Consider the following 56911-nt stretch of genomic DNA (forward strand, 5'->3'; position numbering starts at 1 on the left):
CCACGGCCGGTCAGCGGCCCGGCACACGGACCCCTTCGAGTACGACGCCGCTGGCCGGGCGCGTGGGGACCCGGCGCAGCGGGATCGCCAGGTCCTGCGGCGGCACGTCGTACTCCAGGCGGGCCAGTCGCGGCAGCAGGGTACGCAGCAGCGCGACCGTCAGCGTCTCGCCGGGGCAGCGGTGGCCGGTCGTCGGGTCGCCCCCGCCCTGCGGCACCAGCTCGTACGGGCCGACGCGCCGCTCCAGGAAGCGGCCCGGGGCGAAGCCGTACGGGTCGGGCCAGAGCAGCGGGTGGTGGTTCTGGCCGTACAGGTCAAGCAGCACCAGCGAGCCCTCCGGGATGCGGTACCCGTCCCACTCCAGGTCGCGGACGGCGCGGCCGCCGACGAAGGGAGCGAACGGGTAGAAGCGCCGCACCTCGTGGGCGAACGCCTCGGCGTACGCGGGATCGGCGTCGCGCAGCCGGTCGCGGTGTCCGGGCCACCGGTGCAGCGCGTGCGCGGTGAACGCGACGAACCAGCACACCGCCACCGTCGGGCGCAGGACGTTGAGCAGCTCGACCGCGGCCACGCGGGCGTCCAGCACGGTGCCGTCGGCGTCCTCGTGCTCAGCGACCGCGGCCAGCGCGGTGCCGGCGGGGGCGACGCCGGGGCCACGCGCCCGCGTCACGAGGTCGGTGAGCCACCGCTCGCGGCGGGCCCGGGCGCGCCGGGCCCGCCAGTGCCGTGGCCCCAGCGAGCCGAAGCCGTCCACCATGGACACCAGGTCGGCGGCGAGACCATCCACTTCGGACTCCGCGACCCGTACGCCGGCCCACGGCGCCACCGTGCGGGCGAGTACCCGGCTCGCCTCGTCGAAGAGCACGATCCGGTCACGCGTGGCCCAGGTCTCGGCGGCGGCGTCCCAGGCTTCGGCGGCGTGCCGCTCCAGCAGGCCCGCGCCGTCGCCGTTGAGCACCTTGAGGAACATCGCCTTGCGCAGCCGGTGGTCCACGCCGTCCAGGCTGTGTACGCCGCCGCGGCCGAAGAGCGTGTCCATCACCGGCCCGGGGATCGCGCCGTGGCGGTGGATGCCGCGCTCCTCGTAGAAGAAGCGTGCCGCGCCCGGGCCGCAGAGGGCCACCACGCGCTGCCCGGGCACGCCGACCCGGGCCGGGGCGCCATCCGCACGCCGGCGGCGGTTGGGCAGCCAGCCGTACCCCTCCAGGAAGAACCCGAGCATGCCGCCGAATGCCCACGCGGGGAGCGGTAAAACGCTCTACGCGAAGATCGTGTCCAGATGGGCGTCGAGCGCCGCGAGCGCCATCTCCGCGGTGTAGTGGCCACCGAGCAGGTAGATGCCCAGGCCCTCCATCAACGCGAGCAGGGCGACCGCCGCCAGCTCCGGATCGACGCCCGGGCGGGGACCACCGGCCCGGATCTGCTCCGCCACACCGCCGACCATGGTGGCGGTGTCGGCACGCAACGCCTTCGCCACCTCGGGACGCACGGCGGTGTAGGCGAAGAACGCGAGCGTCACGCGGCCGTCCACACGGCGCGGCTCGTCGACGGGGAGCAGCTCGGCCACGATCGTGCGGAGCAGCGCGCGGGGGGTCGGGTCGGGGCCGAGCCGGGCGGTGGCCTCGGCGAGCCGGGCCTCGCCCCGCTCCCGCACCACCTCGATGGCGAACCTCATCATCTCGTCCTTGGTGCGGAAGTAGTGCTGCACCATGCCGGACGTCACGCCCGCCTCGGCGGCGACGTGGCGCAGGCTCACCGCTTCCAGACCGCGCTCCCCCGCCACGCGCATGAGCGCCTCCGCGATGCGCGTGCGGCGCTCGTTGTGGTCGACCACCTTCGGCATGCCCCCATCTTTTCACATTGCAACCGCAACGGCATGCGTGTTACGTTGCGACTGCAACGCAAAAAGGAGGAGCGCATGCCGTACGCGATAGAAGCCACCGGCCTGGTCAAACGCTTCGGCGCGGTGACCGCCCTCGACGGCGTCGATCTCGCCGTCCCGGCCGGCACCGTGCTCGGCGTCCTCGGCCCAAACGGGGCTGGCAAGACCACCGCCGTGCGCGTCCTCGCCACGCTGCTCCGGCCGGACGCCGGCACCGCCCTCGTCGGGGGGTACGACGTGCGCCGCGAGGCCCACCGCGTGCGCGAGGCGATCGGGCTCACCGGGCAGTACGCGTCGGTCGACGACGAGCTGACCGCCCACCACAACCTCACGATGCTGGGGCGCATCCTCGGGCTGCGACGGGCGGAGGCGCGGCGGCGGGCGGACGAGCTGCTGGCCGAGTTCGGGCTGGCGGACGTGGCCGGGCGGGCGGTGCGCACGTTCTCCGGCGGCATGCGGCGCCGCCTCGACCTGGCCGCCAGCCTCGTCGGCCGCCCGCGCGTGCTCTTCCTGGACGAGCCGACCGCCGGCCTCGATCCGGCCCGGCGCGGCGAGATGTGGGCGACCGTGCGCGACCTGGTCGCCCAGGGGACGACGGTCCTGCTCACCACGCAGTACCTGGAGGAGGCCGACAACCTCGCCGACGCCGTCGTGGTCTTCGACCACGGGCGGGTCGTGGCCCGGGGCACGCCGAGCGAGCTGAAGCGCCGCTCCGGCCGGCAGACGCTGGAGGTGCGGGTCGCCGACCCGGCTCACCTCGACCGGGCGGCGTCCATCGTGGAGGGCATGGTCGGGGTCGAGCCGGTGCGCGATCCCGCCGCCGGCACGCTCAGCGTCCCGCTCGCCGACGCGTCGATCATGCCGGCGATCGTGTGGCGCGTCGACGAGGCCGGCATCGAGATGGCCGAGCTCGCCCTCCGCCTGCCCAGCCTCGACGACGTGTTCCTCGCGCTGACCGGCCACTCGGCGACGCTGGCGGCCGTACCGGAAGGGAAGGCGGCATGACCGCGACAGTGAACCAGTATCTGACCCTCTCCTGGCGCGGCGTGGTGAAGATCCGCCGCAACCCGCTGGTACTGGCCGACGTGGTGCTCGGCCCGGCGGTCTTCCTGGTCCTCTTCGTGTACGTCTTCGGCGGCGCGATCGACGGCAGCACGCGCGACTACCTCCAGTACGTGCTGCCCGGCATGATCGGCCTGATGACGCTGCTCGCCACGATGGGCGTCGGCGTCGCGCTCAACCAGGACCTGCGGCAGGGCGTCTTCGACCGCTTCCGCAGCCTGCCGATGGCCCGCTCGGCGCCACTGGTCGGCGCGATCGGCGGCGACCTCGTACGCCAGGTGGTGGCCATCGCCGCGCTCATCGGCTTCGGCGCGCTGCTCGGCTTCCGCTTCGAGACCAACGCCTGGTCGGTGCTGGCGGCGTGCGGGCTGGCGGTGGCGTTCGCGATGGCGATGTCCTGGGTCTGGGTGCTGCTCGGCCTGCTCCTGAAGGACCCACAGGGCGTGCAGGGGCTGGGCGCGCTGGTCGCCTTCCCGCTCGCCTTCGCCAGCAACATCTTCGTCCAGCCGGAGACGATGCCGGGCTGGCTGCGCGCCTTCGTCCAGGTGAACCCGGTCGGGCACCTCATGGACGCGATGCGCGGGCTGATGCTCGGCGGGCCGGTCGCCCGGCCGGTGCTGTGGACGGTGCTCTGGATGGCCGGCTTCGTGGCGATCTTCGCGCCGCTGGCCCTGACCGTGTACCGCCGGCGATGAGCCTGCTGCGGCGGGCGACCGCCTACGAGGCGGCGATGTGGCGCGGGCTGTTTCGCTGGATCGCCCGGCGCCCCCGCGAGATGGCGCCCGGCGACGCGGCCTTCGGGCACGGGGGCCCGGTCAAGCCGATCTTCGCGGTCTTCATCGTCCTCTCCGCGCTGGAGATCCCCATCTTCGACTTCGTCATCAGCCGGCTGGTGCCGTGGCCGGTGGTGCGCTACATCGTGCTCGTCGCCGGCGTCTACGGCCTCATCTGGATGATCGGCGCGCTCGGCGCGCTGCTGACCAGCCCGCACCTCGTGGGCGCGGCGGGGATCCGGGTCCGCGACGGCCTCTTCGTCGACGTGACGATCCCGTGGGACGCGGTCGCCTCGGTCGGCCACCGCTACCGAGGGCTCGCCTCCAGCCGTCGCGTGGAGGTCGAGCGGGCCGGCGACCGCCTGCTCCTGCACCTCGCCACGGGAAGCCAGACCAACGTCGACGTCGTCCTCCGCCGGCCGCTCGCGCTGACCGTCCCCAAGGGACCGGACGAGCCGGTGAACGAGGTGCGCTTCTACGCCGACGACCCGAAGGCGCTCGTCGCGCTGGCCCGGGAGTACGTGGGACGCGACGAGAGCTCGCCGGAGCGCGCCGGCCGGTGAGCCGGTGCGCCCGGAGTCAGCCCGAGCCGGCGGAGGTGCCCGCCGTCGTGCCACATCAGGCGACTTCCGCAACCGGTGCCTGATATGTTCCATTTGTGCTTAGTGCTCGGGCTGCTCGTATCTGGCACTTCGTCCTGTTCGCGGTCGTCGCGGCCGCCTTCGTCATCCAGCTCGTGCTCGTGCTCCGCGGCGACACCGACATCAACGCGGCCGCCGGCGGGGAGCCCACCGGCACCGGTACGCGAGTCGTCAACATGTTCAGCTACTTCACCATCCAGAGCAACCTGCTCGTGCTCGCCGCCGCGGCCACGCTCGCCGCCGTCCCCGCCCGGGACGGCCGGTGGTGGCGGGTCCTGCGGCTGGACGGGCTGCTGGGCATCACGATCACCGGCATCGTGTACGCGACGGTGCTCGCCGGCAACCGTTCGCTCGAGGGCATCGAGGTGTGGCTGAACGCGGCGTTCCACTTCTTCTGTCCATGTTGGACGCTGCTGGGCTGGCTGCTCTTCGGACCTCGGCCGCGGATCACCTGGTGGGTCGTGGGCGCGGCGTTCGCGTGGCCGGCCGCCTGGGTCGCGTACACGCTGGTCCGCGGCGCCGTCACCGGCTGGTACCCGTACCCGTTCCTCGACGTCGGCGACCTCGGCTATCCGGTGGCGCTGCGCAACGTCGGCTTCGTCCTGGTGCTCGCGCTGGCGATCGCCGCCATCCTGCGGTACCTCGACGGGCGGCTCCCCCGGGCCGGTGCGCCCCCCGCCCCGGCGTCGCGGCCCGCCGCCGCCGACCCCGGTGTGCGCCCGGGCGGGGCGTGACGGGCGGCCGCCACCGGTGCACGCCCCGGCGCGGCCGGCGCTAGGGTGACTGATCATGGCTGAGCGCAGGTACGGCGCCTCCGCGCCGCCGACCGAGTCCGAGGTGCGGCACGAAGACTGGGCGTGCGACGACATCTCCGGGCAGGAGCACGCGCGGGTCGCGTTCCACGACGTCGACCTCACCGAGGTGGTCGACCAGGGCGCCTCGTTCACCGAGTGCGTCTTCAGCGACTGCCGCTTCAACGCCTCCGCGCACACCGACGCCGCGTTCGTCAACTGCACCTTCACCAACTGCTCGTTCTTCGACGCCACCTTCACCGGCTGCAAGCTGGTCGGCAGCCTCTTCGACCGGTGCTCGTTCGGCCTGCTGAAGGTGACCGGGGGCGACTGGTCGTTCGTCGGGCTCCCCGGTGCCGACCTGAGCAAGTCGACCATCGTGGGCGTACGCATGCGCGAGGCCGACCTCACCGGCGCCCGCTGTGCCGACGCGACGCTCCGCCACACCGACCTCGCCGGCGCCCAACTGCACCGCGCCGACCTGACCCGGGCCGACCTGCGCGGCTCCGACCTCTCCACACTCGACCCGCTGGCCGCCACGCTGCGGCAGGCCATCATCGACCCCGAGCAGGCGGCCGTACTCGCCGAGGCGCTCGGCCTCGACGTCCGCTCCGCGCTCCCCCCGCCCTAGCCGGGTCGGGTCCGTGCGTGCGGTCGGGACCACGGCGGACGTCGCGGTAGCCCAGGTCGACAGCGTCCGCCGAAGGATGTACGCGCATTTCGTCGCGCGGGCGGACGGGACGGCGCACTCCCGCGCATAGCGTGAAGGCATGAGCGCCGAACTCCTGCTCTCCCTCGCCGGCCTCGCCCTGATCGACAGCACGAGCATCGGCACGCTCTTCATCCCGATCTGGCTGATGCTGGTGTCGGTGCCGCTGCGGCCGGGGCGGCTCCTCGGCTACCTCGCGACGGTGGCCGGCTTCTACTTCGTCGTCGGCATCCTGCTCGTGCTCGGCGCCACGCCGCTCGCGGACGCGGTCGGCGGCAGCCTCGACCATCCGGTCGCGCTCTGGATCCAGCTCGGCATCGGCGTGGGGCTTTTCGCGCTCAGCTTCCGCTTCGACTCCAAGCGCCAGCGGAAGCGCGGGTCCGGCCCGGTCGCCCGGTGGCAGGAGCGGGTGATGAGCGGCTCCGGCTCGCCCGGCTGGCTCGTGGGGCTGGCGCTGATCGCCGCGGTCGCAGAGGTGGCCACGATGCTGCCGTACCTGGGCGCGATCGGCATGATGACCACCTCCGACCTGGACGGCACACTGGTACCGGTGCTGCTCGCCGGCTACTGCGCGGTGATGGTCCTGCCCGCCCTGGTCCTGCTGGCGCTGCGGACCGCCGCCCGCGAGCGGGTCGAGCCCCTGCTGCGGCGGATGAGCAAGTGGATGGAACGGCACGCCGCCAGCGCCACCGGCTGGGTCCTCGGCATCGCCGGCTTCCTGGTGGCCCGCGACGCGGTCTTCCGCCTGTTCAGCAACTGAGCGCCGACTCAGGCCCGCGCCGCGCGGGCAGACAAGCCGGACGCCGCCGCCTCCGCCGCCAGGCGCGGCCGCACCACGACTGAGTGGAGGCTCAGGCCCGCGCGGGCGAGCAAGCCGGACGCCGGCTCCCACGACCAAGCGCGACCGCCCGCGACCGCGCGCGGACAAGCCGGACGCCGCCGTCTCCACGGTCAAGGGCAGCCGCGCCGCGACTGAGCGCCGGGTCAGGCCACGGCCCAGGTCGCGGCCAGGCCACTGACCAGCAGCAGCGCGAGCACCGGGGCCGCGACCGACGTGAGGAGGCCGAGCCCGAGTGCGAACGCCGTGCCGGAGGCGCGGCGCGGCCACCACCGGGTCGCGCCGCCGGCGACCGCGACCGTGGCGGCGATCGTGCCGAGGCCGACGAGAACGCCGAGCCCCATGACGGCGGCGAGTGCCCCGGTGGCGACCACGGTGAGGTCGGCTGGCGCGATGCAGTCGCCGATGGTGACCGGCTCGCACGCGCGGTCGCGGCCGGACCAGGTGGTCGTCCAGAGCACGAACAGCAGGAACGCCGCCGCGTCGACCGCCAGCAGCGTCGCCGAGGCGCCGGCCCCGACCCAAGCCAGCCGCCCCCAGCGGACCCGCGCCTCGCGCGCCGGAACCTCCAGCACAGCGCCATCGTAGAGCCGCCGGTGGATCCCCGGGAAGGACGCCACCGGGCTCAGCCGACCGCCTGCCGAGGCGCCGGCGCGGCGGACCCCGAAACCCTCGACCTTCTACCGGATCGGCAAAGCCCACCGCGCCACCGGAAAGACCCATTCTCCTCCCCGGCTGCGCGGCGCGGGGTCGTTCCCGGGTTTCCGGCCGCCGGCGGCGGGGCGGCGGGGAGGCTCGGGGCATGGCCCAGATCAGGTACGGGGCGGCCGCGGTGCTCGCCTCCGTCCTCCTCCGCCCGGATCCGGCCGGCACCGGCCAGGCAGCGCACCTGGAGGGCGCCCGCGAGGTGCCGCGCTGGACGATGCCCGGTGAGCCGCGCACCGTCGGTACGGTCACGCAGATCACGGATGGCGACACCATCTGGGTCTCCGGGGTGGACAGGCCGGTGCGCCTGCTCGGCATCGAGGCTCCGGAGGACCCCTGCGAGTGCGGTGGGGCCGACGCGACCGCGTACGCCACCGAGATGCTCCAGGGGCGCAAGGTGACCATCTCCACCGACCCCACGCAGCGCACGCACGACCGGTTCGGGCAACTGCTGGCGTACGCGGTGCTGCCGGACGGCACCAACTTCTCGCTCGCGGCGGCCGAGGCGGGCGCGGTCAAGGCGTACACGGAGAAGGTGCCGGTCGAGGTCGCGGTGGAGATCTCGACGGCCGAGACGCGCGCGCGGGACGGCGGCCACGGCATGTGGGGCCCGCCCTGCTACATGAGCTGACGCCGCCCCGGCTCAGCCGCCCGCTCGCCCGCTGGTGTCGGCGATCGCCTGGTCGAGCATCTCCAGGCCGAGCGCCAGCTCCTCGCGGGTGGCGGTGAGCGGCGGGGCGATCCGGAACGTGCCGCCCATGCCGGGCAGTTGCACCACGTTGAGGTGGAGGCCGAGCTCCAGGCAGCGGCGGGTGATCCGGGCGCCCAGCGCGTCCGCGCCGCCCTCGGCCGCGGCCAGCTCCACGCCCTGCATGAGGCCGCGGCCCCGGACGTCGCCGACCGCCGGATGCCGCTCCTTGATGGCCACCAGGCCGGCGCGCAGGTACTCCCCCAGCTCCCGGGCCCGCGCGTCCAGCTCCTGCGCCCGCAGCACGTCGAGCACGGTGTTGCCGACCGCGGCCACGAGCGGGTCGGAGACGTGGGTCGTGTAGAAGAGGTACCCCCGCTCGTGCGCCCGCCGCTCGATCTCCTCGCTGGTCACGATGGCGGCCAGCGGCAGTCCGGCGCCGAGGGTCTTGGAGAGGGTGAGGATGTCCGGGACGATGCCGTCCCGCTCGAAGGCGTACCAGGTGCCGGTGCGGCAGAGCCCGGTCTGCGCCTCGTCGACGATCAGCAACATCCCCCGCTCCCGGCACTTCTCGGCGAGCGCGGCGAAGTAGCCGAGCGGCGGCTCGATCACGCCGCCGGAGCTGAGGATCGGCTCGAGCGACTCGTCGTGCTGTGGAGCGCGCACGCGCGGCGGGTGATGGCGTACGCCCTGCGGTACGAGGCCGGAGGCGACACGGCACCGCCGCCCCTGGTCGGCTACGACGCCGCCGGAAACGTGCTGGCCGAGCACTCGCTTCCCGACCTCACCCGCACCCGGCGCTGACGGGGCGTCCGGCCTGGGCGGCGAGCGGCCCGCCCAGGCCGGACATCGCGTGCGGTCGTTCCGGGAGCGATCTCCAGGACGAGACTCCTCCATCGATACATCTACGCCAATGCATCACGACGCGCCGAAACAACCCGGTTCGGACGTTTGGGACCCGAGATTGCGGCCATCTCGTGCCAGACCGGGCGATCAGAGGGACGTGGGTGATGTTGGAGGAATCAGCGCGGGCAACCGCGGCGACCGCCGCCGCGCCGGACCGGGTCCTGTGCCCGGACAGCATGACCCGGGTACTCGTTACCGCCACCGCCCGGGCCCTGCACGGCCGGGACTGCGGCGACCTGGGCCGGCGGCCGATGCTCGCCCGCTACGGCGGGGTACTGGCATCCGGCGCGCGGCGGGCGGCGGCGCGTACCGCGAGCCAGGCGGCGGTGCCACTGGCGGCCACCAGCGCGGTCGACGCCGACGACGTGGCGCGGTGGATCGTCGGCCAGTACCCGCGCCGGTCGTACCCCGCGGTGATCGTGGGCTCCCCGCACGGCGCGGCCGCGCACCTGGCGACGGCGGCCGGCGTGCCGTGGCTGCCGTCCGGCTTCGAGATGGCGGTGCAGTGGCCGGACGGCTCGCCCGACGACCCCAACGCTGCGCTCACCCACGGCGCCGCGGTCGCCGCCCGGCTCCTCGCCGCCAACCCGGCGCTCACCATCCGCCAGGTGCACGACCCGGTGCTGCGCGGCGTGCTGGCCGGCTCCACCGTCTCCCTGCACGTGCGCTGGCAGCACCTGCCCGACCCGTACCGCGAGTTCCTCTCCGCCCAGCTCGACCGGAACGCCGCCGTGATCGTGGTGCGCGACATGCGTACCTGGCCGGTGCTCGACGTGGGCGCGGGGCACACGTTCCAGCTCGGCAGCCCGGCCAGCGGCCTGGACGCGGCCGAGTTCCGCACCGCCGGGACGCAGCTCTGCCAGGCACTGCGCTACCTCGACGCGGACCGGGTCCGCTGGCGCCCGCCCACCTCCTCCTGCCCGGAGCGGTACACCGAGACCGGCGTCGAGGCCGGCTTCGAGGAGAGCGTGCGCGCGTGGGCCCGGGCCCGGCGGCTGCGCCTGCACCGCGTGCTGTACGCGGCGCCCGAGGCGTTCAGCGCCGCCGTCGCCGACCTGCACCGGCAGTGGCTGCGCGGCGCGGGCAAGACCGGCAACCGGCTCGTGGTGGAGAGCGGGCGGCTGCTCGACCCGGCCCAGGTGCTGCGGGCGGGCATGGTGCCGTACTGGTGCGAGACGCCCTCCAGCCGCGCGGCCATGGCGCTGAGCTGGTGGCTGGCCGGCAGCACCACGTTCAGCTCGGTGGACGTGCTGGTCGACGGCTTCGGCGTGCCGACCGCGGCGACCGCCAACCCGTCGCAGTGGAACGCGGCCGCCAAGTTCGGCGCGAAGCGGGCGGCGGTCGACCCGGCGGCCACCAACCTGGCGATGTTTCCGCTGCCCGTGCGGCACGCCACCGCCGTGCTGCGCAGCCAGGCCGCGGACCTGCCGCCGCCCCCGCCGCTCACGCCCGACGCGGCGATGGAGGCGATCGGCGAATGCGCGGCGACGCCCGCCATCCTGGTCTGCTGAGGGGGTACGGATGACCGCGGGCGACCCGCCGCCGGCGAGCGTGACGTACGTCGGCAACGCCACCACCATCCTGCGGATCGGCGACTTCACGATGCTCACCGACCCCAACTTCCTGCACGCCGGGCAGCGGGCCTACCTGGGGTACGGGATCTGGACCCGCCGCCGCGCGGAACCGGCACTGACCATCCCGGAGCTGCCGTCGCTGGACGGGATCCTGCTGTCGCACCTGCACGGCGACCACTTCGACCGGGTCGCCCGGCGCGGGCTGCCGCGGAACCTGACCGTGGTGACCACGCCGGCGGCGCAGCGGCGGCTGCGGCAGTGGGGGTTTCGGGCGGCGAGCGGGCTGGAGACGTGGGAGAGCCACGAGTTCGTCCGGGGCGACCAGCTGCTGCGGGTCACCGCCGCGCCCGGGCACCACGGCCCGCGCGGGCTGGAGCGGCTGCTGCCGCCGGTGATGGGCTCGATCCTCGAGCTGGAACGGGACGGGCGGTCGCTATTCCGGCTCTACGTCAGCGGGGACACGCTGTACCGGTCGAGCCTGGCCGAGATCCCCCGCCGGTACCCGCGGATCGACGCGATGCTCATCCACCTCGGCGGCACGCGCGTGCTGGGCGTGCTGCTGACGATGGACGGGCGGCAGGGCAACCGGCTCACCCGCCTGATCCGGCCGGCGATGACGGTGCCGATCCACTACGACGACTACACGGCGTTCCGCTCGCCGCTCAGCGAGTACCTGCGCGAGGTGACCCGCAACGGCTCGGTGACCCGGATCCGCCAGATGCGCCGCGGCGAGACCGCCGAACTGCCGGTCCGCGGCCACGTTCGCTGACGCGGCCCTACTCGGTGCGCGGCCCCACTCGGTGCGCGGCCCTACTCGGCCACGGCGGACGGGGCGCGTGGCCGCGTCCGGTGTCGTAGCCGCGTCCGGTGTCGTGGCCCGGCCCTACTCGGTGCGCAGCGCGTCTGGGCGCGTGGCCGCCCGGACGAAGGGCAGCGCGGCGGCGGTCGCCAGCAGCCCGGCGGTGAGGGCGGCGGCGCCGATCGCGGCGTATCCGCCCCAGGGCAGCCCGGCGGCGACAGTCGTGCCGTCGATGGCGGCCATCCGCACGTAGAGCCACGACGTCGCGGCGGTCACGAGGATCGCCAGCCCGACGCCGAGCAACAGCGGCAGCACGGTGTGCAGGAGCACGCCCCGGCGCAGCAGCCGCTCCGGCACGCCGATCGCGGTCAGCGCCGCGTGCGCCCGCTGCCGCTCGCGGACCGCGTCGGCGGTGGTCACGGCGAGCGAGAGCCCGCCGGTCAGCACGACCGCGAGCGCGACGACGAGCGCTGCCTGCCGGTAGCCCTCCGATCCGGAGTGTCCGAGCTGGACGGACTCGCGCGGGGTGGCCGGCGGCAGGGCCAGCGGCGTGGCGCCCAGCCCGCTGCGGACCGCCTCCACCGTGCCGGCCCGCCCGTCGGTGCCGACCAGCAGCGTCGGGAACCACCTGCCCGGACCGTCCCATCCGGACAGCAGCGACGGCGGCACGAGCAGGTCGCCGCGGATCGCGAAGCCGTACGGCACGTCGGCGCCCAGCGCGTCCGGCAGCACCGCCGTGTCCAGAGTGGACGGGATGGCGACCGCGGGCGCGGCCGGGTCGGCCCGGTCGCGCGGCTCCCCCACCGGCTGGAGCCGGCCCGCGCCGGCCAGCGTGGTCGCGTCGAACGTGCCGCCGGGCAGGCGGTACACGGTTTCCGGCCGGCAGCCCGGCAGCGGGCGACCCAGCACGGCGGCGAGCGCGGCGCAGTCGGCCACCACCGCGCGCACACCGTGGTCGAGCCGAGGAGTCTGGTCGGACGAGGACCAGTAGGTGCGCGATACGCCCGGAGGCAGCAGGGTCAGGGAGCGGACGGCGACCGTCGCGCGCACGCCCGGCACCGCTCGCACCGCCGCCACCGCGGGCTCCACATCGGAGCGATCGGCGAGCGTGGCGATGACGGTCCCCTCGGGCAGGACGTCGACCAGGTGGGCGTTGTCCTCCCGGTAGTCCGGCTTCAGGAGCGGCAGCAGCGCGACGAGCCAGCCGACCACGACCACCGCGAGCGCGGTGCCGACGACGGCCCGGGCGGCGCCGGCCGGGTCGCGCAGCATCCGCCGCCCGGCGAGCTGGCCGGCGAGTCCGGGCGCACGGTGGGCCAGCAGCGCCCCGGCCAGCCGGGACAGCGGAGCCGCACCGACCGCGAGGCCGACAAGGCAGGCGACCGCGCCGCCGAAGAGCAGTGCCCGGGCGTGCCACGCGCCGGTCACCAGGGCGGACCGGTCGGCGTACGCGGCGGCGAGCGCGACCAGCCCGGCCGCGAGCGGCACGAGCCGGATCGCCCGCGCGTCGGTCGGGGGCGGCCTGGCGGCGCGTGGCCAGCGGCGTCACGATCGCGCGGCGCAGGGCCAGCACGCTGGCGGCCGTGGTCAGCAGCGGTACCCCGGCGAGGATCGCGAGCGCGGCGGGCCACGGCGGCGCGACGTCGCCGGCGTACAGGCCGTCGCGGACCGGGATCAGGCCCGCCGCCGGTGCCCGGAGCAGGTGGAAGAGCGCCAGCCCGACGACCGCGCCGAGCCCTCCCAGGGTCGCCCCCTCGACGGCACCGAGCCGGCGCATCTGGCGGGGCGTGGCGCCGACCAGCCGGATCGCGCTGGCCCGCCGCTCCCGGCTGGCCGCGGAGAGGCGCGTGGCGGTGCCCACCAGCACGAGCAGCGGGACGACCAGCCCGACCCCGGCGAGGATGAGCAGGACCGGCAGCGTGGCGGCGGCGTTGTCTTCGCGGCGGAGGCCGGTGCCGTTGGTGTACGCCGCCTGGGACGCGAACAGCCCGCCGACCGGCTCGGCGAAGCGCAGCGCGTAGCCCTCCCCGCCGAGGGTGCCAGGACGGACGCCGGCGACCGCGTACAGCTCGTCCGGCCCGACCAGCCCGGCCCGGCCGACGCTCCCGACCACCGCGCCGGGCAGCCGCGGGGCCAGCTCGGCGCCGTGCTCGCCGTCGAGTGCCCGGGCCAGCGCGGGCGAGGCGAAGACCTCACCCGGTGCGGGCGTGCGCGGTACGCCGGGCGGCGGCGCGACCGGTGGCCCGACGGTCTCCACGAGCAGCACGCGCAGCTCCCGGCCCCGCCACACGCCGACCGAGAGCTGGGCGGCCACCCCTTCGGCGCGCTCGGCCATCCCCGGGTCGGGATCGACGCCCCGGCTGGCGGTCTTGGCGATCCGCTCCGCCGCGGCCGGCAGCGCGCCCGCCACACCGAGCAGCAGCGCGACGGCGGCGGCCACCCCGCCGACCATCATCAGCAGCCGCAACCGGCTGCCGCTGAACGTCAGGCGCAGCCCGAGCGCCACGTCGAAGCGGCTCACCACGCGCCCGCCGGAGCCGGGATGCCGCCGTCGCAGAGCCCGACGACCCGGTCGGCGTACGCGGCGATCCGCGCCTCGTGGGTCACCAGCAGGATCGCGGCGCCCTCGGCGCGGACCGCGCCCATCAGCTCGTCCATGACCAGCTCGCCGTTGAGCGTGTCGAGCGCGCCGGTCGGCTCGTCGGCGAAGACCACGCGGGGCCCGGCCACCAGCGCGCGGGCCACCGCGACCCGCTGCCCCTGCCCGCCGGACATCTCGCCGGGATGCTTGCCGGCGACATCGGCCACGCCGAGCCGCTCCAACCACTGCCGTGCGCGGGCCTCGGCGGGCCGCTTGGCCGCGCCGCCCAGGCGCAGCGGCAGGGCGACGTTTTCGGTGGCGGTGAGCTCCGGCACGAGCGACCCGAACTGGAACACGAAGCCGAACTCGGCCCGCCGCAGCCGGCTGCGCTCCTCCTCGGAGCGGTCGTCGACGCGCACGCCCCGGTAGTGGACCTGGCCGCTGTCCGGGCGCAGGATGCCGGCCAGGCAGTGCAGCAGCGTGGACTTGCCGGAGCCGGAGGGGCCCAGCAGGGCCACCACCTCGCCGGCGCCGATCTCGATGTCGACGCCGTCGAGGGCCATGGTGGTGCCGAACGACAGGCGCAGCTCCTCGCCGCGCAGCACGGGCTCGGTCACGGCAGCTCCTTGGCCAGGCGGTCGAGGCGGGCGGCGGTGTGCTCCAGCCAGCGCAGATCCGCTTCGAGGTGGAAGATCGTGAAGTCGCAGGACAGGACGGTGGCGAGGTCGGCCCCGCTCTTGCGCCGGATCAGCTGCTGCATCGCGGCGACGTGCGCGGTGCGCTGGGCGTGCAGCACGCGGTCGGCCGGCCGCCCGGAGCGGAGCGCGAGCACCACCTTGGTGAAGACCGCCGACTGGAGATAGGGCGAGTGCCCCTCCGGCTCGGCGAACCACCGCTCCAGCCGGCTCACCCCGCCGGGCGTCAGCGCGTACGTCGTGCGCTCCGGCCCGCCCACCTGCTCCACGGAGACGACATGGATGGCGCCGTCCCGGCAGAGGCGGCCGAGCGTGGCGTAAACCTGGGCGGGCTTGATCGGCCGCGGCTCGCCGAACGAGGTCTCGTACGCCCTGCGCAGGTCGTAGCCGTGCCGGGGAGCGGGCTCGAGCAGCCCGAGCAGGGTCTCAGCGACTGTCACGACATAAGTAGTAATCAAGTTACTAGTCACCTGTCAACCCCGCCGGCAGGTGTCGGGCCGCCGAGCGTGGGTAGGCAGGGGGCATGAGCGACGAGTTTCCGCACCCGCTGTCGGACCCGGAGGCGCTCGGCATCCCCGACGTGGCGGACGACGACTCCACGGCCGGGGACGACCTCGACACCGGCCGGGAGGCCGACGGTCCGGCGCCCGCCGCGATCCCGCTGGACCGCGACGACCATCCGGAGGGCATCGACCACTTCGGCAACACGCCCGAGGAGCAGCGGGACGGCGAGTCGCTGGACGACAAGCTCACCCGCGAGGCGCCCGACCCGGCGATGCGCGACCCGGCGTTGCGCGACCCGGACGAGCGCCGCGACACCTCCCGCTCACCGATCGAGGTGGAGACGTTCGACCCCGACCCGCTCACCGCGGAGACCGACCGGGTCGACGACGAGACCCCGCTGGACGACACCGGGCCGGTGGACCCGCACACCGACTCGCAGGTCTCGATGTACGACACGGGACCGGGCGAGGGCCCGGTGGGCCGGCTGGTCGAGCCGGACCAGGGCGTGGGAGAGGACACCGAGGCGACGTCGATCGCCACCGACGCCGGCCCCTCCGGCGGCGCCCCATCCGCCGAGGAGGCCGCCATCCACGAGATCGAGGAGCCCTGACGTGCTCTCCGCCTCGGCGGCGCGCACGCCGGGCCACTGGGGACGCTCTCTAGGAAGAGCTTTCGCGGTCGGGGTTGGCGCCGCTTCGCGGCCCGGGTTCTCGTCGTGCCCGCGGCGGGCGCTTGGGCTGCGTGCCGGGTGCGCGGGCTGGTCCTGGTTGGTCGAACGCGTATCCGCGTGTTCGGGGGCGGGGGACGCACCCGGTCATCAAGATCCAGGTCGTGCGTGGCGACAAATTCACCCTCGGAGGGCAATTGGCCACGCACGGACCAGCGCGCTCACGCGTGCCCACACCGGCCTGGGTCGCCACGCCGCCGCCGGGCCTGGTCGCTTCACAAGGGGGCTATGTCAGGGACACAGACCCTTGCGGCCGGATTGAAAGGGCTATGTCCCCGACAACGCCCACACGCCCGCCGAGGTCCGGCGCGACTGGCGCACCGGCGCGCCCAGCTCGACAGCTTCTCCCACGCACGACACCAGGTCCGAACGCGGCCCAGCCCTTCGCGACCACCTCGACCCCGAACGGTCTCTAAACGCGGATCAGCTGGTTGGAGAAGTTGCCCTGTCCACTGTAGAGGTACAGGTCAGCGGACGTCGTCGATCAGGCCGTAGACCTGCTGGTTTGTGGTGACCCGCCACGGGCGCGGCCCGCGCCAGAGGAGGGCCGAGGCGGAGGCGGCTGAGCCCATCTTCAACGCGCTCGCGCGGCGCCGCCTCCGCTCAGGCGGGCACGATCATCGGCGTGCCGGCCACCGGGTCCGGGACGACGATGCAGGCCAGCCCGAAGACCTTCGCCACGAGAGCGGCGGTGACCGTCTCGGTGGGCGGTCCCTCGGCGACGATGCTGCCGTCGGCCATGGCGATGACGTGGTCGCAGAAGCGGCAGGCGAGGTTGAGGTCGTGCATCACGATGACGATCGTCTTGCCGGCCTCGGTGTTGAGCTTGCGCAGCAGCCTCAGCAGCTCCACCTGGTGGTTGATGTCCAGGTACGTGGTGGGCTCGTCGAGCAGCAGCAGGTCGGTGTCCTGGGCCAGGGCCATGGCGACCCACACGCGCTGGCGCTGGCCGCCGGAGAGTTCGCGGATCGGCCGGTCGACCAGGTCGGCGGTGCCGGTCGCCTCCAGCGCGCGGGCGACGATGTCGTGGTCGTCGCCGGTCCACCGCCGAAACCAGCCCTGGTGCGGATAGCGCCCGCGGGAGACCAGGTCGGCCACGGTGATGCCGTCGGGCGCGACCGGCGTCTGCGGAAGCAGCCCGAGCACCTTCGCGACGTCGAGCGTACGCAGCTCGGCCATGGCCCGGCCGTCGAGGTAGACGGCGCCGGCGCGCGGCGCGAGCAGCCGGGCCAGGCCGCGCAGCAGCGTGGACTTGCCGCACGCGTTGGCGCCGACGATCGCGGTCATCCTGCCGTCGAGCACCGTCACGTCGAGGCTGTCGACGATGGTCCTGCCCTCGTAGCCGAGGGTCAGGGCCTCGGCGCGTAACCGGGTCATCCGCCAGCTCCTTGCCGGTTGGTGGTGGCCAGCAGCCACAACAGGTACGGGGCGCCGACCGCGCCGGTCACCACGCCGGTGGGCAGCGGCGTCGGCAGCAGGTGCACGGCGACGAGGTCCGCGGTGAGCAGCAGCGCCGCGCCGGCCAGCGCGGCGGGCAGGATGCCGCCGGTGGCCGGGCCGAGCAGCCGGTTGGCGATCGGGCCGGCGATGAGCGCGACGAAGATGATCGGGCCGGCGGCCGCCACCGCGAGGGCGACCAGCACCACGGCGATGCCGAGCAGCCCGGCGCGGGCCAGCTCGGTGCGGGCGCCCAGGGCGCGGGCGGCGTCGTCGCCGAGTTCCAGCGCCCGCAGCTGGCGCTGGAGGAGCACCGCGGTGGGCAGCAGCACGAGCAGGGCACCGGTCAGCAACCGCAGCTCCTGCGTGCTGGCCTGCCCCACCGAGCCGGTCAGCCAGTGCATCGCCTGCCGCGCCTCGAAGAGCTGCGCGCGGCTGAGCACGAAGCCGATCAGGCCGTCGAAGAAGACGGCAACGCCGATGCCGATGAGGATGAAGCGGTAGCCGGTGACGCCGTCCCGCCAGGCCAGCAGGTACATCAGCGACGCGGCCAGCACTGCCCCGCCGAGCGCGAGACCGCTGACCGCGAGGCCGGTGACCTGGAGCAGCACGATCCCGCCGACGGCGGCCAGCCCGGCCCCGGAGGTGAGACCGACGAAGTCCGGCGAGGCCAGCGGGTTGCGCAGCAGTTGCTGGAAGATGGTGCCGGAGGCGCCCAGCGCCAGCCCCACGGTGAGCGCGGAGGCGGCGGTCGGCAGCCGCAGCTCGCGCACCACGAAGTCGACGCTGGGGTTGTCGGCCAGGTGCAGCACCGAGGCGACGACGTCCCAGGCGCCGATCCGGAAGCTGCCGACCATCATCGTGAGCACGAAGAGCGCGGCCACCGTGATGGCCAGCGCGGCGGTCACGGTCACGGAGCGCAGCCACCGCCGCCGCCGGTTGCCGCGCAGCGCGCCGGCGGCCGAGACGACCGGGGCGGGGGTCATGGTCGCCGTCATCGCGCGCTCACACCTCCGACAGCTTCGCGTAACGGACGATGGCCACGAACACGGGCGCGCCGAGCACGCCGAGCACCACGCCGACCTGGAGTTCGTCGGGGGCGGCCACCACGCGGCCGAGCACGTCGGCGAGGAGCAGCACGATCGGTGCCAGCAGCATCGAGTACGGCAGGATCCACCGGTAGTCGGGGCCGCAGACGAACCGCGCGACGTGCGGCACGACCAGCCCGATGAAGACGATCGGCCCGCACGCGGCGGTGGCCGCGCCGGCCAGCACCGCGACGACCGCGAAGGCGGCGACTCGGGTACGGCCGACGTTCTGGCCGAGGCCGCGGGCCATGTCCTCGCCGAGCGCCAGGCCGTTGAGGGCGCGCCCGAAGAACAGGGACGCGGCGAGGGCGATCAGCAGGAACGGCGCGACCCCGGTGAGGATCGGCGCGTACCGGCCGGCCAGCGAGCCGACCTGCCAGAAACGCAGCTCGTTGAGAGCGTCCACATTGGTCATCACGATGCCGGTGGTCACCGAGCCCAGGCCGGCGGTGACCGCCGCACCGGCCAGGGCGAGCTTGACCGGGGTCGCGCCCTCCCGGCCCAGCGACGCGATCGCGTACACCAGCGCGAGCGCGCCGATCGCCCCGGCGAAGGCGAACCAGACGTAGACGCCGACGCCGCGTACGCCCAGCACCGTTATGGCGAAGACGACGAAGGCGGCGGCGCCGGAGTTGATGCCCATGATGCCTGCGTCGGCGAGCGGGTTGCGGGTGACGCCCTGCAGGATCGCGCCGGCCACGCCGAGCGCGGCGCCGACGAGGATGCCCAGCAGGGTACGCGGGACGCGCAGCTCCAGCGTCACCGTGCTGGTGATCGAGCCGTCGTTGTCGAGGCTGCCCAGGGCGCGCAGCACTTCGCCCAGGCCGATCGAGCGGGAGCCCTGGGTCACGCTGAGGAACGCGACGACGGCCAGCACGCCGCAGAGCACGGCGAGGCCCGGCCCGAGGGCGATGGCTCGCCTCGCCCTCCGGACCGGGGTACGCGTCGCGTACTGGCTAGTCGCCGACATTCGGGTCCGCGGCCTTGACCGCCTCGGTCAGCTTGTCCAGCTCGGTGGCGAAGTCGCCGTACGTGTGCAGCCAGAACGCCGGCCACGAGACCGCCGCCCCCGCCTTGGCCGCCTTGATCTTGAACCAGGTCGGCTGCTTCTTGCCCCACTCGGCGTTGACGGTGGGCGTGAAGGAGCGGCCGTCCCACAGGATCAGGTCGGGCTGGTACTTGTCGGCGTTCTCCCAGCTGAGGTTCTCCCAGTACGGGAAGCCGGGGTCGGGGCTGGCCGGATCGAGCACGTCCAGGCCCCAGCTCTGCAGGTCGAGCAGCTCCGGCGCGTACTCCGGGTTGGCCACGTAGAGCTTGTCGTCGGAGGGCGACATCGCCGCGACCGTCAGGCCCTGCTTGCCCGTCACCGCCTCCTTGAACGCGGCGACCGACGTCTCGAAGCGCTTCTTGTTGGCGGCGATCTCCGGACTGTCCACCTTGGCGCCCAGGCTCTCGGCCAGGTCCTCGTAGCCCTCGGCCAGCTGGACGATCGACTTGCCCTGGGAGATCCCGACGACGGGGGCGAGTTCCTTGAGCTTCTTGCTCTTCTCGTCGACGCCCTCCTCCATGCCGCTGTGCGCCTTCTCGGCGGGCCACCAGTCGGCGACGATGAGGTCCGGCCGCAGCCCGGCGGCCTTCTCCACGTCGATCTTGCCCCACTCCTCCCCGAGGATCTCGATCCCGGTCAGGTCGAGGCTCTTGAGGTTGGGATCGGACTTGACCGACTCGTCGGCGAAGATGCCGATCGGCTTGATGCCGAAGGACATCAGCGCGGCCGCCTCGCCGGCGTGGGCGATGATCCGCGTCGGGGTCTTGTCGGCCTTGACGACCTGACCGGACCCGTCGGTGAACGACCACGGGCCGGAGGCGGCCGCCGCCGCGGTGTCGCCGGTCTCGGTGTCACCGCCGCAACCGGCCAGCGCGAGGCTCAGCGCCGCCACGGCCAGGACCGGACGCCATGCGCGCATAGTGGAGTTTCCGTTTCTGTGCGTGGACGTGATGATCTCCCAGAACCAGGAGTTAGGTTAGGCTAACCAGCACTCGTCCATTTGACCAGCCCCTGCATCACAGCTCACAGCGGCCGGGCCGGGCTTCGATCGGGGCGCACGCCACCGCCGGCTCCGGGCTGTCGGCATCCACGACCACATCGCGCCCCTCGGCGGGCACGCGGAATCCACTCAACCGCCGGACGCGGCACGCGGGTCGTCACTGACCCGGCGTCACTGACCCGGCGTCACTCCCCCGGCTTCTCGGCGGCACCACCGACGAGTGTGGACTCCCGCCCCTCGGCCCGGCCCTCGTCCCGCGCGCGGGCGAGCATCCCTTCGAGCCGCTGCCGGCGACGCCGGGCGGCGACCCGGAAGGCGAAGACGAGAACGCCGGCGAGGGCGGCGAGGACGAGCTGCGGCCACGGCAGCGTCCAGACGGTCACGGTGGCCGAGGCCGGCCGCACCTCGGCACCGGCCGGGCCGCCCTCGGGGAGGGTCGGGGTCAGGTCGACCGTGGTCCGCAGCGGCCCGAGCGCCCAGACGCCGCCGACGCGCACGTCGACCTCGCGGCCGCCGCGCGGGAGCAGCTCCGCCACCTCGGCTCTCGTGTCGTGCCCGGCCAGGCCGAACAGCTCGGTGACCCGTACCTCGCCGGTGCCGGTCACGGCGACGTTGCCGTCGTTCGCCGTGGTGTACCTGACCCGGACCGTGCCGGCGGCGAAGGGGTTCCACGAGTGCCGGTACGTCGCGGTGAGGTCGCCGACGGCCAGGGCCGCCGTGGCCGTGCCGCTGACCCGCGTCATGACCCGGAAGCCGACCCGGCTCTCGACCGCGACCGTACCGCCGGTGCTGGTGATCGACGCCGCGATGCCGGCCGGATGGTCGCCGGGCGTGGCGTCCGGCGGCACGGTGATGGTGAACGGCACGACCTTCGTCTGGTCGGGCCCGACCGAGACGGTCTCCTGCACCTTGATCCAGGTGCCGCCGTCCACCGACTCGCGGTTGGACGGGAGCATGTTGAAGCGCCCCTTGTCGGTGAGGTAGCCGTCGGCCGCCTTCAGCGAGAAGACCACGGTGCGGTCGCCGAAGTTCCGCACGGCGAGGTGCTCGGTCACCACCTGGCCCGGGTCGAGCGTGGGCTCGATCCACCGGCGGCCGTCCGGGCCCTGCTCGTCGGCCGGCTGCACCGACCAGGTGACCGTCGGCGGGGTCGGCTCGGCCAGGGCGGCCGCGGGCGCGATCGGCACGGTGACGAGCACGGCGGCCAGTACGGCGAGCAGCCGCGGCAGCGCCGGCCGCAGGGTTCGGGTCATGGCGGCGTCCTCCGGGCCGAGGGGGTGGTGGGGGCCGCGGGCGGCGGCCCCCACCGGTGTCTCATTCGAACAGGGACAGGGTCAGCGTCGAGGTGTACTCACCCGCGGCGACATCCGCCGGAGTGCGCAGGTACAGGTCGGCGTCGACCGAGTACGCGTCGTTGGCGACCGCCTCCGAGTCGAACGTCGACACCAGCAGCTCCTGGTCGACCAGACCGACATTGTTGCCGGGCTGCGTCGGCTCGTCCAGGACCGTCACCACCTCTTCACCTTCGGTGACCAGACCGGTCTCACCACCGTCGATGAGGCGCGGCTTCCAGCCGAAGTGGCCGGCGCTGATCGGGGCCTGGCCGGCGCTGCCGACGAAGTCGGTCGCGCTGCCCAGCACGGCCCACGCGGCCCCCTCCGGGATCTCCTCCGCGGTACGCGTGTCGGTCACCGTCACCGTCGGCAGCGTGCCGGTGAACTGGCGGATCAGCAGCGTCGAACCGTCCTCGGAGAGCGCGACCGCGTTGCCGGCGATCGACATGGCCAGCACGCCCGGCTCCCGGATCTCCTCGATGTCGACGGTCACCCGGACGTCGGCGCTGTCACCGGGCTCGGCCGCGGCGGGCGCGGCCATCGACCCGGCCAGCATGGCACCGGCGGCACCGGCGGCCACCAGTCGCTTGCGATTCCATCTGCTCATGCGATGCTCCATTGTCGTCTGTCGGTTGTGGCCAAATGCCAGGTGTGGATGGTGGGTAGAGGTCAGGCGGCGCAGGCGACGCCGGCGTGTTCCGCGGTGTGGACAGTCGTCACCTCCCTGCCGTCGACCGTCCCGGTGGCGCGGACGGTCACCGAGCCCGCCGCGATCGAGGCGGTCCGCGTGGCGAACGACTGGTAGGCGTTGGCACCGGGCGCGACGTCCGCGAAGGAGCGCTCGCCGTACGCGGTCTCCAGCGCGAGGCCGGCCGGCGCGTCGTGGTCGTTGTACGCGCGCACCGCGAGGTACGCCTTGCCGGCGACGCACCGCGGCTGCGCCGTGACCGTCACCGGCACCTCGGCCGGCTCGCTGCCCGGGTCGTCGGCGAAGACCCGCCACTCCGTGACGGCGACGGCGGAGTACGTGGTGCCGTTGCCGTTGGCCCGGATCGTCGCCCGGACCCGCGGTGTGGTGACCGGGTCGAAGGTGACGTTGTTGAACGCGGTGGTGCTCGTGCCGTACGGCGAGGCGCCGGTCACGTCACGCCAGGCCGAGCCCGCCTCGTCCCAGTACTGGAGGACCCATCCGTCGGGCTGGGCCACACCGTCGCCGGTGCCCTGGTTGGAGTCGCGCCAGAACTTCAGCTCCGTGCCGACGATCCGCACCGGACGGGCGAAGTCGTACTGGACCCACTGGGTCGCCGGGCGGCTGCCGGACCAGGTGCCCCAGATCTGCGCCTGGCTCGGGTTCGCCGGGTCGGCGTTGTCGTTGAGCGCGGTCACGCTGTTCCAGCCCGCCGTGTACGAGGCGGTCGGCGTCGCGATCGGCCCGATGTTGCCGGTCAGCGGCCCGGACAGGTCCGCCGGGATGGTGGCCGTCTTGGCGGTCTCCAGGTTGCCGGCCGCGTCGAGCGCCCGGAACGCCACCGTGTGCCGGTTGGCGTCCGGCGGCGCGATGGCACCGGTGTAGGTGGTCCACGCGCCCGTTCCGATGGCGTACTCGACGCGGGCGACCCCGGAGGTCGCGTCGGTCGAGGTCACCGTGACCGCCCGCGTGGTGGGGTTCACGGTGGCCGTGCTGACCGGCGCGGTGGCGTCGATCCGCACCGCGAGGCTGGCCGGCGCCGACGTGTTGCCGGCGCGGTCGGTCGCGGTCGCCGTGACGGTGTGCTGGCCGTCCCCGGTGACGTTGACGTCGGTGTGCCGCACCTCGGTCGCGACGACCGGCTGCCCGTCGTCCACTCTGGACTCGATGGTGAGCCGGCCGCCCCGGTCGTCGGCACCGGCGACCCGCACGCGCACCGCTGAGCGGAACCAGCCGGCGCCGCCCGCGCTGCCGCTGGGCGTGAGCGTCACCGTCGGCGCCGTCTCGTCGCCCTCGGTGTCGCCCGGTGAGACGACCCGGACCTGCGCGGAGACGCGTCCGGCGGCGTAGCCGAGCACGGTGCCCTGGATCGTGAACGTGCCGGGGGCCGCGACCTGCTCCTCGGTCACCGGGTCCCAGAAGACCGGCACCTGGAGCGTCTCGCCGCCGAAGGTCACCGCGGCGGTGCCGGGCAGCTCCCGCTCACCCACCTCGACGGTCGGTGCCGGCGGGGTGACTGAGTCCGGCTGCGCGGCGAGGATCTTCCACTCCTCGACCGCCACCGCCGAGTACGTGCTGCCGTTGGTCGACGCGTCGAACAGCGCCCGTACCTGCGTGGTGGTGACCGGGTCGAACGTGGTGTTCTGGAAGCCCTGCGTGCCCGTCGGGTAGCCGCTCGGGTTGGGCACGTCGGCCCACTCCCCGGTGCCGAGGTTCCAGTACTGGATCCGCCAGCGGGCCGGTGCGGCGACCCCAACGCCGGTCCCCTGCGGCTGGTCGTTCCAGAACTCGATCTGCGAGCCGGCGATCCGCATCGGCTGGTCCCACGTGTACTGCGCCCACTGCTGCGGCGGATTGCTGCCGGTCCAGGTGCCCCACATGTCCGGCGGGAGCGGGTTGGACCGGACGATCTCGTCGTTGAGCGCCTTGATCCAGTACTGCGTGGGCACCGGCTCGTTGGAGACGGTGGCCCGCGCCTCCTGCGCGATGTTGGGCCGGGGCGTGAGGTCGCGCCCCTTCTGCGGCGTCGGCGTGACCAGCTTCATCCGGGGCGGGGTCTGCGTGTCGTCCCACTCCAGCTTGTCGATCGCCACGGAACGACGGAAGTGGCCGCCGCCCACCGCGTCGGCGGTGTGGTACGCGATGTACCACTGGCCGTTGAACTCCAGGATGCCGGGATGGCTCGTGGTCGAGGAGACCGGCCGGAGGACGGTGCCCCGGTACGTCCACGGCCCCTCGGGCGAGGACGCGGTCGCGTACGCGATGCAGGCGTGGTAGTTGGCCGGCGTGCACTGCGAGGTCGGGCCCGCGTTGTTGCCGGCGTACGCCAGGTAGTAGGTGGCGCCCCGCTTGAAGATCCAGGCCGCCTCGAAGAAGCCGGTGAGGCCGGTGACGGTGCGCGTCGTCCCGACCGGCGTCTTCATGTCCGCCTGGAACTCCAGCAGCCGCAGGTTGCTGAACGAGCCCCAGTACACGAAGACGCGCTCGCCCTCGACGAGGATCGTCGGGTCGATGTTGTGGATGTTGTTGGCGGTCGGGACGCGCTGGGAGATGATCGGCCCGCCCGCGTGGTCGGTCCACGGGCCGGTCGGGCTCTCCGAGACGGCCACGCCGATGGCGAACTTGTCGGACGCCGGGCTGTCCCGCTCGTGGATCGGGACGTACCAGTAGTAGCGCCCGTCCACGCCGCGCACCACCTGGCCGGCGTACGCGCGACCCGGCGTCGCCCAGGCGAAGACCTGCTCCGGGCGCATCAGCGAGGGGTAATGCGTCCACTGTCCAGCTTGGACATCGGTGGTGCGGAAGGCGCCCCACTCGTTCATGATGAAGTCGTTTGTGGAGGGTCCGGCCTGGTCGTGGCCGGTGTAGATGAAAAGCTCGTCGGGGTTGCCGCCCGCACCGGGCACGACCAGCGGGGCCGGGTCGGCGGAGTAGTAGCTGCCGTCGCCGAGGATCGGGTTCGTGGTGTTGGTGAACGTGTACGGGTCGGCGGCGTAGGCCGGCGCGGCGGTCGCGACCAGCCCGCCGGCAAGGAGCGCCGTGGCCACCGCGGCGGCGGCCGCCCGGCGTCTCAGGGAGGTCTTCACGGTCTGTTGTCTCCTCACTCCCGGGGGAGGTGGCGGCGCCCCCGCTGGGGACGCCGCCACCCCGAGGCGTCAGCCGCAGGTGATCGCGGCGTACGGTGCGGGGATCTCCGCGGTCACCGGCTGCTCGCCGACCATCCCGCTGACCTTCACCGTCGCCTCGCCGGCCACGACCGACCTGGCGCGTGAGTTGAACGCCTGGTAGGCCGACTTGTCCGGAGCGAGGCCGGGCACGACCCGCGAACCGTACGGCGTGACCAGCTCGACGGTGAGCGGCACGTCCTCCGCGTTGCGGGCGGTGACCAGGATGTAGGCGTTGGTGCCGGTGCACTGCGTGCGCGCCTGCACCTCGACGTCCCACGCCGGCGCGCCGCTGCCCACGGTGAGGACCAGCGTGGTCTGCGTGGCACCGGCATCGCTGACGTAGTCGGGCAGGATCAGGTCACCGACGACGATGTACCGACCGGGCCTGTCGACGACGCTCTCGTCGAAGTTCCAGTCGACACCGATGGCCTGGTTGTCCCGGGAGCCGTCGTTGTAGGAGACCTCCACCTTGGTCGGCAGGTAGGGCAGTTCGCCCACCTCCACCTGCTGCTCGAAGCTCTCCGCGCCCTGGATCGAGATGCCGCCCGGGGCCGTCTCCGGCCGCACGTACACGCGGGCCTCGGCGATCAGGCCGTACGCGTCGTTGGTGCCGTAGACCACGAACGGGTCGACGTTGGTCTCCGCGACCATCTCCGGCGTGATCTGCTGCCAGTTGAACGCGACGCTGCCGCGGACACCGCTGGTGTACACCCCGTCGAGCGTGCTCGGCAGGGTGGGCACCTGACCCACCGTGGTGCGGATGAGCACCGGCGAGCGCACCGAGTCGACGGTCTCGCCGTTGGCCCGCCAGCGCAGCACGCCCGTGCCCGCGCCGCTGCCCTGGACGCCCCAGATGCGGATCCGCAGGTGGCTCGTCGAGATGGGCTCGAACTCGAAGTGGTTGTACCGGTTGGTGGCGAGGCCGTCGGCGTACGTGGATCCCCTGAGGGTGACCGGGGTCCACGTGGTGCCGTCGGTGGACGACTCGATCGCGTACGTGGTGGCGTTCGGCCGCCGCGTGCCGCCGTTGTCGTCGTACCAGTAGATGTCGGTCGAGGAGAGCCGCACCGGCGCGGTCCACTTGTACTGGATCCACGCCTCCCGCTGCGGGCTGGTGCCGTTCTGCGGCAGGTTCCAGTTGCCCCAGCCGTTGCCGGCGCCCGGGCTGGAGTTGGCCGGGGTGGTGGCCTCGTTGACCCGCAGGTGGTTCTCCCACGCCGTGGTGCCGCTGGTGCTGATCTCCGCCGAGGAGCCGAACTCCGCGGTCACCTCGCGCTCGGTGATCGTCGCCGCGACCGTCGCCTCGGTCCGCCGCTCGCCGTCGCTGGCGTAGAACCGGAACACGTAGTCACCGGCGATCGTGCCGGTCACCCGGGTAGCGAGCGCCTTGTCGTCGGTGAAGATGACGCCCGCGCCCTCCGGCTTGGAGACGGTCTCCCAGCCGTACGTCAGCTCGTTGTCGTACGGGATGCCGTCGTCGGTCGCGGTGCCGACGAGCCGGGTCGAGAGGTTGCCGTCCTGCGAGCCGTCCCGGGCGGCCGTGACGACCGGCGCCTGGTTGGAGACCGGCGGCGCGTCCCGCCCCGAGGCGAAGACCTGGATCTCGGCGATCGCCGTGTAGAAGGTCGGGTTGTTCGTGAACGCGATCCGCACCTTGTCCGACGTGACGGCGTTGAACAGCGCCTCGTTGAACTTCGCGGAGGTGACGGTCGGGTTCTTGAACTGGCCCGGCACCTCCCGCCAGCCGCCGTTGCCGTCGGGCACCTGGACCCACCAGCGGGCGGGCTCGCGGTAGCCACCGCTCTGCCGGTCGCTGACGAACGTCACCTTCACGTTGTCGAAGGACTTGGCCGATCCCAGGTCGAGTTCGACGTAGCCGTTCTTGTCGGTGGTGCCGTAGTTGCCCCAGTACGGCTCGTTGGCGGTGACACCGTCGTTGACGGCGGCCAGCGAGACCGGTCGCTCGGTCACGCTGATCGCGCCGGGCGTGTAGTTCATCGAGGTGCTGTTCCAGCCCGGCGTGTGGAACTGCCGCCACGGCGTGGGCCGCACGCCCTGCTGTGTGAAGGACGAGGTGACGCTGGCGCCCTTCGCCAGGTTCGGGGCGTCCTCGGTGAGGTCGATGCCGGCCGTCTTGAGGTAGTCGACGACGCGGTCGTCCTCGATCGGCGTGTCCACCGCGCTCGGGAAGTCGGTCGTGGTGGTCGCGGTGAAGGTCACGGTCAGCCCGTCCTCGACCTGGACCTGGTTGGTCTTCGGGTCGAAGGTGAGCTTGCCGAGCTTGTCGGTGGTGACCTTCTTCTCGCCGTTCAGGAACAGGCTGTAGCCCGCGCCAAGGCCGTACTCGCTGCCGTCCGGGTCCCACACGATGGTCACGTCCTGCCCGTGGTAGCGCAGGTTGTTGACCATGAAGTGCTCGTAGCCGAACTTGATCGGCCACAGCTCGATCTTGTCGTCGGAACGCGGCTGGAGACCGGCCATGTCCTCGACGAAGATGTAGTTCATGTTGCCGAGCATGATGTGGTTCGGGTTGTTGCGGTTGTAGGTCTTCGCCGTCGCGTTCCAGTTGGAGTAGTACTCGGCCTGGTTCGGCACGCGCAGGTCCGCGCCCGGGTAGATGCTCCACGCCATCCAGTCGAGCAGCCGCTTGGCGTACTCGGGGGTGACGTACTTGCCCTGCGGGTCGTAGTGGCGCAGGGCGGAGCGGACACCGCGGTACTGCACGGTGAAGTTGATGTTCGAGAAGTTGTTGGAGCCGCCGATCCCGTACGCCGACCGGTCGTACTGGTTGGCCGTGTAGAACGGGAAGATCGGGAAGTTGTCACCGTAGGTCAGGAAGCGGAAGCCGTCGACGTACGTCTGCCACTGGTCGAACGGGATGAGGTTCTGGGCGTAGACGTCGTAGAGGTTCGACTCCTTGGCCGGGATCAGGTGCCGGGCCCCGGCGGGCAGCGGGTTGGCCCGGCCGTTGGAGCTGGCCGCGCTGGTGGCGCCGTGCGACGTGCCGGCCAGGAACATCCGCATGTCCGGGCTCCACAGCCGGGCGAGGATCGCGTCCCGGATGCCGTTGGCGCTGGCCGCCATCTCGTCCACCTTGGCCGGGTCGGCGCCGGCCATCAGGTACATCTGCCGGGCCGCCTCGAACGCGCCCCACACGTACGCCGACTCGGGGCGCTCGATGGTCGAGGCGCCCGGCGCGCCGCCGTTCGCCTTCGGATAGCCGAAGGTGATCGCGTCGGCGTCGTTGCCCGGCATGTAGTTGCTGTTGTAGGCGATCAGCTTGTCGCCGTTGCCGTCGTAGTGCTCGAGCTGCCCGACGCCATCGCCCTCGAAGTAGTGGGCGAACTTGCCGGCGATCTCCCTGCCACCACCGTGCACGTTGTAGGCCTCCAGGCCGGCCGTGCCGATGTACTGCGAGTAGTGGTTGTTCCAGCTCGTGTGGCCGGGGCTGTCGAGGAACGCCGAGGAGCCGGAGAGCTCACCGATGTTGAGGATCTGGCCGTACGGCAGGTACGGCGTCCGCAGCCACTTGGTGTCCTGGAGGTGCATCGGCTGGGTCAGCGCCACGGCGTTCTGGTAGAGGTTCACCCCCTCGATCGTCGTGGGGTACTGATAGACGTGACCGGTCGCGTTGGCGTCGAGGCTGTTGTAGCGCTCGCCCCACCAGCGGTAGACGATCGCCTTCTCCAGCGCCGAGTCGGGCACGTTGATGTACGGCACGTCCTGCGCCCACCGGCGGTTGAATTCGGTGATGCCGGTCCGCACCGCCTCGGCGGGCGACAGCCCGGCGTAAGCGTTGTAGCTCTCGACGGTCTTCGGGAGCGTGGCCGAGGAGACCGCGCCGACGACCGACAGCGACAGCGAGCCGCCGGCCGGCACGGTGACCTCGCGGTCGAGGTTGGCGCCGCCGCGGGTGAAGCCGACACCGGTGAGGCTCATCCGGATGGTGTCCCACGCGGTGTCGACGGTGCCGTTGTTGGAGCCGCTGGTGATGACGCGGGTACCGGTGACCTCGCCGGTGCCCTGCCCGGCCTCGGTCGCCAGCGGCGAGGCGGCCCGGACGGTGAAGGTGGCCGCCGAGTCGCCCGGGTTGTTGAAGGTGATGGCGGTGACCGCCACGTTGTCGTACGTGATGAACTTCGTCAGGTCGGCGCTGACGCCGGTGGTGCCGATCGTGTAGCGGCTCTTGGCGTGGCTCGGCGCGTTGAAACGGTTGGCGTTCACCTCCGTCACCGTCTGCCCAGGAACGGTGACGGTGTAGAGGTTGCCGAGGTTGTTCGGGCCGCCGACGTACGCGCTGCCGGCGAAGCCCATGGTGGTGAAGTTGTTGTTGCTCGCGCCGCGCATGTACAGCGAGCGGCCGCGGGTCATCAGCACCGCCGAGCCCATCGTCCCGCTGACGCCCAGGACCCGGTCGAGGTAGTAGTCGGTGCCGCCGGCCGCCAGATCCTTGTCGAAGATGGACTGGTGCATGCTCGACGCGGTGAACGGCACGCCGGGCTGGAGCTTCCCGGCCACCTCGGCGACGTTGGTGTAGGTCGGGTCACCGATCTCCATGACGTGGTTCTGCCCGTTGGTGTAGACGCCCACGTCGCCCTCGTTGCCGGGCAGGATCGGGCTGGCGGCGTGCGCGGGGGACGGCACGCTCACCACCGCCCCGCCCACCACGAGCGCGGCGAGAGCCGCCCATGTGGGCGCCCTCCTGACGCGTCTAATGATCATCTAATCCTCCTGGTGCCAGTCGGGAAAAGGTCAGGCTTACGCCGACGCGGCACGCACAGGGCGTGGCGTCCACCGTCACGGGCCGGGTCACCCGGCCCTCGGGATTCAGATCGTGGGGAGCCAGACGCGCATCGTGGATGGCCCGCGGTTGGCCCAGTCGTGGTACGCGATCAGCGGCACCTCGAGGAGGTCCGCCGTCGCCGTGGCCGCCGGCGCGGCCTCGCTGCCGTTGTACGGCCAGTCGTGGTCGTGCGGCTCCAGGCGACGGCAGCGCACCGTGACCCTGCCGTCGGCCAGCGTGGGTGGCTGGCTGGTGTCGACCCGGAGTTCGTCGAGGTCTTCGCCGCCCGGTACGTCCACGGACTCCACCGCGAGCACGAGCGGGCCGCGCTCCACGGCCACGCAGCCGCGGACGGCGTCGATGCGCCCGTCCGGATACGTGAACCGGGGCGCCACGGGGAGGTTCAGGACGACCTCGTCGCCGCCGCGCCAGGTCCGCCGCTCGGTGGCGTAGCCCGGGGCCACCGGCCGGGTCTCCCCGCCGGCGGTCAGCGTCGCGCCCTGCCCGGCCCAGGCCGGTACGCGGACGGACAGCGTCCAGGGGCGGTCGTCGTCGCTGTCGATCCGCACGCGGATCTCCCCCGCGTCGGGGTAGGCGGTGGTGACCGTGACCCGCCGCTCGGGCCCGTCCGCCGGGCCGTGCGCGATCGTCCCGGTCACGTACTGGTGGATCTGGAGGCCCTCGTCGTCGGTCGTGGCGACGTACGCGGCGAGGCTGGCCAGCGTGCGGGCCACGTTGGTCGGGCAGCACGACACCTCGAACCAGGGCGCGCGCTGGGCCGCCGAGGCGCGGATGCTGGGCCGCTCGACGTCGGGGGACGCGCCGAGGACGCGGCGGTGCAGCGTGTTGGCGTAGAAGAACCTCCGGCCGTCGGTCGCCGGCGACGTCGAGACCACGTTGTAGAGGGTCCGCTCGATGAGGTCGGCGTAGCCGGCGTCGCCGGAGGCGAGCAGCAGCCGCCAGGCCAGCATCACCGACCCCACGCCGGCGCAGGTCTCCGAGTACGCGCGGTCGGGCGGCAGGACCCAGTCGGCGCCGAACGCCTCGTCCTGGTGCCGGGAGCCCTGCCCGCCGGTGACGTACGTGCGCCGCGCCACCGCGTTGCGCCACTGGGCGCGGACCGCCTTCATGAGCACGGGGTCGTCGGTCTCGGCGGCGACGTCGACCGCGCCGGCGGCGAGGTAGTTGGCCCGTACGGCGTGCCCGCGCAGCACGGTCGCCTGGCGCACCGGGCTCTCGTCCTGGAAGTACTCCCGGCCCCACTCCACGTCGCCGAGCCGGCCGTGGCCCCGCCGCTCGACGAAGAGCGCCGCCTGGGCGAGGTACCGGTCGTCACCGGTCACGCGGCCGAACTCGACGAGCGCGGTCTCGATGCAGGGGTGTCCGCAAAGGCCGTCGATGCCGTCCGGTCCGAACGCCGCGCAGATGTTGTCGGCGGCCCGGCGGGCGATGGCCACCAGCCCGTCGTCGGCGTCCGGGCGGGTACGGGCGCGGGCGACGGCCGCCTGGAGAAGGTGCCCCACGCAGTAGAGCTCGTGCCCCCAGACCAGGTCGGACCAGCGCGGCTCCTGCCCGGCGTGGCCGAACTTGGTGTTGAGGTAGCCGTCGGCGTCCTGCGCCCGGGCGACTCTGTCCACAATGGCGCGAAACCGCGACTCCAGGCCGGCGTCGCCGGTGCGGCCGATCTCCCACGCCAGCGCTTCCAGAAACTTGTAGATCTCCGAGTCGGAGAACTCGCGTCCCCGGCGCTCGGCCAGGTCGCCCTCGGCCACCAGGTCGAAGTTGCGGATCCAGCCTTCCCGTTCGAGCCAGTGCGCGATGTGTTCGAGGCTGGCCGCCGCGTTGACGGATTGACGTTCGGCCCAGAAACCGCCGGTGACGCGGACCTCTTCGAGTCCGAGCGGCCGGAGCCGCCCGCGGGTCGGCAGGACAGGTGCCGCCGTGGGCGCGCTGCGTACCATTGTCATCCCTTCAGCGCGCCGGACATGAAGCCGCGCACGTAGTGTCGTTGAAGCAGCAGGAACAGCACGACGCACGGCAGTGCGAGCACGACGACGCCCGCTTCCGTCGCGCCGTAGTCGACGACGCCTTGCACCTGGCCCCGGAGGTTGGAGACGGCGAGGGGCAGGGTCATGCGCTCGGAGTCGTTGATGAGGATCAGGGGGGCCATGAAGTCGTTCCAGGCGGCGAGAAACGCGAAGAGTCCGACGGTGATCAGGCCCGGCTTGACCGCGGGGACGAGCACTCGCCACAGCGCGCCGAACGACGAGCAGCCGTCGACCATCGCCGCCTCGTCCAGCTCGCGCGGCACCGCCTCGAAGGAGATGCGCATCAGGAACGTGGAGAACGGCAGCTGGAACATGCTGAGCACCAGGGCCACGCCGACCAGCGAGTTTTGCAACCCGACCTCGTTGAGCAGCACGTAGAGCGGGATCAGCAGCGTCGCGTACGGGACCATGAGGATGGCCAGGGTGACCAGGAAGAGCAGGTTGCGGCCGGGGAAGCGGAAGCGCGCGAACGCGTACCCGCCGAGAAACGAGATCAGCAGCGTGAGCGCGACCGTCAGCAGCGAGACGAACGCCGAGTTGGCGAGGTAGCGCCAGATGCCAGCCTGGTAGTCGGCGAGGGTCGTGTAGTTGCCGAAGCCCCAGCCGTCCACCTGGTTGGTGCCGGCCTGCGGGGAGACCGAGGCGACCGCGGTCCACAGCAGCGGGAAGAGGAAGATCACCGCCACCGCGCCGGTGAAGACCCAGTACGGCGTACGCAGTGCGACACCGGCGATGGTGACGCCGCGCGGCTTCCCCGGCCGTCGCGGCGCCGGGGCTCGCCGGCCGGGCTCGGCGTCGACGGCGGCCACGGGGGTACGGGAGTCCACAGTCATGGGTCAGCTCTCCTCGGACCGGAAGGCGCGCAGCTGGAGTGCGTTGATGAGGACCAGGGCGCCGAGCACGATGACCGAGAGCGCCGCGGCGACGCCGAGGTCGTTCTGCCCCTGGAACGCGATCATGTAGATGAGCTGGACCACGGTGATGGTGCTGTTGTCCGGGCCGCCCTTGGTCAGGATGTAGAACTGCTCGAAGGCGAGCAGCGAGCCGGTCACGCAGAGCACGGTGGTGAGCGCCAGCGTGGGACGCAGCAGCGGCAGCGTGACCTTGCGGAAGGTCTGCCAGCGGGTCGCCCCGTCCGACCGCGCCGCCTCGAAGACGTCGCCCGGGATGCTCTGCAGGCCGACCAGCATGAGCACCATGTAGAAGCCCGCGTAGCGCCAGACGATGAGGAACACCGTGGAGAGCAGCGCCCCGGTCGGCGAGCCGAGGAACGTGAAGCCCAGCTTGTCCATCAGCGGCTCGAACGGGCTCGCGTACGGCGAGTACAGCACGTAGAACAGCAGCGACGCGGACGCCAGCCCGAGGGCGCTGGGCACGAGGAACGACGCGCGGAGCAGGTTGTTCCACCGGCTGGACTCCTGCACCAGCAGGGCCAGCCCCAGCCCGAGGAGCAGCAGCAGCACGGTCGCGAGCACGGTGTACTTGACGGTGAAGATCACCGAGTCGGTGAAGAAACGGTGGCTGACCGCCTTGGTGAAGTTGTCCGGGGCGTTGAGCCCCTGGTCGCCGGAGAGCAGCGGCCATCTCGACACCGACATCTTGACCACGAGCCCGAGCGGCACCAGGAACAGCGCCACGACGAAGACCGCGGTCGGCGTGGCGTACAGCCAGCCGAGCAGGGCTTGGCGGCCGCTGGCTCGCAGCCGGCGCCGCGTCGTCGCCCTCGCCGGGCGTGACGGTGCGTCGAGATCCATGACAACTCCTCGTTCGATCGGCGCCCGGCCGAATCGGTGACGCGTCCCGGTGTCGCGCGGGGCGTGTGCCGTCCGAAGGCGGCGGCCGGCACACGCCCGCGACCGTGTCCTACTGCTGGAGTACCGAGGTGATCTGGCCGTTGTCCTTCTGGACGTCGCCGCCGCCGTTGAGCACCTGGTTGCGGACCAACGTCAGCCATGGGCTGCTCGGCGCGTTGAACGCCTGCTGGAAGTTCATCGCGACCGGGGTGTCGCCCTTGCCTGCCACCTCGTTGATGGTGACCAGCCGCGGGTCCTCGGCGGCGTACTTGTTGCCGGCCAGGTCGGAACGGGACACCACGTCCTTGTTCTTCGCCAGCACCTCGACCTGGGCTTCCTCGGACATCATCCAGCTCAGGAAGTTCCAGGCCTGCGCGGACTTCTTCGAGTCCTTCGACACGCCGATGCCGTCACCGCCGACGAAGGTCGACGCACCGCCGTTGGGGCCGGGGATGCCGGCGACCCCGACGTCGAACGGCGTCGACGACAGCAGCGTCGCCGGGTAGAGCATCAGGCCGATCTTGCCTTCGGTGAACGCGGCCGTCCACGTCGGACCGGTCTCGCCCGAGGAGGCGGGCAGCACGGCGCCCGACTTCCAGAGGTCCGCCCACGTGCTGTAGACCTTCTGCGCGGTCTCGTCGGCGAGCTTGGACTCGCGGCCGTCCTCGCTGAGCACCTCGCCGCCATCGGCCCAGATGGACGGGAACCAGGTGAAGACCAGGCAGCCGCCGCAGTTGAGGCCGGCGGCCGTGCCGTAGACGCCGTCCTTCTTGAGCGCCTGGACGGCCTTGGCCGCCGCGGCGTACTCCGTCAGGTTGGCCGGCGCCTTCTCCGGGTCGAGCCCGGCCTCCTTGAAGAGCCCCTTGTTCCAGAACAGCATCGACAGGTCGAGCACGAACGGCAGCACGTACTCCTTGCCGTCGGCGGTGCCGGCGGCGAGGTGGCCCTTGTTGATGGTGTCCTTGAAGGCCAGGCCGTCGATGTTGGCGCTGAGATCCTGGAACAGCCCCTGGTTGACCCAGTTCGGCACGTAGACGATGTCGGCGGCGAAGAGGTCCGGCAGGCCACCGGAGCCGGCCGCGGCGCCGACCTTCGCCACGTAGTCGTCGTTGGGGACGACGGTCAGGTTGACCTTGTTCTGGTGGCTCGCGTTGTACGCCTCGACGAGAAGCTTCGCCTGCTTCTCCAGCGGGGCGCGGGTCCACAGCGTCAGCTCGCTGCCGTCGTCGACCCCGTCGGGCCCGGCCTGGACCACGCCCGGGTCGTCCGAACTGTCGTCACCGCATGCCGCGACGCCGAGGACCAGCGTCGCCGCGAGGACTCCTGCCAAGGACCGCAGCGCGGTTCTCCCGCGCGTTAACCTTCCCATCTGGTCTCACTCCTCGATGTCGTATTTGCTTCGGCTCGGGGTGCGACTACAGCCGCTGCGCCATCCGGTAGTACGCGCTGTTCCAGCGCAGGTGGTCGGCGAACGACCGGTAGTCGGTGGCGGCGTCGATCATGAGCAGCTCGACGCCCGCCATGTCGGCGAAGTCCGCGAGGGCCTCGCGGCCGACCGCGGTGCTGAGCACTGTGTGGTGGGGCCCGCCGGAGAGCAGCCAGCACTCGGCGGACGTCGTGAGGTTGGGGCGTGGTACCCATACCGCGCGGGCGACCGGCAACCGCGGCAGCGGCTCGTCCGGCGCGACCACGTCGATCTCGTTGGCGGTCAGGCGCAGGCGACCGCCCAGGTCGGCGAGGCCGACGACGATCCCCGGGCCGGGGGCGGCGGTGAAGACCAGGCGCACCGGGTCCTCGCGGTCGCCGATCGACAGTGGATGGACCTCCAGCCGGGGCCGCTCGGCGGCGATGCTGGGACAGACCTCGAGCATGTGCGCGCCGAGGATCTTCGGCTCGCCCGGACCCCAGTGGTAGGTGTAGTCCTCCATGAACGAGGTGCCGCCCGGCTCGTCGCCGGCGATCACCTTGAGGATGCGCAGCAGCGCGCTCGTCTTCCAGTCGCCCTCGCCGCCGAAGCCGTAGCCGTCGGCCATCAGGCTCTGCACCGCCAGGCCGGGAAGCTGCCGCAGGGCGCCCAGGTCTTCGAAGTTGGTGGTGAAGGCGTCGAAGCGGCCGGCCTCCAGGAACTGGCGCAGACCGAGCTCGATCCGGGCGCCGTAGCGCAGCGACTCGTGCCGCTCGCCGCCGCGCCGCAGCTCCGGCGCGACCTCGTAGCGGTCCTCGTGGTCGGCGACGAGCTTGGTGACATCCGAGTCGGCCACCTCGTCGACCGCCGCGACGAGGGCGTTGACCCCGTAGGCGTTGACCGAGACGCCCAGCGTCGCCTGGGCACCGACCTTGTCGCCGTCGGTCACGGCCACGTCCCGCATGTTGTCGCCGAAGCGGGCCATCCGCAGCGACCGCGCCGCCCGCCAGCCGGTCGCCGCGCGGGCCCACGCGCTGACCCGCTCGTGGACCTCGGGGTCGCCGACGAAGCCCGCGACCGTCTTGCGCGCCACGCCCAGCCGGGCCTGGATGTAGCCGAACTCGCGGTCGCCGTGCGCCGCCTGGTTGAGATTCATGAAGTCCATGTCGAGCTCGGCCCAGGGCAGCGACCGGTTGGCCTGCGTGTGCAGGTGCAGCAGCGGCTTGCCGAGCGCGGAGAGCCCGGCGATCCACGCCTTGGCCGGCGAGAACGTGTGCATCCACGCGATGACGCCGACCACCGAGTCGTCGGCGGTGGCGTCGAGGCAGGTCCGGCGGATCGCGTCGGCGGTGGTGAGCACCGGCTTCCACACGAGGCGGGGCCGAGCGCGCAGGCCGTCGGCCAGTCGCTGGCACGCCTCGCGGGACTGTGCCGCGACCTGTTCGAGCACCTCTTCGCCGTACAGCGACTGGCTTCCGGTCAGGAACCAGATCTCCGCCGACTCTTCTGCCATGCCCACGAGCGTCACTCCGTTTCACCGGACCGGCCGTACCCGCGCCGAAAACCTTTTCGGAGGATTCTGGCCGCCGGTTACGGTCGTGTCAACAGTTGATTTCCGCGCTCGTATCCGCCTCATCGACCTGGATCAACAGCATGACCTGCGGATAGACCGCCGCCGAAAACTTTCGGCGGCGGTGGACAGCCGGCGACCACGTACGTCGATGGCATCGCCCGGGTCGGGCGTCAGGCCGCGCCCATGGCCGGTACGCAGGCGTTTCTCAGCCGAGGGGCGCGGTCGAGTCGCGCATCACGACCCGGCCGGGAAACTGCTCCGAGATGGGCGGGTCGTCGCCGTCGATGGCCGCGAAGAGGCGCCGGCCGGCGACCGCGCCGAGGTGCTCGAGGTTCATGTCGATGCTGCTCAGGCGCGGCCGGGAGTGCGCGGTGATGGCCTCCCAGTTGTCGAAACCGATCACCGAGATGCTGCCCGGCACGTCGCGGCCGAGGTCGCGCAGTGTCTCCAGGACGCCCCGCGCGATCTGGTCGCTGCCACAGAAGATCGCGTCGACCTCGGGATGCCGCTCGACCACGATGTGCGCGGCGGCCCGCCCCCAGGTCTCGTCCCACGACCCGAAGTACGGCTTGCCGCCGATCATGGTCAGGCCCGCGTCCGCGAGCGCCGCGACGGCGCCCTCGGCCCGGTCGCGGGCCGCCTGGAAGCCCGCCTCGCCGGTGATGTGCGCGATGTTGCGCCGGCCGTAGGCGATCAGGTGCTCGATGGCGAGCCGCCCGCCGCCCACGTTGTCGACCGTGATGGAGATGTCGTCGGGATCGGCGGAGGGGGCGTAGACGTACACCACCGGCACCGGGATGTTGCCGGCCAGCGGCGCCCGCGAGTCGGTGCGGGAGCCCACCACGATCAGGCCGTCGACCCGCCGGGAGAGCAGCGCGCGGACGTGGTACCTCTCCCGGATCGCGTCGCCGCGCGCGTCGCAGAGGAAGACCGAGACCTGCCCCGCGCCGAACGCGTCCTCGGCGCCCATCAGGATGGGGATCGAGAAGCGCCCCTCCAGGTCGCTGGTGAGCAGGCCGACCGTGCCGGTGCGGCCACCGAGCAGGCCGCGGGCCAGGGCGTTCGGCGCGAAGGACAGCAGCTCCGCCGCCTCCAGCACCTTTTTCCGCGTGGCCGCGCGGACCTCGTCCCGCCCGTTGATGGCCTTCGACGCGGTGGCCACCGACACGCCGGCGAGCTTGGCCACGTCGGTCAGCGTGGCGGCCCGGTTGGCGGGGATCTCTGGCTCGGTGCTCATGTGACGCTCCCTCTCAGCGACCGGCACGTACGGCGCGCTGCGACAAGCCGCTGCCGGAAGCGCCTCACGGTCACCCCTTACAGCAGTACCATTCTGAAAGCCTTTTCGGCGCAGTTTCGGCACGAAACGACCTTGCGCACTCCTCCGTTGCTCCCGCGTTTGCAGCGAAGACTACACCGGACGGGCACGGCGACCAGCCGGCCGTGACGCGACCCGCGTACCGCTCCCCGAAATCCGACTCGAAACGTTCGAGCGGATTACGGCGCGGGCGGGGGCACGGTCCGGTACGCCCCGAGCTCGAAGCGTGGACCAGCGGCGACCCGACGGCCCCGCACGCGGCGGCGCCCAGGCGTACGCGGCGCGGCGGTAAGGACCAGCTCCGGCGTCACTGCCTCCGGCGCATGCCGAGGGCGAGCGGGAGCATGAGCAGGCCACCGCCGACCGCCAGCGCGGTCGCCGTGGCCAGCGCGCCGACCCGCGCGGCCACTCCGGCCGGCAGGGCGAACAGGGCCAGCGAGCGCAGCAGCCCGGTCAGGACGACCACGTCGCCGCGCTGGCTCTCGTGTACCTCGGAGGTGGCGAGCACGGTGCCGAGCGTCTGGAGCAGCCCGGCGCCGAGCCCGCTGACCGCGAGGCCGAGCCCGCTGGCGACGACGGAGCCGGCGAGCAGGCCGGTGAACGCCACGGCGACGCCGGTGACCCCGATCGACGCGTACGTGGTCGCGGCGTACCACCTCGCCCCGACCCGGCCGGCCAGCAGCGAGCCGCCCATCGAGGCGGCGTTGCCCAGCCCGATCAGCACGCCGATCTGGCCGGGTGAGCGCCCCACCTCGGCGAGCATCGCCGGGATGACCGAGCTGACCAGCCCGCGCCAGCCGCCCGCGGTCACCACGCCCGCGCAGCCGAGCGCGACGCTCCGCTGCCGCCAGATCGGGGTGATCTGCTCGCGGCCGGTACGGGCCAGGGGCGGATGCCGGTCCAGGATCCACACCGCCCCCAGCCCGAAGGCCATCAGGACGACGCAGAGCAGCAGCGAGCGCGTGATCGACTGGTCGGCGACCAGGCCGCCACCGAGCGGCCCGACGAACTCGCCGGTGTTGGAGACGAACTGGATGTGCGCGAGCCGCCGCTGCCCGACCGGCAGGTCGCCGCGGAGCACGTAGACCTGGCTGCCGGTCCAGTACAGCGACCGGGAGACGCCCAGCAGCGCGGCGGAGACCAGGAACGCGGCGAGCGTGGTGGAGACGACCAGCACCGCGGCCGAGGCGGCCATCAGAACACAGGCCGTCCGGACCAGCCACCGGTCCGAGACCCGGCGCAACACGAACGGCAGCGCCGTACGGGACACCGCCTGGCTCACCGCGCCGAAGGCACCGAGGTAGCCGACGGCGGCGATGCCGTACCCGGCTTCGAGCGTGCGGAGCGGGAACGCGACCGCGGTGACGCCCAGCGTGGTGGAGTAGAGCAGGACCGAGACGAGCAGGCGTACGTGACTGGCCGAGCTGGGCGCTCCGGTCAACCGGCAAGCCCCAGCAGGCGTGCCGGTACGCGCGCCGCGGCGGTGGCGATCTGCCGCGCGGAGAGCCCGGCGTCGTGCAGCGTGCCGAGCATCAGGCGCAGGAGGTCCGGCGGCGGAGGGTTGCTGCCGCCGAAGAAGTCGCTGGTCAGCACCGTGGCGTCGGCCCCGATCTCGCCGATCAGCGCGACCACCTCGGCGGGCGGATGGCGGCCCGGCGAGATCGTCGGCCAGCAGAACTCCACCTTCGCGCCGGACTCGGCGGCGGCCACGATCGCGTCCCGCGGCGCCTGTACGGACACCGACAGCGGATGGTTGAACACGAGCCGGTCGAAGCCGATCTCGCGCGCGGCGGCGCAGAGCAGCAGCGACTCCCGCCACGCGCTGTGCCCGGTGCCCAGCGCCAGGCCGCGCTCGGCGCAGATGCGCAGCACCTCGTGGGTCGCCGGGCTGAGCCGGCCGCTCTCGTCCACAAGGGAGAGGGTGCTGAGCCGCGCCGGGTCGAAGTGGGCGAAGTGCGCGGCGAGCCGGTGGTGGAAGCCGCCGTTCGCGCGGTCGCTGGCCGCGCCCCACGTGGGCAGGAAGACCATGCCCGCGCCCTGGTCGGCGGCGGCCTCCACGGCCCACGGCTCGATGCCGCCACTGGTCGGGTTGAGCGTGACGCTGGGCAGGACGGCGACCGGTCCCCGGTACAGCTCACGCAGGTAGTGCGCGGCGCTGACCGTGGGCCACAGGTGCGACTTGAGCACGACCGCGCGCATGCCGGCCGCCTCGGCCCGTGGCAGCCACTCCCACTCGGGCCGCACCTTGCGGAACGCGGTCGCGGAGAACTCCAGGTCGACGTGGACGTGCAGGTCGACCACGCCGCGCAGCAACTCGTCGTAGACGCTCACGGCCGTCCTCGCTCCGCCGCGGGCGGGCACGGCGCGCTGTGCGAAAAGGTTTGCTCGCTCATCAGTGCAGGAACGACCCGCCGTCGACCACCAGCGTCTGGCCGGTGATGAAGTCGCTGTCCGGGGAGAGGAAGAACGCGACCGCGCCGACCAGGTCGGCCGGCGTCTGGGTACGGGCCAGCGCCCGGTCGCGGCTCCCCTCGGCCCGCCGGGCGACCACCGCCGGGTCGGGGTCCTCCTCGCTGAGCGTGCTGCCCGGCGCCACGCAGTTGACCGTGATGTTGTGCGGCCCCAGCTCGCGCGCGAGGGTCTTGGTGAAGCCGAGAATCGCGGCCTTGGAGGTGACGTAGTGGATGCGTCCCGCCGCGCCCTTCAGCGCGGTGCCGGAGCTGATGTTCACGATCTTGCCGTACCCCTCGCGGCGCATGTGCCGGGCGGCGGCGCGTGACATCTGCCAGGTGCCGCGCACGTTGACCCGCATCATCAGGTCCCACTCCTCGACGTCGATCAGGTCGTACGGCGACCGCGACATCGGCACGACCGAGAAGACGGCCGCGTTGTTGACCAGCCCGGTGATCCGCCCGAAGCGCTCGGCGGTGTAGTCGGCCAGCGCGTCGACCCCCGGCTCGTCGGAGATGTCGACCCCGTAGCCGACCGCGGTGCCGCCCTCCCGCCCGATCCGGGCGGCCTGCTCCTTCGCCGCCTCCTCGTCGAGGTCGGCCAGCACCACGCTCGCCCCGTCCGCGCAGAGCCGGCGGGCGTACGCCAGCCCGATGCCGTGCGCCGCCCCGGTCACGATGACGACCCTCTCGGTCATCTCCTGCCCCCCATGGTCAGCCGAGTGTGATGGTGACCGACTTGTGCCGGCCGTAGCTCAACAGCTCGTCCAGGCTGCTCTCCTTGCCTATCCCGCTCGCCTTGAATCCGCCGAACGGCGCGCCGAGCGGCCGCTTGCCGGTGCCGTTGACGGAGACGTACCCGGTCTCCACGCGCCGGGCGGTGCGGATCGCGGTGCTGATGTCGCGGGTCCAGATGTTGCCGGTCAGCCCCAGCTCGATCGCATTGACGTCGGCGAGCATCACCTCCTCGTCGTGCCACTCGAGGATCGACAGCACCGGGCCGAAGATCTCCTCGCGGGCGATCCGCATCGACATGTCGACCCGGTCGAAGACGGTCGGCTCGACGAACCAGCCGCGGCTCAGGTGGGCCGGGCGGCCGCCCCCGAAGCGCAGCCGGGCGCCCTCGGCGCGACCCGCGTCGAGGTACCCCAGAACCCGCTCGTAGTGGGCGCGGAAGCTGAGCGGGCCGACGGCGGTCGCGGGGTCGAGGGGGTCGCCGACCCGCAGGCCGGCGAGCTTCTCCAGCAGCGCGCCGGTGAACGCCTCGGCGACGTCCCGGTGCACGAACGCCCGCGAGGTGCTGCCGCAGGACTGCCCGGCGGAGCGGGAGAAGTTCATCGCGGCGACCGCGCCGGCGGCGGCCGCGACCGGGTCGGCGTCGGGGAAGACGATGAACGGGTTCTTCCCGCCCAGTTCCAGGCTCACGTGCTTGATCCCGGGGGCGGCGGCGCTCAGGACCCGCTGCCCGGTCGGCACTCCCCCGGTGAACGCGACCCTCGGCACGCGGGGATGCTCGGCCAGTGCCGCGCCGGCCCGGTCGCCCCGGCCGGTGACCACGTTGAACACTCCGGGCGGCAGCAGGTCGCGCACCAGCCGGCCCAGGTGCAGCGCGGAGAGGGAGCTGTTCTCGCCGGGCTTGAGCACGACCGCGCAGCCGGCGGCGAGCGGGGCGGCCGACTTCGCCGCGGCGAACTTCAGCGGATGGTTGAAGGGCACGATCCGGGCCACCACCGGGTACGGGACGAACTCGGTGTAGGTGAGCGCGTCCGGTCCACTGGGGATGGTCTGCCCCTTGGCCTCCGGGCTGACGCCGGCGAAGTACCGGATCTCCTCGGCGGCCGAGACCGCGTCCGCCCGCATGCTCTCCCGCGTGTTGCCGCCGTCGAGCGCGTCGAGCAGGGCGAAGTCGTCGGCGTGCGCCTGTACGACGTCGGCCACCTCGCGCAGGATCCGGGCCCGCTCGGCCCAGCGCAGGTCGCGCCAGGTGGGCGAGGCAGCGGCGGCGGCCGTCACCGCGGCGTCCACATCGGATGGTGTGGCGTCCGGGATGGCGCCGAGCACCTCCTCGGTGGTGGGATCGACCACGGGCAGCTCGGCGCCGTCGCTGGCCGGCACGAGCTTGCCGTCGACGAGCATGCCCGGCACCGCGAGGTGCTCGGGGATCCGATGCGCGGTCATCGGGCCTCGGCCGGCGTGCCGGAGCGGCGGTCGAAGTACTGGGCGACCTCCAGGTGGGTCGCGTAGTACACGCCGTCGTGCCCGGCCATGTGGGCCAGGAGGTTGTCGATCGCCTTGGCGCGGCTGGGCCGGCCGGTGATGTACGGGTGCAGGCAGAGCGTCAGCAGCTTCTGCTCCCGCTCGCCCTCCCGGTACAGCCAGTCGAACTCGTCCCGCCACGCGCCGAACACCTCGGCCGCCGCGTTGTACCGGCCGGTGTGCAGCGGTGTCGCCACCGGGCAGCCGACCCACGGCGCGTCGCCGTTGAAGCCGCGCGGGATCTCGATGTACGAGCCCCGGCCGGGGCGGTGCATCCGGTACGGCGACTCGTCGTCACGCGTGGTGGTGTCGTAGTAGAAGCCGTGGTCGGCCACGAAGTCGAGCGTGTGCTTGCTCGGGAAGCAGGTGCGGAAGCCGACCGGCGCGGTCCCGTAGAACTCGCCGAACATCCGCTGCATGTGCCCGAACATCTCGTTCTCCGCCTCGGGGGTGAGCCGGTCGAGGTGCTCGTGGTGGATGGTGTGCGCGGCGATCTCGTACGGCCCCTTCTCGATCTCCCGGCACGCCCGCGGGTACGACTTGAGCAGCGCCGCGCAGATGAAGAAGGTGGCGTTGACCTCGTACCGGGAGAAGATGTCCAGCATCCGCCACACGCCGCGCCGGCCGCCGTACTGCCGCTCGTGGTAGTCCCAGAAGTCCGGCGTGTCGGCGGTCAGGTACTCCGCGTCCTCCTCGGCCTCGAAGTCGAAGCTGATCGCGACGATGACCCGGGCGTTGTCGATGCTCGTGCTCATGCGGACTCCAATGCCTCGTCGGGGCTGACGAACCACTCCTCGTGCCCGCCCAGCCACTCGGCCACGTCGCCGAAGCGGGCCGGCCAGGCACTCGGCTCCAGCTCGCCGGCGGCCGCGAGGACGGCGTCGAGCATGCCGAGGTCGGCCGGGCGGCCGGTGTACGACGGGTTGAAGGTGAAGACGGCCAGCCGGGCGTACCGGGCCGACTCGCGGCCGAGCAGGTCGAGCTCGTCCAGGTAGACCGACCGGACGGCGGGCATCAGCTTCACCGGGCCGGGGAACGGGCTGTAGTAGTTGTAGTCCGCCGCGCCGCCGAACGGGATCTCCAGCAGCGGGCCGCCCGGCAGGGGGAACCGGGCGACCCGCTCGTCGTTGCGCAGGCTGCTGTCCCACCGCAGCCCCGCCTCGCGGAGCGCGGCCAGGGTCAGCCGGGACGGCCGGGAGAACGGCGTGCGCCAGCCGGTCACCGGCGCGCCGGCGGCCTTGGCGACCGCCTCGACGCCCCGCCGGATCTGCTCCCGCTCGTGGTCCGGCGCCATGTCCCAGTGTGGAGCGAGCGTGTAGCCGAGCGGCGCCACCTCGTGCCCGGCCGCCGCGATCTCGCCGACCACGCCGGGGTGCGCCTCGGCGGTGAGCCCGTTGACGAAGAACGTGGCCCGCGCGCCGTGCCGGGCCAGCACGTCCAGGACGTTGGCGTAGCCGCGCCGCACACCGAAGTCCACTGTGGAGCCGATGATCTGGAGGGCGTCGAAGGAGTCGGTGCTCCACATCTCGAAGCCGAGGCAGAGGGCGAGGCGGTGCCCCTCCGGCCACTCCAGGCGGTCCGGTGCGGGGAGCTGTTCGTCCGGGTTGAGGTGCGGGGACACGCGAAACTCGTAAGCCATCGGTCTGGTCACCTTCCGCTCGGCTCGGCCGCGACGTCCTGTTCGGCCGCCTCCACGTCCCGCTCCGCCCCGGCCGGGAAGACGAGCGGATGGGTCGGTGCGAAGTGGATCTCGTCGCCGACCGTCACCTTGGAGGCGTCCCACGGGTCCAGTGCCACGGTGGCGGTCAGCTCCCCCGCCGCGGCGCTGACGTGCAGCGTCTCGCCGAGGAAGACCGCCTCGGTGACGCGCCCGGTGGCGATGTTCGGCCCGCCCGCGGCGGTCGGCTCGACAAGCCGTACGTTGTGCCGCCGGAAGAAGAACGCGGCCGCCCGCCGCTCCCCCGTCCACCACTGTGGACGGTCCACCTCGAAGGTGCCGAAGTCGTTGCGCAGCCGCACCTTCTCCCCGTCCGCCCCGAGGCTCGCGGAAAGCCAGAGGTTTGACGAGCCGAGAAACGAGGCGGTGTACGGGTCGCGCGGCGCCTCGTACAGCTGGCGCGGCGAGCCGGACTCCACGATCCGGCCGTCGCGCATCAACACCACCGTGTCGGCCAGCCCCATCGCCTCGGTCTGGTCGTGCGTGACGAAGCACATCGTCAGGCCGAGCCGCCGTTGCAGGCCGCGCAGCTCGCCGCGCATGTCGTCGCGGAGCTTGGCGTCGAGGTTGCTCAGCGGCTCGTCGAGCAGCAGCACGTCCGGCTCGGCGACGATCGCCCTGGCCAGCGCCACGCGTTGCTGCTGGCCGCCGCTCAGGTTGGGCGCGAGCCGGTCGGCGAGGTGGGCCAGGCCGACCAGCTCCAGCGCGGTGGTCACCTTCTTCTCGATCGCGGCGCGGGCGACCGAGCGGCAGCGCAGCGGGAACGCCACGTTCTCCTTGACGGTCATGTGCGGCCAGATCGCGTACGACTGGAACACCATGCCGAGGTCGCGCTTGTCCGGCGAGACGTTCAGCCGGCGGGCCGAGTCGTAGACGACCCGCTCGCCGAGCTGGATGCGGCCGCTGTCCGGGCTCACCAGGCCGGCCACGCAGCGCAGGGTCGTGGTCTTGCCGCAGCCGCTCGCCCCGAGCAGCGTGACCACCTCGCCGGCCGGCACGGTGAACGAGATGTCGTCGACGGCCGCCGACGCGCGCCTGCCCGCGGTGCCGTACGACTTGACGAGCTTCTCCACCTCGATCACGGGTCAACTCCCCACTCTGGCCCGGTAGTGCCGGGAGACCGCGAGCGCCCCGAAGTAGAGGACGCCGAGCAGTACGAACATGAGCACGCCGACCGCGCTGGCGTACCCGACGTCGCCGCGTTGCCAGAAGCCCCAGATGAGCGTGGAGAGCACACGGTTGCTGGGGCTGTAGAGCATCAGCACCATCGCCAGCTCGCGGATCGAGACGATCGACGCCCAGAACGCGAGGTTGACGACGGCGGGCGCGAGCAGCGGCACGAGGATGGTCCGCAGGATGCGCAGCCGGCTCGCCCCGCTCACCGCCGCCTGGTCCTCCAGCTCCGGCGAGAGCTGCATCTGCGCCGCGATCAGGGTTCGCGAGCCGTACGCGATGAACTTGGTGACCAGCGCGAGCACGAGGATCAGCACGGTGCCGTAGATCGGCGTACGGATGTACCCGAAGATCAGCGCGAGCCCGATGACGAGCGCCGGGATGGTCAGCGGCAGGAAGCTGACGATGTCGAGCGCGCGGACCCAGCGCCGGTGCACCGGCGGGCGGACCACCAGCCAGGAGATCAGCACGCAGAGCGCGATCGTGATCAGCGCCGCGGCGACCGCCATGAGCAGCGTGTTGCGCAGCATCCCGCCGATGCCCGGGTAGTCGAGCAGCGCCCGGTACGTCTTGAGCGAGGCGGCGTCGAGGGCGGCGCGGGACGGGGTGCGGTAGTACACGAAGAGGCTGGACCAGACCATCATCGCCAGCGGCAGCACGACGGCGACCAGCACGTACACCGTGCAGAGCGCGGTGATCGGCCACCGGGCGGCGCCGAGCGGGAGCCGGATCGGCCGCCACGCCTTGCCGGTCACCGTGACGTACTTCTCCGAGCGGCGGGTGACCCGCTGGTACAGCGCGAGCAGGATCAGCGCGACCGCGAGCAGCAGGACCGACAGCACGCTGGCCAGCGCGTAGTCCGGACGGCCGCCGCCCTGCGGATGGGCGGCGAAGTAGATCTGCGTGCTGACCACGGTCTGGCGGGCGGTGAGCCCGAGCGTGGTCGGGATCTCGAACGTCTCCAGGACCCAGATGGCGTAGTAGATGAGCGCGCCGAGCAGGGCGGGCACCATCAGCGGGACGGTGATCCGGGCGGTGGTGCGGCCGAAGCTCGCGCCGGAGACCCGCGCCGCCTGCTCGAACGTCGGGTCGACCATCGCGAAGGTCGCGGCGATCATCAGGTACGCGAACGGGACGATCGCGATCCCCTGCACGAAGATCATGCCCCAGATCGAGTACACGTTGAGCGGCCCGGAGTCGGCGTCGCTGCCGACCAGGCCGCGCAGCGTCACGTTGATCAGCCCTTGGCGCGGCGACGCGAGCGTGGTCCAGGTGATCGCGTAGATCATGCTGGGGATCGCCATCGGCACCACGATCAGGAACCGGAACACGTTGCGCGCCGGCAGGTTGGTGCGCTCGATGAGCCAGCCCAGGACCATCGCGATGCTCAGACCGACCGCCAGCGAGCCGCCGGTGAACAGCAGCGTGGTGCCGAGCAGCGAGAACGTCTGCCCGGAGGTGAGCACGTCGACGTAGGTGGGGAAGCCGAACGACTCCTGCTCGAACGGCAGCACGTTCGGGTCCTCGCCGAGGCTGGCGTAGATGAGCATGCCCAGCGGCAGCACCACCAGGTACAGCACGACGAGGAAGACCGCGACGAAGAGCCCGACCCTGGCTCCACCGCGGCGCCGCCAGGCACGCGGCTCCCTGGACCGGGGCGGTGGGCCTGTGCGCACCCCGTCCGCGGGAGTCAACGTGGTCGTCATGCTCAGCCGAGCCCGGCCATCTTGCTGGCCGCCTTGGTGTTGGTGTCGACCCCGAGCGCGACGTTCTTGTCGTCGTCGCAGAGGATGGGCGCCCCGGTGTCGAGCATCTCCTTGGAGTAGGCCGGGATCCAGGGTCCGGTCAGGCGTTCGGGAAAGAGGTTCTGCCCCTTGTACGCCTCCATCGACTCCGGCGAGTTCAGCCACACCGACAGCAGCTTGGCCGCGTTGGGGCTCTTTGCGTTCTTGAGCACCACGTTCTGGAAGTTGGTGCAGAGGATCGGGTTGGGGACCACGTAGTCGACGCTCGCCCCGGCCTCCTTCATCTCCATCGCGGAGGAGGTCAGCAGCGTGAACCCGACGTCGGCCTCACCGCTGGCGACCGCCTGCCCGACCGGTCCGGCGCCCTTGATGACGAGCGGCTTCTTGGTGAGCAGCCGGTCGAGCAGGGCCAGGCTCTGGTCCTGGCCGATCGAGGAGGCCATCAGCCCGAACGCCCAGCCGCGCGACTCCAGCACCAGCCTGCCGTCGTTGAGGCGGGTCGAGTCGGCCAGTCCCTCCAGCGTGGTCGGCACCTCCTGGCGCTTGATCTTCTCCGGGTTGTACGCGATGGCCAGCGTGTAGTTGAGGAAGCGCAGGCCGCGACCGTCGAACATGGCGTCGTCGGCGGGGGCGCCGTACTGCGCCCAGTCGACCTTCTCGGCGAGGTCGCGGTCGAGCAGCGGTACGGCCGAGGGCACGCCGATCATCGCGAGGTCGGCGCTCGGCGCGTTGCCGGAGACCGTCTCGCTGATGATCTTCTCGACCGCCTCCTCGGGCTGGATGAGGACGGGCTCCACCTTGATGCCCGGGTAGGTCTTGCTGAAGGACTCCATCACCTTCGCGATGACGGGCGGGTCGTCCGAGGTCCAGTACGTGACGGTGCCCTCCTGGCGGGCCGCGTCGTAGAGCTGCTGAAGCGCCGGCGGGAGGCCGGTCGCCGGCTCGCCCGAGCCGGTGCCCTCGGCGCTGTCGCCACACGCGGCGGCGGAGGCGACCACGAGCGACGCGGCGACCGCGGCGATCGAGGAGCGGGTCCTTCTACCCATGGTGGTGTCCAATCAACGCAGGTGGTGCGGGAACGCCGGCCTCCCCCGGGCACGAAGCGGGCTACCCGTACACGTACTTGGCGGGATCGGCGGCGTAGTCGGCGTACCGACCGGCCGCGGTGATTCCGGGGACCTGCGCCGTCCACAACTCGGTGAGGAGAGCGGACGGGTCGCCGAACTCGGCGGCGTGGGCGCGGACCTCCGGGTCGTCGAGCACGGCCAGCCGGCCGTCCTTGATGACGGTGATCTTCTCGTTCGACTTCGTGGTGATGGTCAGGGTCGCGAAGTTGAGGTGGACGTGGAGGTGGCCGTAGACCAGCTTCTGGTCGGCGGCCCAACGCTCCTCTTCGCCGCCCCAGCGCGTGCCGAATCCCATGTGGACGATGCCGCTGCGGCGCCGCTCCCACTCGAACCCGCCGGAGGAAAGGCGGGAGATGTCCCGGGGCCGCACGATCAGCGGATGCGTGCCGATCGCGACCTCCCACAGGTAGAACAGGCCCGGGGCGGGGAAGCAGGGGTACTTGATGTCGCGCGACTCGGCGAGCAGGTCGCGCCACGCGTCGCCGTATCCGCCACCGCCGTCGGCCGTGACGACCTTGCCCTTCTCCAGCGTGAGGACGATCCGCGGGTACGCCTTGGAGAAGTGGTTGGTGGTGCCCGCCACGACTCCCTCGGCGTCCTCCTCGGGCAGGATCGGCGTGGGCCCGTGCGCGAGCAGGTGCCCCCAGAAGGGCTCGGTGCCGTAGCTGCGCCGCGTGCCGTCGAAGTATCCCTCGTGCAGCGTGTACGTCAGGTCGGTGCCCTCCGGGTCGGTCAGGTGCACCCGCCCGCCCACGCCCACGGTGTGGAACGGCTCCCACGCCTTGCGGTTGATCAGCTCGTGCAGGCTGCGCGGGTACCGGTTGGCCTCGGCGACCAGGTGCTCGAGGGAGAGCCAGGGGATCGCCTCGTACCGGTGCGGCGTGGCGGGGATGCCGCCGCCCTTCTTGTGCACGAGCAGGTCGTAGTTGCGCGTGCGGGCCAGCTCCTGCACCCACGGCACCGCGTCCCACCGGCGCGGGTTGAGCTTGCGGTCCTCGCGGCGGATGAGCACGCCGATCTCGTCGAACTCGGTGAACGGGCGGTCCGGTCCGATGTCGACGATCACGATGTCGACCGAGGCGCCGCGCGCGCGGAGGGCGTCGGCGATCGGCAGGACCGCGTCGTACTCGTACTGGTTGTCGATGCCGATCAGGACCCGGTCGCCGGGACCGGTGCGGTTGTAGCCGATGAAGCCCGCCGCCGTGCGCCGGATCTCGTCCTCACCGACCAGGTGGGCGGCGATCCCGTCGGCGGTCAGCTCGGGATCGCCCGCGTGGAGGTCGCCCGCCCCGCCCGCGTGGGCGCTGTCGAAGTGGCCGTCGCTGCCGTCGCCGCACATGTGCCGCTCCCTTGCGTACTGGCCAGCCCACGTCAAGGTCTACTGGTCTAACCATTTATTTGTTTTCTATCACACACCTGTTACCAACGGAAGGCGCGGCACCTCAACCGGCACGAGATCGTGATCTTCCCAAACCTCTCCTGACCTGCCTAGGGCGCGTTTCATGAGGCTCGGTCATGTCCTCACAAAACACGCCCCAACACGGGAGGCCCGTGATCAAGACCCACGTTGTCACGTCCCGGCTTTGGTAGTATGGTTAGGCCATTCATGCCGTGCTGCGACGCCCTAAGAGGTGACCGTTAGTGCCCACAGTGACCTTCCTCGGCCCCTCCGGCGCGGCCCGGGCCGTCGAGGCCCGCGCGGGCGACTCGCTGATGGCGGTCGCGGTGCGCAACGGCGTGCCGGGGATCATCGGCGAGTGCGGCGGAAACGCCTCCTGCGCGACCTGCCACGTGTACGTCGACGACGCTTTCCTGGCCCGGGTCGGCCCGCCCAACGAGCTGGAGGAGGACCTGCTCGACCTGGGCGTCAGCGACCGCCGCGAGTCCAGCCGCCTGGCCTGCCAGATCGCCGTGTCGGAGGAGCTCGACGGCCTGGTCGTGCACACCCCGGACGAGCAGCGGTGACCGGCGGCGCCCTGATCGTCGGGGCCAGCCAGGCTGGCGTGCAGCTCGCCGTCTCCCTGCGCCAGGCCGGCTACCGGGGGCCGGTCACGCTCGTCGGCGCAGAGCGGCATCCGCCCTACCAGCGGCCGCCGCTCTCCAAGGCGTTCCTGACCGGCAAGGCCGACGCGGCCACGCTGGAGCTGCGCACCACCGACTTCTACCGCCAGCACGGCATCGACCTGGTCACCGGCGAGCGGATCACCGGCATCGAGCTGGACGAGGCCGGCACCGGGCTGGCCCGCACCGCCGGCGGCCGCACACTTCCCTTCGACCGGCTGGCCCTGACCACCGGTGCCCGCACGCGCCGGCTGGAGGTGCCCGGCGCGGGGCTGGCGGGCGTCCTGCACCTGCGTGAGCTGGACGAGGCGGAGCGGCTGCGCCGGCGGCTGACCCCCGGCGCCCGCGTCGTGGTCGTCGGCGCCGGCTTCATCGGCCTGGAGACCGCGGCCGCCGCCACCGCCCTCGGCGCGCACGCCTGCGTGGTGGAGGCCGCCGACCGGGTCATGTCCCGCGCCGTCGCGCCACCGATCTCCGCGTTCTTCCAGCAGGCCCACCTGCGCCGAGGCGTCGAGGTCCGGCTGGAGGCGGGCGTGGTGGAGCTGACCGGCGCGCACGGGCGGGTCACCGGCGTGCGGCTGGCCGACGGCACCGTGTTGCCGGCCGACACCGTGGTCGTCGGCATCGGCGTCGTGCCCCGCACCGCCCTCGCCGAGGAACTCGGCCTGGCCTGCGACGGCGGCGTGCTCGTGGACGCCTGCGGTCGCACCTCGCGACCGTCCGTCGTGGCCGCCGGCGACTGCGCCCGCGCGCCGCATCCGACCCTCCCCGGCCAGCGCGTCCGCCTGGAGAGCGTGCCCAGCGCGATCGCGCAGGCCCGGGCCGCCGGTGCCACGCTCGCCGGCGCCCCCGAGGCCAACGAGGAGGTGCCCTGGTTCTGGTCCGACCAGTTCGACCTCAAGCTCCAGATGGCCGGGCTCGCCGACGGGCACGACCGCTACGTGCTGCGCGGCGAGCCGGCGGCCGAGCGCTTCTCGGTGCTGTACTACCGCGAGGGCGCCCTGGTCGCGGTCCACTCGGTCAACGCGCCCGCCGACTACCTGGCCGGCCGCGCCGCCCTGGCCCGGGGCGCCTCGATCCCGGCGGAGCTGGCCGCCGACACCGGCACGAGCCTCAAGGCGCTCGTCACGCCGGTCGCCGCCGTACCGGCCGCTCAATAGGCCAGCCGCGGATAGACCCGCCGCGCGTTGCCGGCGTACACCTTCGCCCGCTCTTCCGGGGCCAGCTCCAGCCGTTCGACGTACCGTCTGGTGTCGTCCCAGGAGCCGCCGGTGTTCGGGTCGACCCCGCGTACCGCGCCGAGCATCTCCGAGGCGAAGAGCACGTTGTCCGGGCCGATGACGTCGAGCAGCAGCCGTACGCCCGGCTCGTGGTAGACGCAGCTGTCGAACCAGACGTTGTCGAGCAGGGACGCCGGGTCGCGCCAGCCGTACCGCTCGGCGAGCCCGCGAAAGCGCCCCCAGTGGTACGGCACCGCGCCCCCGCCGTGCGGGATGACCAGCCGCAGCCCCGGGAAGCGGTCGAACAGGTCGGACTCCAGCAGCTGGACGAAGGCGGCGGTGTCGGCGTTGAGGTAGTGGGCGCCGAGCGTGTGCGCGTTCGGGTTGCACGAGGTGGAGACGTGCACCATCGCCGGTACGTCCAGCTCCACGAGCACCTCGTAGAGCGGAAACCAGGCGGGGTCGGTCAGCGGGCGGCCGGACCAGAAGCCGCCGGACGGGTCCGGGTTGAGGTTGCAGCCGACGAAGCCCAGCTCCGCCACGCACCGGCGCAGCTCGTGGATGCTGGCGCTCAGGTCGCCGTCGGGCGTCTGGGGCAGTTGGCAGGCGCCCGCGAACCGGCCGGGAAACAGCTCGACCACGCGGCGTACCAGGTCGTTGCTGACCCTGGCCCAGGTGGCCGCCACCGCCGGATCGGGCTCGTGGTGGCCCATCGCCGACGCCTTGGGCGAGAAGACGACGAGGTCGATGCCGCGCTCGTCGAGCAGGGCCAGCTGCCTGCCCGCCACGCTCTCCCGGATATCGTCGTCCGATATGGACGGTGGTGGCACCGGATCGCCGCCGGCCCCGAGCTGCGCCGCGCGGAAGCGGTCCAGCGCCGCGGGAGCGGTGGTGTAGTGGCCGTGGCAGTCGATGATCATCGGATCTCCGGGTCCGGATGGTCTACATAGGTCAGTCCCTTGCGGCGCAGGCGCTCGCGCATCCGCGACACGTCGAGGCTCAGCTCCCCCGCCGCGTACCGCGCCCGCGCCTGCGCCTCCCGGGCGTCGCGGGCGCGCGCCTCCTCGACCACCTCGGCCGCCGTCGCGCGGGGTACCACCACCACGCCGTCGTCGTCGGCGATCACCACGTCGCCGGGGTGCACCGCCTGCCCGGCACAGACCACCGGCACGTTCACGCTGCCGAGCGTCTCCTTCACCGTCCCCTGCGCGGAGACGTACCGGGACCAGACCGGGAAGCCCATCTCCGCGAGCCGGGCCACGTCGCGGCAGCCGGCGTCGATGACCAGGCCGACCACGCCCCGGTACCGCGCGGCGGTGGCCAGCAGCTCGCCGAAGTAGCCGGCGTCGCAGGGCGAGGTCGGCGCGACGACCAGTATGTCACCGGGCTGGCACAGCTCCATCGCGACGTGCAGCATCCAGTTGTCGGCCGGCGGGACGCTGATCGTCACCGCGCTGCCGGCGACGTGCGCGCCCGGGTAGATCGGCCGGATCGCGGCGGCGAGCAGGCCGGTGCGCCCCTGCGCCTCGTGCACGGTGGCGACGTCGAGCGCGGCGCAGGCTTCCAGGACGCCGGCGTCGGTGCGCGGCGGGTTGCGGACCACTGTGGACATGACTCAGGCCTTTCCCCACGGCAGCACCGACACGTGCACGACGTCCTGCCCCGCCTCGCCGCCGACGCTGCGGATCGCCTCCGGCACCTCGTCGATGCCGAAGGTGTGCGTGGTCAGCCGCTCCAGCGGGAAGCGGCGCGACGCGAGCTGGGAGATGGCCAGCTCGCAGGAGCGGTAGCTGTGGCCGCGCGCGCTGCGCAGTGTGATGGCCTTCTCGGTCATCAGCTTCACCGGGAAGTCCGGGAAGCTGGCCATCTCCCCCTGGATCAGCAGCGTGCCGCCGCGCCGCTTGAGCACCTCGATGCCGAGCACGACCGGGGCGGTGCCGGCCCCGGCCGTGCAGTCCAGGACGACGTCGACGCCACGGCCGTCGGTCAGCTCGGCGACCCGGGCCCGGACGTCCTCCGCGTCGACGTCCACGACGTGGTCGGCGCCGAGCTCGGTGGCGAGCCGCAGCCGCGCCGTGTCCCGGGCCGTACCGGTGACGATGATCTGCGACGCGCCGGCCTGCTTGCACGCCACCACCTGGGAGAGGCCCTGCTGCCCCGGCCCCTGCACCAGGACCCGGCTGTCGTACCCGACACCGGCGTCGAAGAGTGCCCACTCGATCCCGTTCGAGAGCGGGGTGATGATGCCGGCCAGCTCCATCGACAGGTCGGCGGGGACCCGGTGGATCACGGCGTTCCAGGGCAGGTACATGTAGCCGGCGAAGCCGCCCCACAGGTGGTACGGGTTCTGCGCCGAGGTGTAGCCGTACCGCCGCGCGTCCGGGTTGGTCCGCCAGTCGGTGGCCGCGCAGTGGCGGTACTCCCCCAGGTGGCACCAGTCGCAGGTGAAGCAGGGCACGTAGTGCTCGACGAAGACGCGGTCCCCCTCGGCGAAGCCCTTGCGGCGGGTGAAGTCCGGCCCGGCGCGCACGATCGTCCCGACGTTCTCGTGGCCCATGATGACCGGGTCGGTGATCACCGGCTTGCCGTACATCTTCACGTCGGTGCCGCAGATCCCGGCCACCTCGACCCGTATCAACGCCCCGTCGGCGGGGATGTCGGGCAGCGGGAACTCCCGCATCTCGATGGTGCGCGCACCGGTCCGTACGGCCGCGAGTACCTTTTCTGTCACCTCGCTATTATGGTCTAACCATTAGTCTCATATCAAGATCGCGCGAAGGAGGTCCCGTGGTGCCGACACTCCGGGCGGTGTCCCGAGGCCAGGGCAACAACGCCGCCGTCAGGTCCGGCGAGGTGGCGGCGGAGGGCTTCACCCTGGAGTTCGAGGAGGTGCCGGTCCTCGTCCACGCGTTCCGCCGGATGGTCCGCGAGCTGGCGTACGACGTCTGCGAGATGGCGTTCACGACCTACCTGTGCGCCCGCGAGCACGGCGTGCCGATCACCGCGCTGCCAGTGTTCCTGGTCCGGGGCTTCCACCACGGCGCGATCGTGCGGGCCGCGACCAGCGCCGTCCGGCATCCCAAGGAGCTTGAGGGGCGGCGGGTCGGCGTCAACCGCGGCTACACCGTCACCACCGGCGTCTGGGCACGGGCGGTGCTGGCCCGCGAGTACGGCGTCGACCTCGACCGGATCACCTGGGTCCCCTCCGGCGACGAGCACGTCGAGGCGTACCGCCCGCCGGCCAACGTGGCGCCGCTCGACCCGGGCCGCTCGATGACCGAGGCCCTGCTCGACGGCGACCTGGACGCCGTGGTCGGCGTCGAGGCGACGACGCCGGACCTGGTGCCGCTCATCCCGGACCCGGTGGAGGCGGGCCACGCGGCCCTCCGCTCGCGCGGGCTGTACCCGATCAACCACCTGGTCGTGGTCCGCGACGACCTGCTCGCCGCACACCCCACGCTGGCGGGGGCGCTGACCCGCGCGTTCACCGAGTCGAAGGACGCGTACGTGCGCCGCCTGGCCGCCGAGGGCCCGGCCGACCCGACCGACGAGATGTACGCCCGCGTGATGCGCGAGGTCGGCGGCGACCCACTGCCGTACGGCGTGGCGGCCAACCGCGGCATGATCGAGGAACTGGTCGACAACGCCCGGCGCCAGCGGATCCTCACCCGCCGCCCCGCGCTCGACTCCCTCTTCGCGGTCGCCGCGTAGGACGAGCCTCGCTGGGGTCACGCTCGAAACAGGCTGGTCAACCTACCCAACACATCGATAAGCATCGCAGTATCCGGATCGACGTCGGGCCATGGACGCCGAGTGACCGGAGGAACGCATGCGGGGCAGCTACCTGCCGGGCATCACCTTTCCCGAGTACTTCTCCTACATGCGCGGTTTCCCCCGCTTCGCCGCCACCCTGCCCGCCGACGCCACGCCGTACGCCCCACTCGCCGGACTGGGAACACCGCCTGTGGGACCTGATCGGCCGCTACCTGAGCCCGCCCGCGACCGTGCGCCGCAACGGGCGCGGGTACGTCGCGGTCATGCACCGCGAGGCGCTCGTGGGGCTCGGCGTCAAGCGGTGATCCGGGACGTCACCAGCTCGATCCGCTTGCCGTCGGCGACCTGCCGCTGGAGCGCGCGCAGGATCAGCCGGAGCAGGCCCGGCGAGCTGAGCTCCAGGATCCCCCGGCCGCCCACGCCGCACGGGTCCGCCAAGATCCCGACAACATCCCTGACTTTGCTGCCTCCCGCTACGGACGTAACAGCAAGTTCCCCGATTTTGTCGCCACGCGCCGCCACGGACGCTCGATCACGCCCTCCACCCCGACTCCGAAAGCCCTAGTCGGCGGCTGGCTTGCGGGCGACCAGCCACGTGGTGACGGGCCAGCGCGGGTTGTCGCGGACCGGCCATCGCGTGGCGGTCGCCGGGGCGGCGGCCCAGGCGCTCGATCGGGCCGGAGACTCGCATTCAAGCTGCTCGATGGCATCATTCGCCGCTCCGCTCGGCGGCGCGGAGGAAGTCGAGCAGGAGCGGGATCGTCGCCTCCTCGGTCTGCTCGGCCACGGGCGTGTCCCAGTACCGGGCGCCGGGCAGGCACTCCTCCAGAAAGC

50 protein-coding genes and 1 pseudogene (1 of these 51 running past the window's edge) are annotated in these 56911 nt (G+C 72.5%); 14 read left to right on the forward strand and 37 right to left on the reverse strand.

Going from position 1 to position 56911, the window contains the following annotated elements; genetic code table 11:
* Window positions 1–10: 10 nt before the first annotated feature.
* Entirely contained in the window at window positions 11–1222 is a 1212-nt protein-coding gene (locus tag ACFFIA_RS07280; RefSeq protein ID WP_377247400.1) for a cytochrome P450, read from the reverse strand.
* Between the two features lie 36 nt (window positions 1223–1258).
* A complete protein-coding gene (locus tag ACFFIA_RS07285) occupies window positions 1259–1843 on the reverse strand; it encodes a TetR/AcrR family transcriptional regulator (protein WP_377247403.1) in 585 nt (194 codons plus the stop codon).
* Window positions 1844–1918: 75 nt separating this feature from the next.
* On the opposite strand from ACFFIA_RS07285, the gene ACFFIA_RS07290 reads away from it, so the two are divergent.
* The 6 genes from ACFFIA_RS07290 (at window position 1919) to ACFFIA_RS07315 (ending at window position 6618) form a co-directional block, all read left to right on the forward strand.
* On the forward strand, window positions 1919–2887 hold the full coding sequence (locus ACFFIA_RS07290) for an ATP-binding cassette domain-containing protein (protein ID WP_377247406.1): 969 nt from the start codon (window positions 1919–1921) through the stop codon (window positions 2885–2887).
* Window positions 2884–3639: an ABC transporter permease gene (locus ACFFIA_RS07295; RefSeq protein ID WP_377247409.1), complete on the forward strand. Its 756-nt coding sequence runs from the start codon at window positions 2884–2886 to the stop codon at window positions 3637–3639. Before ACFFIA_RS07290 ends, ACFFIA_RS07295 begins: the two co-directional genes overlap by 4 nt.
* The gene (locus ACFFIA_RS07300; RefSeq protein WP_377247412.1) at window positions 3636–4280 is read left to right on the forward strand and encodes a hypothetical protein; all 645 of its coding nucleotides are present in this window, start codon (window positions 3636–3638) and stop codon (window positions 4278–4280) included. Before ACFFIA_RS07295 ends, ACFFIA_RS07300 begins: the two co-directional genes overlap by 4 nt.
* Before the next feature lie 95 nt (window positions 4281–4375).
* A complete protein-coding gene (locus tag ACFFIA_RS07305; protein WP_377247415.1) occupies window positions 4376–5092 on the forward strand; it encodes a Pr6Pr family membrane protein in 717 nt (238 codons plus the stop codon).
* Window positions 5093–5147: 55 nt separating this feature from the next.
* Window positions 5148–5780, forward strand: a complete 633-nt coding sequence (locus ACFFIA_RS07310) for a pentapeptide repeat-containing protein (protein ID WP_377247418.1) — start codon at window positions 5148–5150, stop codon at window positions 5778–5780.
* A 139-nt stretch (window positions 5781–5919) separates the two neighbouring features.
* Window positions 5920–6618, forward strand: coding sequence for a GAP family protein (locus ACFFIA_RS07315; protein WP_377247421.1), 699 nt, complete (start codon window positions 5920–5922; stop codon window positions 6616–6618).
* Window positions 6619–6842: 224 nt separating this feature from the next.
* On the opposite strand, the gene ACFFIA_RS07320 is transcribed toward ACFFIA_RS07315, so the two are convergent.
* The gene (locus tag ACFFIA_RS07320; RefSeq protein WP_377247424.1) at window positions 6843–7271 is read right to left on the reverse strand and encodes a hypothetical protein; all 429 of its coding nucleotides are present in this window, start codon (window positions 7269–7271) and stop codon (window positions 6843–6845) included.
* Between the two features lie 227 nt (window positions 7272–7498).
* Between ACFFIA_RS07320 and ACFFIA_RS07325 the strand changes: the two genes are divergently transcribed.
* Window positions 7499–8032, forward strand: a complete 534-nt coding sequence (locus tag ACFFIA_RS07325; protein WP_377247427.1) for a thermonuclease family protein — start codon at window positions 7499–7501, stop codon at window positions 8030–8032.
* A 12-nt stretch (window positions 8033–8044) separates the two neighbouring features.
* Here ACFFIA_RS07325 and ACFFIA_RS07330 read toward each other — a convergent pair whose 3' ends face one another.
* Complete coding sequence (locus ACFFIA_RS07330) at window positions 8045–8755, reverse strand: aminotransferase class III-fold pyridoxal phosphate-dependent enzyme (protein WP_377247430.1); 711 nt, start codon at window positions 8753–8755, stop codon at window positions 8045–8047.
* Here ACFFIA_RS07330 and ACFFIA_RS07335 point away from each other — a divergent pair.
* The 3 genes from ACFFIA_RS07335 (at window position 8738) to ACFFIA_RS07345 (ending at window position 11338) form a co-directional block, all read left to right on the forward strand.
* On the forward strand, window positions 8738–8893 hold the full coding sequence (locus tag ACFFIA_RS07335; RefSeq protein WP_377247433.1) for a hypothetical protein: 156 nt from the start codon (window positions 8738–8740) through the stop codon (window positions 8891–8893). The two genes, ACFFIA_RS07330 and ACFFIA_RS07335, sit on opposite strands and share 18 nt — an antisense overlap.
* A gap of 206 nt (window positions 8894–9099) precedes the next feature.
* On the forward strand, window positions 9100–10506 hold the full coding sequence (locus ACFFIA_RS07340; protein ID WP_377247436.1) for a hypothetical protein: 1407 nt from the start codon (window positions 9100–9102) through the stop codon (window positions 10504–10506).
* A gap of 10 nt (window positions 10507–10516) precedes the next feature.
* On the forward strand, window positions 10517–11338 hold the full coding sequence (locus tag ACFFIA_RS07345; protein ID WP_377247439.1) for an MBL fold metallo-hydrolase: 822 nt from the start codon (window positions 10517–10519) through the stop codon (window positions 11336–11338).
* A gap of 114 nt (window positions 11339–11452) precedes the next feature.
* Here the strand turns inward: ACFFIA_RS07345 and ACFFIA_RS07350 are convergent, their stop codons facing one another.
* The 4 genes and pseudogenes from ACFFIA_RS07350 to ACFFIA_RS07365 form a co-directional block, all read right to left on the reverse strand.
* Window positions 11453–12856 (reverse strand): FtsX-like permease family protein, encoded by a 1404-nt coding sequence (locus ACFFIA_RS07350; protein WP_377247442.1) that lies wholly within the window; start codon window positions 12854–12856, stop codon window positions 11453–11455.
* A 121-nt stretch (window positions 12857–12977) separates the two neighbouring features.
* Window positions 12978–13823: pseudogene (locus ACFFIA_RS07355) on the reverse strand (hypothetical protein); the annotation flags it as partial.
* A 62-nt stretch (window positions 13824–13885) separates the two neighbouring features.
* Window positions 13886–14512, reverse strand: a complete 627-nt coding sequence (locus ACFFIA_RS07360; RefSeq protein ID WP_377248289.1) for an ABC transporter ATP-binding protein — start codon at window positions 14510–14512, stop codon at window positions 13886–13888.
* A 50-nt stretch (window positions 14513–14562) separates the two neighbouring features.
* Entirely contained in the window at window positions 14563–15084 is a 522-nt protein-coding gene (locus ACFFIA_RS07365) for a PadR family transcriptional regulator (RefSeq protein ID WP_377247445.1), read from the reverse strand.
* An 83-nt stretch (window positions 15085–15167) separates the two neighbouring features.
* Here ACFFIA_RS07365 and ACFFIA_RS07370 point away from each other — a divergent pair, with 83 nt between their 5' ends.
* Window positions 15168–15758: a DUF5709 domain-containing protein gene (locus ACFFIA_RS07370; protein ID WP_377247448.1), complete on the forward strand. Its 591-nt coding sequence runs from the start codon at window positions 15168–15170 to the stop codon at window positions 15756–15758.
* 720 nt (window positions 15759–16478) lie between these two features.
* On the opposite strand, the gene ACFFIA_RS07375 is transcribed toward ACFFIA_RS07370, so the two are convergent.
* The 24 genes from ACFFIA_RS07375 to ACFFIA_RS07490 form a co-directional block, all read right to left on the reverse strand.
* On the reverse strand, window positions 16479–17252 hold the full coding sequence (locus ACFFIA_RS07375) for an ABC transporter ATP-binding protein (RefSeq protein ID WP_377247451.1): 774 nt from the start codon (window positions 17250–17252) through the stop codon (window positions 16479–16481).
* The gene (locus tag ACFFIA_RS07380; protein ID WP_377247454.1) at window positions 17249–18310 is read right to left on the reverse strand and encodes a FecCD family ABC transporter permease; all 1062 of its coding nucleotides are present in this window, start codon (window positions 18308–18310) and stop codon (window positions 17249–17251) included. The genes ACFFIA_RS07375 and ACFFIA_RS07380 overlap by 4 nt, the downstream gene beginning before the upstream one ends.
* Before the next feature lie 7 nt (window positions 18311–18317).
* Window positions 18318–19370, reverse strand: coding sequence for a FecCD family ABC transporter permease (locus ACFFIA_RS07385; RefSeq protein ID WP_377247457.1), 1053 nt, complete (start codon window positions 19368–19370; stop codon window positions 18318–18320).
* Window positions 19357–20367: an ABC transporter substrate-binding protein gene (locus tag ACFFIA_RS07390; RefSeq protein WP_377247460.1), complete on the reverse strand. Its 1011-nt coding sequence runs from the start codon at window positions 20365–20367 to the stop codon at window positions 19357–19359. The genes ACFFIA_RS07385 and ACFFIA_RS07390 overlap by 14 nt, the downstream gene beginning before the upstream one ends.
* A gap of 266 nt (window positions 20368–20633) precedes the next feature.
* Window positions 20634–21701, reverse strand: coding sequence for a hypothetical protein (locus tag ACFFIA_RS07395; protein WP_377247463.1), 1068 nt, complete (start codon window positions 21699–21701; stop codon window positions 20634–20636).
* Between the two features lie 61 nt (window positions 21702–21762).
* A complete protein-coding gene (locus ACFFIA_RS07400; RefSeq protein WP_377247466.1) occupies window positions 21763–22389 on the reverse strand; it encodes a hypothetical protein in 627 nt (208 codons plus the stop codon).
* Between the two features lie 62 nt (window positions 22390–22451).
* Complete coding sequence (locus tag ACFFIA_RS07405) at window positions 22452–25556, reverse strand: OmpL47-type beta-barrel domain-containing protein (RefSeq protein WP_377247469.1); 3105 nt, start codon at window positions 25554–25556, stop codon at window positions 22452–22454.
* Between the two features lie 69 nt (window positions 25557–25625).
* Window positions 25626–30359 carry a discoidin domain-containing protein gene (locus ACFFIA_RS07410; RefSeq protein ID WP_377247472.1) on the reverse strand — a complete coding sequence of 1578 codons (4734 nt, stop codon included), beginning with the start codon at window positions 30357–30359 and terminating at the stop codon, window positions 25626–25628.
* A 105-nt stretch (window positions 30360–30464) separates the two neighbouring features.
* A complete protein-coding gene (locus ACFFIA_RS07415) occupies window positions 30465–32387 on the reverse strand; it encodes a glycoside hydrolase family 127 protein (protein ID WP_377247475.1) in 1923 nt (640 codons plus the stop codon).
* Window positions 32384–33301 (reverse strand): carbohydrate ABC transporter permease, encoded by a 918-nt coding sequence (locus ACFFIA_RS07420; protein ID WP_377247478.1) that lies wholly within the window; start codon window positions 33299–33301, stop codon window positions 32384–32386. Before ACFFIA_RS07420 ends, ACFFIA_RS07415 begins: the two co-directional genes overlap by 4 nt.
* Window positions 33302–33304: 3 nt before the next feature.
* Entirely contained in the window at window positions 33305–34222 is a 918-nt protein-coding gene (locus ACFFIA_RS07425) for a carbohydrate ABC transporter permease (RefSeq protein WP_377247481.1), read from the reverse strand.
* A gap of 109 nt (window positions 34223–34331) precedes the next feature.
* Window positions 34332–35591, reverse strand: coding sequence for an ABC transporter substrate-binding protein (locus tag ACFFIA_RS07430; protein ID WP_377247484.1), 1260 nt, complete (start codon window positions 35589–35591; stop codon window positions 34332–34334).
* Between the two features lie 85 nt (window positions 35592–35676).
* The gene (araA, locus tag ACFFIA_RS07435) at window positions 35677–37179 is read right to left on the reverse strand and encodes an L-arabinose isomerase (protein ID WP_377247487.1); all 1503 of its coding nucleotides are present in this window, start codon (window positions 37177–37179) and stop codon (window positions 35677–35679) included.
* Window positions 37180–37444: 265 nt separating this feature from the next.
* Window positions 37445–38476 carry a LacI family DNA-binding transcriptional regulator gene (locus ACFFIA_RS07440; protein WP_377247490.1) on the reverse strand — a complete coding sequence of 344 codons (1032 nt, stop codon included), beginning with the start codon at window positions 38474–38476 and terminating at the stop codon, window positions 37445–37447.
* Between the two features lie 385 nt (window positions 38477–38861).
* Window positions 38862–39995, reverse strand: coding sequence for an MFS transporter (locus tag ACFFIA_RS07445; RefSeq protein ID WP_377247493.1), 1134 nt, complete (start codon window positions 39993–39995; stop codon window positions 38862–38864).
* Window positions 39992–40885: a DUF6282 family protein gene (locus ACFFIA_RS07450; RefSeq protein ID WP_377247496.1), complete on the reverse strand. Its 894-nt coding sequence runs from the start codon at window positions 40883–40885 to the stop codon at window positions 39992–39994. The genes ACFFIA_RS07445 and ACFFIA_RS07450 overlap by 4 nt, the downstream gene beginning before the upstream one ends.
* Window positions 40886–40946: 61 nt before the next feature.
* Window positions 40947–41702: an SDR family NAD(P)-dependent oxidoreductase gene (locus ACFFIA_RS07455; RefSeq protein ID WP_377247499.1), complete on the reverse strand. Its 756-nt coding sequence runs from the start codon at window positions 41700–41702 to the stop codon at window positions 40947–40949.
* 16 nt (window positions 41703–41718) lie between these two features.
* Complete coding sequence (locus ACFFIA_RS07460; protein ID WP_377247502.1) at window positions 41719–43182, reverse strand: aldehyde dehydrogenase family protein; 1464 nt, start codon at window positions 43180–43182, stop codon at window positions 41719–41721.
* Window positions 43179–44015 carry a polysaccharide deacetylase family protein gene (locus tag ACFFIA_RS07465; protein WP_377247505.1) on the reverse strand — a complete coding sequence of 279 codons (837 nt, stop codon included), beginning with the start codon at window positions 44013–44015 and terminating at the stop codon, window positions 43179–43181. The genes ACFFIA_RS07460 and ACFFIA_RS07465 overlap by 4 nt, the downstream gene beginning before the upstream one ends.
* Window positions 44012–44899, reverse strand: a complete 888-nt coding sequence (locus ACFFIA_RS07470; protein ID WP_377247508.1) for a polysaccharide deacetylase family protein — start codon at window positions 44897–44899, stop codon at window positions 44012–44014. The genes ACFFIA_RS07465 and ACFFIA_RS07470 overlap by 4 nt, the downstream gene beginning before the upstream one ends.
* A gap of 8 nt (window positions 44900–44907) precedes the next feature.
* Window positions 44908–46059 carry an ABC transporter ATP-binding protein gene (locus tag ACFFIA_RS07475; protein ID WP_377247511.1) on the reverse strand — a complete coding sequence of 384 codons (1152 nt, stop codon included), beginning with the start codon at window positions 46057–46059 and terminating at the stop codon, window positions 44908–44910.
* Between the two features lie 3 nt (window positions 46060–46062).
* Complete coding sequence (locus ACFFIA_RS07480; protein ID WP_377247514.1) at window positions 46063–47856, reverse strand: ABC transporter permease; 1794 nt, start codon at window positions 47854–47856, stop codon at window positions 46063–46065.
* 2 nt (window positions 47857–47858) lie between these two features.
* On the reverse strand, window positions 47859–48941 hold the full coding sequence (locus ACFFIA_RS07485; RefSeq protein ID WP_377247517.1) for an ABC transporter substrate-binding protein: 1083 nt from the start codon (window positions 48939–48941) through the stop codon (window positions 47859–47861).
* 61 nt (window positions 48942–49002) lie between these two features.
* On the reverse strand, window positions 49003–50361 hold the full coding sequence (locus tag ACFFIA_RS07490) for a M29 family metallopeptidase (RefSeq protein ID WP_377247520.1): 1359 nt from the start codon (window positions 50359–50361) through the stop codon (window positions 49003–49005).
* Window positions 50362–50663: 302 nt separating this feature from the next.
* Here ACFFIA_RS07490 and ACFFIA_RS07495 point away from each other — a divergent pair, with 302 nt between their 5' ends.
* Both ACFFIA_RS07495 and ACFFIA_RS07500 read left to right on the forward strand, forming a co-directional pair.
* Entirely contained in the window at window positions 50664–50987 is a 324-nt protein-coding gene (locus ACFFIA_RS07495; protein WP_377247523.1) for a 2Fe-2S iron-sulfur cluster-binding protein, read from the forward strand.
* Window positions 50984–52243, forward strand: a complete 1260-nt coding sequence (locus tag ACFFIA_RS07500; RefSeq protein WP_377247526.1) for an NAD(P)/FAD-dependent oxidoreductase — start codon at window positions 50984–50986, stop codon at window positions 52241–52243. The genes ACFFIA_RS07495 and ACFFIA_RS07500 overlap by 4 nt, the downstream gene beginning before the upstream one ends.
* On the opposite strand, the gene ACFFIA_RS07505 is transcribed toward ACFFIA_RS07500, so the two are convergent.
* From ACFFIA_RS07505 to ACFFIA_RS07515, 3 genes are read right to left on the reverse strand one after another with little or no spacing between them, the layout of a single operon-like run.
* On the reverse strand, window positions 52237–53223 hold the full coding sequence (locus ACFFIA_RS07505) for an amidohydrolase family protein (RefSeq protein WP_377247529.1): 987 nt from the start codon (window positions 53221–53223) through the stop codon (window positions 52237–52239). The two genes, ACFFIA_RS07500 and ACFFIA_RS07505, sit on opposite strands and share 7 nt — an antisense overlap.
* Complete coding sequence (locus ACFFIA_RS07510; RefSeq protein WP_377247532.1) at window positions 53220–53915, reverse strand: 4-carboxy-4-hydroxy-2-oxoadipate aldolase/oxaloacetate decarboxylase; 696 nt, start codon at window positions 53913–53915, stop codon at window positions 53220–53222. The genes ACFFIA_RS07505 and ACFFIA_RS07510 overlap by 4 nt, the downstream gene beginning before the upstream one ends.
* Before the next feature lie 3 nt (window positions 53916–53918).
* Window positions 53919–55034 (reverse strand): zinc-dependent alcohol dehydrogenase, encoded by a 1116-nt coding sequence (locus ACFFIA_RS07515; protein WP_377247535.1) that lies wholly within the window; start codon window positions 55032–55034, stop codon window positions 53919–53921.
* Window positions 55035–55090: 56 nt separating this feature from the next.
* Between ACFFIA_RS07515 and ACFFIA_RS07520 the strand changes: the two genes are divergently transcribed.
* Window positions 55091–56014 carry an ABC transporter substrate-binding protein gene (locus tag ACFFIA_RS07520; RefSeq protein WP_377247538.1) on the forward strand — a complete coding sequence of 308 codons (924 nt, stop codon included), beginning with the start codon at window positions 55091–55093 and terminating at the stop codon, window positions 56012–56014.
* A 357-nt stretch (window positions 56015–56371) separates the two neighbouring features.
* Here the strand turns inward: ACFFIA_RS07520 and ACFFIA_RS07525 are convergent, their stop codons facing one another.
* Window positions 56372–56515 (reverse strand): hypothetical protein, encoded by a 144-nt coding sequence (locus ACFFIA_RS07525; protein WP_377247540.1) that lies wholly within the window; start codon window positions 56513–56515, stop codon window positions 56372–56374.
* A 271-nt stretch (window positions 56516–56786) separates the two neighbouring features.
* On the reverse strand, window positions 56787–56911 hold the end of the coding sequence (locus tag ACFFIA_RS07530; RefSeq protein ID WP_377247543.1) for an alpha/beta fold hydrolase. Its footprint extends 739 nt past the window's final position; only the last 125 of its 864 coding nucleotides appear in the window; the start codon falls outside the window, past its right edge; it ends in the stop codon at window positions 56787–56789.

The sequence above is a fragment of the Phytohabitans kaempferiae genome (assembly GCF_042433955.1).
Taxonomy (GTDB): Bacteria; Actinomycetota; Actinomycetes; order Mycobacteriales; family Micromonosporaceae; genus Phytohabitans; species Phytohabitans kaempferiae.

Coding starts and splice junctions, on each gene's coding strand:
- ACFFIA_RS07280 (WP_377247400.1), bottom strand. CDS start 1,222: ATGCTCGGGTTCTTCCTGGAGGGGTACGGCTGGCTGCCCAACCGCCGC.
- ACFFIA_RS07285 (WP_377247403.1), bottom strand. CDS start 1,843: ATGCCGAAGGTGGTCGACCACAACGAGCGCCGCACGCGCATCGCGGAG.
- ACFFIA_RS07290 (WP_377247406.1), top strand. CDS start 1,919: ATGCCGTACGCGATAGAAGCCACCGGCCTGGTCAAACGCTTCGGCGCG.
- ACFFIA_RS07295 (WP_377247409.1), top strand. CDS start 2,884: ATGACCGCGACAGTGAACCAGTATCTGACCCTCTCCTGGCGCGGCGTG.
- ACFFIA_RS07300 (WP_377247412.1), top strand. CDS start 3,636: ATGAGCCTGCTGCGGCGGGCGACCGCCTACGAGGCGGCGATGTGGCGC.
- ACFFIA_RS07310 (WP_377247418.1), top strand. CDS start 5,148: ATGGCTGAGCGCAGGTACGGCGCCTCCGCGCCGCCGACCGAGTCCGAG.
- ACFFIA_RS07315 (WP_377247421.1), top strand. CDS start 5,920: ATGAGCGCCGAACTCCTGCTCTCCCTCGCCGGCCTCGCCCTGATCGAC.
- ACFFIA_RS07325 (WP_377247427.1), top strand. CDS start 7,499: ATGGCCCAGATCAGGTACGGGGCGGCCGCGGTGCTCGCCTCCGTCCTC.
- ACFFIA_RS07340 (WP_377247436.1), top strand. CDS start 9,100: ATGTTGGAGGAATCAGCGCGGGCAACCGCGGCGACCGCCGCCGCGCCG.
- ACFFIA_RS07345 (WP_377247439.1), top strand. CDS start 10,517: ATGACCGCGGGCGACCCGCCGCCGGCGAGCGTGACGTACGTCGGCAAC.
- ACFFIA_RS07360 (WP_377248289.1), bottom strand. CDS start 14,512: ATGGCCCTCGACGGCGTCGACATCGAGATCGGCGCCGGCGAGGTGGTG.
- ACFFIA_RS07370 (WP_377247448.1), top strand. CDS start 15,168: ATGAGCGACGAGTTTCCGCACCCGCTGTCGGACCCGGAGGCGCTCGGC.
- ACFFIA_RS07375 (WP_377247451.1), bottom strand. CDS start 17,252: ATGACCCGGTTACGCGCCGAGGCCCTGACCCTCGGCTACGAGGGCAGG.
- ACFFIA_RS07380 (WP_377247454.1), bottom strand. CDS start 18,310: ATGACGGCGACCATGACCCCCGCCCCGGTCGTCTCGGCCGCCGGCGCG.
- ACFFIA_RS07385 (WP_377247457.1), bottom strand. CDS start 19,370: ATGTCGGCGACTAGCCAGTACGCGACGCGTACCCCGGTCCGGAGGGCG.
- ACFFIA_RS07390 (WP_377247460.1), bottom strand. CDS start 20,367: ATGCGCGCATGGCGTCCGGTCCTGGCCGTGGCGGCGCTGAGCCTCGCG.
- ACFFIA_RS07395 (WP_377247463.1), bottom strand. CDS start 21,701: ATGACCCGAACCCTGCGGCCGGCGCTGCCGCGGCTGCTCGCCGTACTG.
- ACFFIA_RS07400 (WP_377247466.1), bottom strand. CDS start 22,389: ATGAGCAGATGGAATCGCAAGCGACTGGTGGCCGCCGGTGCCGCCGGT.
- ACFFIA_RS07410 (WP_377247472.1), bottom strand. CDS start 30,359: ATGATCATTAGACGCGTCAGGAGGGCGCCCACATGGGCGGCTCTCGCC.
- ACFFIA_RS07415 (WP_377247475.1), bottom strand. CDS start 32,387: ATGACAATGGTACGCAGCGCGCCCACGGCGGCACCTGTCCTGCCGACC.
- ACFFIA_RS07420 (WP_377247478.1), bottom strand. CDS start 33,301: ATGACTGTGGACTCCCGTACCCCCGTGGCCGCCGTCGACGCCGAGCCC.
- ACFFIA_RS07425 (WP_377247481.1), bottom strand. CDS start 34,222: ATGGATCTCGACGCACCGTCACGCCCGGCGAGGGCGACGACGCGGCGC.
- araA (WP_377247487.1), bottom strand. CDS start 37,179: ATGGCAGAAGAGTCGGCGGAGATCTGGTTCCTGACCGGAAGCCAGTCG.
- ACFFIA_RS07440 (WP_377247490.1), bottom strand. CDS start 38,476: ATGAGCACCGAGCCAGAGATCCCCGCCAACCGGGCCGCCACGCTGACC.
- ACFFIA_RS07455 (WP_377247499.1), bottom strand. CDS start 41,702: ATGACCGAGAGGGTCGTCATCGTGACCGGGGCGGCGCACGGCATCGGG.
- ACFFIA_RS07460 (WP_377247502.1), bottom strand. CDS start 43,182: ATGACCGCGCATCGGATCCCCGAGCACCTCGCGGTGCCGGGCATGCTC.
- ACFFIA_RS07465 (WP_377247505.1), bottom strand. CDS start 44,015: ATGAGCACGAGCATCGACAACGCCCGGGTCATCGTCGCGATCAGCTTC.
- ACFFIA_RS07470 (WP_377247508.1), bottom strand. CDS start 44,899: ATGGCTTACGAGTTTCGCGTGTCCCCGCACCTCAACCCGGACGAACAG.
- ACFFIA_RS07480 (WP_377247514.1), bottom strand. CDS start 47,856: ATGACGACCACGTTGACTCCCGCGGACGGGGTGCGCACAGGCCCACCG.
- ACFFIA_RS07485 (WP_377247517.1), bottom strand. CDS start 48,941: ATGGGTAGAAGGACCCGCTCCTCGATCGCCGCGGTCGCCGCGTCGCTC.
- ACFFIA_RS07490 (WP_377247520.1), bottom strand. CDS start 50,361: ATGTGCGGCGACGGCAGCGACGGCCACTTCGACAGCGCCCACGCGGGC.
- ACFFIA_RS07505 (WP_377247529.1), bottom strand. CDS start 53,223: ATGATCATCGACTGCCACGGCCACTACACCACCGCTCCCGCGGCGCTG.
- ACFFIA_RS07510 (WP_377247532.1), bottom strand. CDS start 53,915: ATGTCCACAGTGGTCCGCAACCCGCCGCGCACCGACGCCGGCGTCCTG.